Origin of the sequence: Labrys miyagiensis (genome assembly GCF_030160835.1) — a bacterium.
Lineage (GTDB): Bacteria > Pseudomonadota > Alphaproteobacteria > Rhizobiales > Labraceae > Labrys > Labrys miyagiensis.
In genome coordinates, this window is sequence record NZ_BSPC01000036.1 from 1 (window position 1) to 55,175 (window position 55,175).

54 protein-coding genes (1 of these 54 running past the window's edge) are annotated in these 55,175 nt (G+C 65.4%); 11 read left to right on the forward strand and 43 right to left on the reverse strand.

What is annotated here, in order from left to right; all coding sequences use genetic code 11:
• Positions 1-580: 580 nt before the first annotated feature.
• The 4 genes from QQL24_RS19320 to QQL24_RS19335 all read right to left on the reverse strand — a co-directional run bounded on the left by QQL24_RS19320 (position 581) and on the right by QQL24_RS19335 (position 5,485).
• The gene (locus QQL24_RS19320; protein ID WP_284313934.1) at positions 581-1,291 is read right to left on the reverse strand and encodes a ribonuclease activity regulator RraA; all 711 of its coding nucleotides are present in this window, start codon (positions 1,289-1,291) and stop codon (positions 581-583) included.
• Between the two features lie 185 nt (positions 1,292-1,476).
• The gene (locus tag QQL24_RS19325; protein WP_284313990.1) at positions 1,477-3,183 is read right to left on the reverse strand and encodes a glycerol-3-phosphate dehydrogenase/oxidase; all 1,707 of its coding nucleotides are present in this window, start codon (positions 3,181-3,183) and stop codon (positions 1,477-1,479) included.
• An 8-nt stretch (positions 3,184-3,191) separates the two neighbouring features.
• Positions 3,192-3,968 carry a DeoR/GlpR family DNA-binding transcription regulator gene (locus tag QQL24_RS19330; RefSeq protein ID WP_284313935.1) on the reverse strand — a complete coding sequence of 259 codons (777 nt, stop codon included), beginning with the start codon at positions 3,966-3,968 and terminating at the stop codon, positions 3,192-3,194.
• Positions 3,965-5,485: an FGGY-family carbohydrate kinase gene (locus QQL24_RS19335; RefSeq protein WP_284313936.1), complete on the reverse strand. Its 1,521-nt coding sequence runs from the start codon at positions 5,483-5,485 to the stop codon at positions 3,965-3,967. The genes QQL24_RS19330 and QQL24_RS19335 overlap by 4 nt, the downstream gene beginning before the upstream one ends.
• A 377-nt stretch (positions 5,486-5,862) precedes the next feature.
• Here QQL24_RS19335 and QQL24_RS19340 point away from each other — a divergent pair, with 377 nt between their 5' ends.
• Positions 5,863-6,135 (forward strand): GIY-YIG nuclease family protein, encoded by a 273-nt coding sequence (locus tag QQL24_RS19340; protein ID WP_284313991.1) that lies wholly within the window; start codon positions 5,863-5,865, stop codon positions 6,133-6,135.
• A 212-nt stretch (positions 6,136-6,347) separates the two neighbouring features.
• Here QQL24_RS19340 and QQL24_RS19345 read toward each other — a convergent pair whose 3' ends face one another.
• From QQL24_RS19345 to oiaX, 13 genes are all read right to left on the reverse strand, one after another.
• Complete coding sequence (locus tag QQL24_RS19345; RefSeq protein ID WP_431310718.1) at positions 6,348-7,205, reverse strand: DeoR/GlpR family DNA-binding transcription regulator; 858 nt, start codon at positions 7,203-7,205, stop codon at positions 6,348-6,350.
• A 160-nt stretch (positions 7,206-7,365) separates the two neighbouring features.
• Positions 7,366-8,313: a D-ribose ABC transporter substrate-binding protein gene (locus tag QQL24_RS19350; protein ID WP_284313937.1), complete on the reverse strand. Its 948-nt coding sequence runs from the start codon at positions 8,311-8,313 to the stop codon at positions 7,366-7,368.
• Positions 8,314-8,384: 71 nt separating this feature from the next.
• Positions 8,385-9,476, reverse strand: a complete 1,092-nt coding sequence (locus QQL24_RS19355; RefSeq protein ID WP_284313938.1) for an ABC transporter permease — start codon at positions 9,474-9,476, stop codon at positions 8,385-8,387.
• Positions 9,477-9,498: 22 nt separating this feature from the next.
• The gene (locus QQL24_RS19360) at positions 9,499-11,040 is read right to left on the reverse strand and encodes a sugar ABC transporter ATP-binding protein (RefSeq protein WP_284313939.1); all 1,542 of its coding nucleotides are present in this window, start codon (positions 11,038-11,040) and stop codon (positions 9,499-9,501) included.
• Entirely contained in the window at positions 11,037-11,693 is a 657-nt protein-coding gene (locus tag QQL24_RS19365; protein WP_284313940.1) for a DUF2291 family protein, read from the reverse strand. The genes QQL24_RS19360 and QQL24_RS19365 overlap by 4 nt, the downstream gene beginning before the upstream one ends.
• Before the next feature lie 528 nt (positions 11,694-12,221).
• Positions 12,222-12,674: a D-erythrulose-4-phosphate isomerase gene (gene derI, locus QQL24_RS19370; RefSeq protein WP_284313941.1), complete on the reverse strand. Its 453-nt coding sequence runs from the start codon at positions 12,672-12,674 to the stop codon at positions 12,222-12,224.
• 40 nt (positions 12,675-12,714) lie between these two features.
• Positions 12,715-13,482 (reverse strand): triose-phosphate isomerase, encoded by a 768-nt coding sequence (locus tag QQL24_RS19375; protein WP_284313942.1) that lies wholly within the window; start codon positions 13,480-13,482, stop codon positions 12,715-12,717.
• A 249-nt stretch (positions 13,483-13,731) separates the two neighbouring features.
• A complete protein-coding gene (locus tag QQL24_RS19380; RefSeq protein WP_284313943.1) occupies positions 13,732-14,664 on the reverse strand; it encodes a sugar phosphate isomerase/epimerase family protein in 933 nt (310 codons plus the stop codon).
• 134 nt (positions 14,665-14,798) lie between these two features.
• Complete coding sequence (locus QQL24_RS19385; protein WP_284313944.1) at positions 14,799-16,304, reverse strand: glycerol-3-phosphate dehydrogenase; 1,506 nt, start codon at positions 16,302-16,304, stop codon at positions 14,799-14,801.
• 8 nt (positions 16,305-16,312) lie between these two features.
• The gene (locus tag QQL24_RS19390; protein ID WP_284313945.1) at positions 16,313-17,863 is read right to left on the reverse strand and encodes an FGGY-family carbohydrate kinase; all 1,551 of its coding nucleotides are present in this window, start codon (positions 17,861-17,863) and stop codon (positions 16,313-16,315) included.
• Positions 17,864-17,872: 9 nt separating this feature from the next.
• A complete protein-coding gene (locus QQL24_RS19395; protein ID WP_284313946.1) occupies positions 17,873-18,832 on the reverse strand; it encodes a sugar-binding transcriptional regulator in 960 nt (319 codons plus the stop codon).
• Between the two features lie 220 nt (positions 18,833-19,052).
• A complete protein-coding gene (locus QQL24_RS19400; RefSeq protein ID WP_284313947.1) occupies positions 19,053-20,378 on the reverse strand; it encodes a four-carbon acid sugar kinase family protein in 1,326 nt (441 codons plus the stop codon).
• A 262-nt stretch (positions 20,379-20,640) separates the two neighbouring features.
• Positions 20,641-21,909, reverse strand: coding sequence for a 3-oxo-isoapionate-4-phosphate decarboxylase OiaX (oiaX, locus tag QQL24_RS19405; protein WP_284313948.1), 1,269 nt, complete (start codon positions 21,907-21,909; stop codon positions 20,641-20,643).
• A 389-nt stretch (positions 21,910-22,298) separates the two neighbouring features.
• Here oiaX and QQL24_RS19410 point away from each other — a divergent pair, with 389 nt between their 5' ends.
• Positions 22,299-23,063, forward strand: a complete 765-nt coding sequence (locus QQL24_RS19410; RefSeq protein WP_284313949.1) for a transcriptional regulator NanR — start codon at positions 22,299-22,301, stop codon at positions 23,061-23,063.
• A 46-nt stretch (positions 23,064-23,109) separates the two neighbouring features.
• Here QQL24_RS19410 and QQL24_RS19415 read toward each other — a convergent pair whose 3' ends face one another.
• The 12 genes from QQL24_RS19415 to QQL24_RS19470 form a co-directional block, all read right to left on the reverse strand.
• Positions 23,110-23,394 (reverse strand): hypothetical protein, encoded by a 285-nt coding sequence (locus QQL24_RS19415; protein WP_284313950.1) that lies wholly within the window; start codon positions 23,392-23,394, stop codon positions 23,110-23,112.
• A gap of 157 nt (positions 23,395-23,551) precedes the next feature.
• The gene (locus tag QQL24_RS19420) at positions 23,552-24,379 is read right to left on the reverse strand and encodes a phosphogluconate dehydrogenase C-terminal domain-containing protein (protein WP_284313951.1); all 828 of its coding nucleotides are present in this window, start codon (positions 24,377-24,379) and stop codon (positions 23,552-23,554) included.
• 106 nt (positions 24,380-24,485) lie between these two features.
• Positions 24,486-25,883, reverse strand: coding sequence for an FAD-binding oxidoreductase (locus QQL24_RS19425; protein ID WP_284313952.1), 1,398 nt, complete (start codon positions 25,881-25,883; stop codon positions 24,486-24,488).
• 123 nt (positions 25,884-26,006) lie between these two features.
• Positions 26,007-26,720: a ribose-5-phosphate isomerase RpiA gene (rpiA, locus tag QQL24_RS19430; protein WP_284313953.1), complete on the reverse strand. Its 714-nt coding sequence runs from the start codon at positions 26,718-26,720 to the stop codon at positions 26,007-26,009.
• A 242-nt stretch (positions 26,721-26,962) separates the two neighbouring features.
• On the reverse strand, positions 26,963-27,796 hold the full coding sequence (locus tag QQL24_RS19435; protein WP_284313954.1) for a MurR/RpiR family transcriptional regulator: 834 nt from the start codon (positions 27,794-27,796) through the stop codon (positions 26,963-26,965).
• 7 nt (positions 27,797-27,803) lie between these two features.
• On the reverse strand, positions 27,804-28,451 hold the full coding sequence (locus tag QQL24_RS19440; protein WP_284313955.1) for an HAD family hydrolase: 648 nt from the start codon (positions 28,449-28,451) through the stop codon (positions 27,804-27,806).
• Positions 28,451-29,980 (reverse strand): xylulokinase, encoded by a 1,530-nt coding sequence (gene xylB, locus QQL24_RS19445; RefSeq protein WP_284313956.1) that lies wholly within the window; start codon positions 29,978-29,980, stop codon positions 28,451-28,453. The genes QQL24_RS19440 and xylB overlap by 1 nt, the downstream gene beginning before the upstream one ends.
• 93 nt (positions 29,981-30,073) lie before the next feature.
• Positions 30,074-31,522 carry an aldehyde dehydrogenase family protein gene (locus tag QQL24_RS19450; RefSeq protein WP_284313957.1) on the reverse strand — a complete coding sequence of 483 codons (1,449 nt, stop codon included), beginning with the start codon at positions 31,520-31,522 and terminating at the stop codon, positions 30,074-30,076.
• A gap of 82 nt (positions 31,523-31,604) precedes the next feature.
• A complete protein-coding gene (locus tag QQL24_RS19455; protein WP_284313958.1) occupies positions 31,605-32,618 on the reverse strand; it encodes an ABC transporter permease in 1,014 nt (337 codons plus the stop codon).
• Positions 32,615-34,189, reverse strand: a complete 1,575-nt coding sequence (locus QQL24_RS19460) for a sugar ABC transporter ATP-binding protein (protein WP_284313959.1) — start codon at positions 34,187-34,189, stop codon at positions 32,615-32,617. Before QQL24_RS19460 ends, QQL24_RS19455 begins: the two co-directional genes overlap by 4 nt.
• Before the next feature lie 169 nt (positions 34,190-34,358).
• Entirely contained in the window at positions 34,359-35,453 is a 1,095-nt protein-coding gene (locus tag QQL24_RS19465) for a sugar ABC transporter substrate-binding protein (protein ID WP_284313960.1), read from the reverse strand.
• A 196-nt stretch (positions 35,454-35,649) separates the two neighbouring features.
• Positions 35,650-36,291 (reverse strand): HD domain-containing protein, encoded by a 642-nt coding sequence (locus tag QQL24_RS19470; protein WP_284313961.1) that lies wholly within the window; start codon positions 36,289-36,291, stop codon positions 35,650-35,652.
• A gap of 130 nt (positions 36,292-36,421) precedes the next feature.
• Here QQL24_RS19470 and QQL24_RS19475 point away from each other — a divergent pair, with 130 nt between their 5' ends.
• Both QQL24_RS19475 and QQL24_RS19480 read left to right on the forward strand, forming a co-directional pair.
• Positions 36,422-37,384 (forward strand): GlxA family transcriptional regulator, encoded by a 963-nt coding sequence (locus QQL24_RS19475; protein ID WP_431310719.1) that lies wholly within the window; start codon positions 36,422-36,424, stop codon positions 37,382-37,384.
• Between the two features lie 90 nt (positions 37,385-37,474).
• On the forward strand, positions 37,475-38,482 hold the full coding sequence (locus QQL24_RS19480; protein WP_284313963.1) for an SIS domain-containing protein: 1,008 nt from the start codon (positions 37,475-37,477) through the stop codon (positions 38,480-38,482).
• A 143-nt stretch (positions 38,483-38,625) separates the two neighbouring features.
• On the opposite strand, the gene QQL24_RS19485 is transcribed toward QQL24_RS19480, so the two are convergent.
• The 4 genes from QQL24_RS19485 to QQL24_RS19500 form a co-directional block, all read right to left on the reverse strand.
• On the reverse strand, positions 38,626-39,066 hold the full coding sequence (locus QQL24_RS19485; protein WP_284313964.1) for a DUF1801 domain-containing protein: 441 nt from the start codon (positions 39,064-39,066) through the stop codon (positions 38,626-38,628).
• A 4-nt stretch (positions 39,067-39,070) separates the two neighbouring features.
• On the reverse strand, positions 39,071-39,457 hold the full coding sequence (locus QQL24_RS19490) for a DoxX family protein (RefSeq protein ID WP_284313965.1): 387 nt from the start codon (positions 39,455-39,457) through the stop codon (positions 39,071-39,073).
• Positions 39,458-39,542: 85 nt separating this feature from the next.
• On the reverse strand, positions 39,543-40,529 hold the full coding sequence (gene galE, locus QQL24_RS19495) for a UDP-glucose 4-epimerase GalE (protein ID WP_284313966.1): 987 nt from the start codon (positions 40,527-40,529) through the stop codon (positions 39,543-39,545).
• A 375-nt stretch (positions 40,530-40,904) separates the two neighbouring features.
• Positions 40,905-42,038: a serine hydrolase domain-containing protein gene (locus QQL24_RS19500; protein WP_284313967.1), complete on the reverse strand. Its 1,134-nt coding sequence runs from the start codon at positions 42,036-42,038 to the stop codon at positions 40,905-40,907.
• Positions 42,039-42,637: 599 nt separating this feature from the next.
• Here QQL24_RS19500 and QQL24_RS19505 point away from each other — a divergent pair.
• Positions 42,638-42,871: a hypothetical protein gene (locus tag QQL24_RS19505; RefSeq protein ID WP_284313968.1), complete on the forward strand. Its 234-nt coding sequence runs from the start codon at positions 42,638-42,640 to the stop codon at positions 42,869-42,871.
• Positions 42,872-42,987: 116 nt separating this feature from the next.
• On the opposite strand, the gene QQL24_RS19510 is transcribed toward QQL24_RS19505, so the two are convergent.
• From QQL24_RS19510 to QQL24_RS19530, 5 genes are all read right to left on the reverse strand, one after another.
• The gene (locus tag QQL24_RS19510; protein WP_284313969.1) at positions 42,988-43,407 is read right to left on the reverse strand and encodes a nuclear transport factor 2 family protein; all 420 of its coding nucleotides are present in this window, start codon (positions 43,405-43,407) and stop codon (positions 42,988-42,990) included.
• Positions 43,400-44,284 carry a protein-L-isoaspartate O-methyltransferase family protein gene (locus QQL24_RS19515; protein WP_284313970.1) on the reverse strand — a complete coding sequence of 295 codons (885 nt, stop codon included), beginning with the start codon at positions 44,282-44,284 and terminating at the stop codon, positions 43,400-43,402. The genes QQL24_RS19510 and QQL24_RS19515 overlap by 8 nt, the downstream gene beginning before the upstream one ends.
• Before the next feature lie 137 nt (positions 44,285-44,421).
• Positions 44,422-45,300 (reverse strand): DMT family transporter, encoded by an 879-nt coding sequence (locus QQL24_RS19520; RefSeq protein ID WP_284313971.1) that lies wholly within the window; start codon positions 45,298-45,300, stop codon positions 44,422-44,424.
• Positions 45,297-45,758 (reverse strand): YqfO family protein, encoded by a 462-nt coding sequence (locus tag QQL24_RS19525; protein WP_284313972.1) that lies wholly within the window; start codon positions 45,756-45,758, stop codon positions 45,297-45,299. Before QQL24_RS19525 ends, QQL24_RS19520 begins: the two co-directional genes overlap by 4 nt.
• Before the next feature lie 255 nt (positions 45,759-46,013).
• The gene (locus tag QQL24_RS19530) at positions 46,014-47,522 is read right to left on the reverse strand and encodes a winged helix-turn-helix domain-containing tetratricopeptide repeat protein (RefSeq protein WP_284313973.1); all 1,509 of its coding nucleotides are present in this window, start codon (positions 47,520-47,522) and stop codon (positions 46,014-46,016) included.
• Between the two features lie 136 nt (positions 47,523-47,658).
• Here QQL24_RS19530 and QQL24_RS19535 point away from each other — a divergent pair, with 136 nt between their 5' ends.
• The 3 genes from QQL24_RS19535 (at position 47,659) to QQL24_RS19545 (ending at position 49,632) form a co-directional block, all read left to right on the forward strand.
• A complete protein-coding gene (locus tag QQL24_RS19535; RefSeq protein ID WP_284313974.1) occupies positions 47,659-47,898 on the forward strand; it encodes a DUF1127 domain-containing protein in 240 nt (79 codons plus the stop codon).
• A gap of 12 nt (positions 47,899-47,910) precedes the next feature.
• Entirely contained in the window at positions 47,911-49,077 is a 1,167-nt protein-coding gene (locus tag QQL24_RS19540; protein WP_284313975.1) for an MFS transporter, read from the forward strand.
• Positions 49,078-49,212: 135 nt separating this feature from the next.
• Positions 49,213-49,632: a VOC family protein gene (locus QQL24_RS19545; RefSeq protein ID WP_284313976.1), complete on the forward strand. Its 420-nt coding sequence runs from the start codon at positions 49,213-49,215 to the stop codon at positions 49,630-49,632.
• Between the two features lie 6 nt (positions 49,633-49,638).
• Here QQL24_RS19545 and QQL24_RS19550 read toward each other — a convergent pair whose 3' ends face one another.
• The 3 genes from QQL24_RS19550 to QQL24_RS19560 all read right to left on the reverse strand — a co-directional run bounded on the left by QQL24_RS19550 (position 49,639) and on the right by QQL24_RS19560 (position 51,971).
• Positions 49,639-50,109, reverse strand: coding sequence for a DUF2127 domain-containing protein (locus QQL24_RS19550; RefSeq protein ID WP_284313977.1), 471 nt, complete (start codon positions 50,107-50,109; stop codon positions 49,639-49,641).
• Between the two features lie 168 nt (positions 50,110-50,277).
• Complete coding sequence (locus tag QQL24_RS19555) at positions 50,278-51,111, reverse strand: PhzF family phenazine biosynthesis protein (protein ID WP_284313978.1); 834 nt, start codon at positions 51,109-51,111, stop codon at positions 50,278-50,280.
• A gap of 260 nt (positions 51,112-51,371) precedes the next feature.
• Positions 51,372-51,971: a LysE family translocator gene (locus tag QQL24_RS19560; protein WP_284313979.1), complete on the reverse strand. Its 600-nt coding sequence runs from the start codon at positions 51,969-51,971 to the stop codon at positions 51,372-51,374.
• A gap of 95 nt (positions 51,972-52,066) precedes the next feature.
• Here QQL24_RS19560 and QQL24_RS19565 point away from each other — a divergent pair, with 95 nt between their 5' ends.
• Positions 52,067-53,446 carry an aminotransferase-like domain-containing protein gene (locus tag QQL24_RS19565; protein WP_284313980.1) on the forward strand — a complete coding sequence of 460 codons (1,380 nt, stop codon included), beginning with the start codon at positions 52,067-52,069 and terminating at the stop codon, positions 53,444-53,446.
• A gap of 78 nt (positions 53,447-53,524) precedes the next feature.
• On the opposite strand, the gene QQL24_RS19570 is transcribed toward QQL24_RS19565, so the two are convergent.
• Both QQL24_RS19570 and QQL24_RS19575 read right to left on the reverse strand, forming a co-directional pair.
• Complete coding sequence (locus tag QQL24_RS19570; protein WP_284313993.1) at positions 53,525-53,920, reverse strand: VOC family protein; 396 nt, start codon at positions 53,918-53,920, stop codon at positions 53,525-53,527.
• A gap of 233 nt (positions 53,921-54,153) precedes the next feature.
• A complete protein-coding gene (locus QQL24_RS19575) occupies positions 54,154-54,504 on the reverse strand; it encodes a GFA family protein (RefSeq protein ID WP_284313981.1) in 351 nt (116 codons plus the stop codon).
• Between the two features lie 99 nt (positions 54,505-54,603).
• Here QQL24_RS19575 and QQL24_RS19580 point away from each other — a divergent pair, with 99 nt between their 5' ends.
• Together QQL24_RS19580 and hemC are read left to right on the forward strand one after the other, a co-directional pair.
• The gene (locus QQL24_RS19580) at positions 54,604-55,065 is read left to right on the forward strand and encodes a GNAT family N-acetyltransferase (RefSeq protein WP_284313982.1); all 462 of its coding nucleotides are present in this window, start codon (positions 54,604-54,606) and stop codon (positions 55,063-55,065) included.
• 72 nt (positions 55,066-55,137) lie between these two features.
• On the forward strand, positions 55,138-55,175 hold the start of the coding sequence (gene hemC, locus QQL24_RS19585; protein ID WP_284313994.1) for a hydroxymethylbilane synthase. 886 nt of this gene lie beyond the right edge of the window; only the first 38 of its 924 coding nucleotides appear in the window; it begins with the start codon at positions 55,138-55,140; its stop codon lies beyond the right edge, outside the window.

The following is a 55,175-nucleotide window of genomic DNA, read 5'->3' on the forward strand; positions in this document are numbered from 1 at the left end:
CTTCCATCACCACCAGTTCGGCACCATGCTTTCGGCAAAACTCCGCCAGACACCCAACTCCCTCCCCATCATTGGAAAAACGCTGGCTGAACACCTCATTCCCAACAGCCACATTGGCATCCAGCCAGGGCTTCGAAACATCCACTCCACAAATAATCCGTGCCACGGTAACCTGCCTTGTTCGTACGATTGAAATCCAGCGACTGTTCGGTCGTGCGTGACAACGGCGAAGATCCCAGGCTCACCTTCGGTTGTATCCTGAGGGGCTACGGGCGACTTCGCCGCGCCCAAGGACCGATGGCCATCGGTCCTTGGGCTCGTCGCTTCTATCGTGCATCAAATCATTCCTGCAGATACAAGGGGCTGCGCAGGCTTGTGAGATCGATGTTTCGAAGGACAAAAGTCGTGGAAACTATGAAGTGCGGACTTCAGTTACTTCCTTGGCGTGAGATCAAGAATCGATTTCTGCTGACGTTGCGCTGCCCCTCACCTTTATCCTCTCCCCGTAAGAACGGGGCGAGGGGGCGCAATCGGCTCGCTTTGTTCTCGATTGTCTCATCTCGCCCGACCGTATTCCACATCAAGCCTCGCCATCCTCCTTCGCCTGCTCATACCGCGCCTTGGTCTCGGCGTTCATCGGGTAGAGTCCCGGCAGGGCAGCCCCCGCCTCCACCTGCTTCATGATCCAGGCTTCCGCCCGCTCCTGCTCCGGCGCCTCCGCCAGCACTTCGCCGAGGAAGGCCGCCGGGATCACCACGGCGCCGTCATCGTCGGTCACCACCACATCGTCCGGGAACACGGCGACGCCGCCGCAGCCGATCGGCTGCTGCCAGCCGACGAAGGTGAGGCCGGCCACCGACGGCGGGGCGGCAACGCCGTTGCACCAGACGGGCAGCCCTGTCTGCAGCACACCGGCGGCATCGCGCACCACGCCGTCGGTGATGAGTGCGGCGACGCCGCGCTTCTGCATGCGCCCGCACAGGATGTCGCCGAAGATGCCGGCATCCTCTATGCCCATGGCATCGACCACGGCGACAACGCCCTCCGGCATTGCCTCGATGGCGGCGCGGGTCGAGGTGGGCGAGGCCCAACTCGCGGGCGTGGCGAGGTCCTCACGTGCCGGCACGAAGCGCAGGGTGAAGGCCGGCCCGACGATGCGTGGCTGTCCGGCGCGGAGCGGCTTGGTGCCGCGCATCCAGACATTGCGCAGGCCCTTCTTGAGCAGGACCGTGGTCAGGGTCGCGGTGGAAATCCCGGACAGGGTTTCGATCTGGGCTGGATCAAGCGGCATGGGGGACCTCGAATTGCGATGGGGTTGGAAGTATCGCGCCCTCCGTTCGGTTGGCGACAGCTTTCTTTGGAGTGGCGGTCTCCGACCGCCATCTGCCTTTCCTGCAAGTGCCGCGGTTCCAAAATGGCGGTCGGAGACCGCCACTCCGTGTTTGGTACGCCTCCCCAGGCTATGGGTGCGCGTCTCTACGCAATCTTTAGCAGGTTCCGCTCGCTCAGTTGGCTGACGACGCTCTCCACCTCAGTGGTGATACGCTCCACCCCCCAGCCCAGCACCTCGCCGGCCACGCGGGCGATGACTTCGAGGTCATGCCGGGTGAGCGAGCCGGTGATGGCGAGCGCCGTGCGCCGCATCACGATGTCGGCGAGATGCCCGACATGCTCTTTGCCGGCTATGTACTCGATCTCCGCGAGGCTGTAGGAGCTGGCCTGCAGCGTCTCCTCGCCTCGACTACTGGCGGCGCAATGGAGGGCGACCGGCAGGGCGGTGGTACCGTAGCGGGCAAACAGGGTTTCCAGGCGCTCGCGTGGCAGGCCGGATGCTCCAACCGCCTTGCCGAGCCAGTCGGCGCGGGCGGCGGCATCGGACGGGTAATCCCTGCCGCCGCCGATCGCCAGCGTCCTGGTGCTGACCTTGCGGCTCCTGCCGAGGCGCTTGAGCACGCTGTCGGCGACCTCCTCGGCAAAGCCGCGAAAGGTCGTCCACTTGCCACCGACGAGCGAGATGATCGGGAAGGGGCGCGTCCCCTCCGGTTCCAGCACCGGCGCGGAATGGTCGCGGCTGATCAGGCCCGGCACCGCGGCATTCGAGGCCGGCAGCGGCCGGATGCCGGCATAGGCATAGACGATCTGGGAGTGATCGAACTGCAGACCCGGCAGCAGCGAGCGCAGGCTGGCGATGAGATAGTCGATCTCCGCCTGGTCGGCTTTCACCGTGTCGGGATTGTCGGCGGGAATGTCGGTGGAGCCGACAAGGGCGAGGCCGAGATAATCGTAGACCAGGCAGATGCGCCCGTCATCGGCCTCGAAATAGATCATCTGCCCCTTGAGCGCCTTGATGAGCTCGTCGTGCCTGAGCAGGATATGCGAGCCCTTGGTGCCGCCAATCATCCTGGAGGGCGTGCCGAGGGCCGTGTTCACATGGTCGATCCAGGGCCCGGCGGCATTGACCACCAGCTTCGGCCGCAGTGAGAAGGGCGCACCACCCGACTGCGGCTTGAAGGTGAGCGTGCCGTCCGCCGAGGAAACGAGATCGGTGTAGTTGAGCGCCGCCGAGCCGGGATTGGCTGCCATTCCATCGGCGACGAGTTCGTAGACCAGGCGCTCGGGCAGGCTGACCTTGGCGTCGTAATAGGTGCCCGTCGCTACGATCGAGGGGGTGAGCGCCGGCATTTCGCTCAGCGCCGTGCGCCGGCCGACCATGCGGTGGCGCGGCATCACGCGGTTGCGCGAGCCGTAATAGTCGTAGATCGCCAGGCCCGCCTTGATCAGCAGAGCGCCGCGACTGCGGGGGGCGCTCTTGGAGCCGAACAGCGTACGCAGCGCCGCGCCGATGCCCTTGGTCCAGGAGAAGATCGGGATGACCGTCGGCAGCGGCGTGACGCAATGCGGCGCGTTCCGGAGCAGGAGATTGCGCTCCAATGTGGACTGCGCCACCAGGCCGAACTCGCCGGTTTCGAGATATTTCAGCCCGCCATGGATCAGGCGCGAGGGCGCGGCGCTGGTGCCGGAGCCGAAATCGCCCTTGTCGACAAGCATGCAGTTGACGCCCTGGGCGCTGAGGTCGCGGAAGAGGCTGGCGCCGTTGATGCCGGCGCCGAGGATGACGACGTCGATGGCGCCCGATTGCGCCAGTGTCGCTGCGTGTTCCGCTACACTGGGACCGTCCTTCATCGTCTCGCTCATGCTGTCACCGTCTTGACGATCTGAAGCCGCACGCCGGCTTCCTGAAGCTGGTCGGCGATCGCCGCGGGAAGGCCGTCGGTGACCAGCACGGCGTCGAAGGCGCTGAGGTCGGCGAGGGCGTGCAGGGCGATCTTGTCGAACTTGGCGGCCTCCAGCAGCAGGATCCGCTTTGCGCAGGCCCGCATCATCGCCTGCTTCACCCGCACGACATGCTGATCCTGGATATAGGCCGCGCCGCCGGAAACGGCCGAGGCCGAGCAGATCAGCAGGTTGGCCCGGAGCCCGGCGATGGCGTTCTCGCAGAGCAGGCCGATATAGGCATTGTAGGTCGGGTGATACTGGCCGCCGAGGCAGATGAAATCGACGTCCCCAGCTTCCATCAGCACAGCGCCGGCATGGACCGAGTTGGTGATCACGGTCAGCGGCTTGACCTCGGCCAGGAGCGGCGCGGTCGATCCGGCAGTGGAGGAGTCATCGAGCATGACGACTTGTCCGGCCTCGACATGAGCGAGGGCGGCTCGGGCCAGCGCCTCCTTTTCCGCCCGCCCGATGCCCTGGCGATAGCGGAAGCTGCTCTCATAGACGCCTGAGGGCAGCACTGTGACCATGCCATGGAGCTTGCGGATGATGCCCTGCTGCGCCAACAGGTCGACATGCCGGTGGATGGTCATGCGCGACACGCCGAAATGGCTGACCAGATCCTCGATGCGGACTTGGCCGTGGCGCATCACATAGTCGGCGATGTCCTGGCGCCGATCCTCTGTCTTGCTCATGCCTGATACCCCAGGCTTTCGAGCCTGGCCCAATGCGGCTTGAGGGCTTCGGCGATGCCGGCATAGATGGCGTAACGCTCGTCATAAAGCCTGCTGCGAGCCGGATCAGGTTCGAAGACATGGGCCTTGGCGACCATGGCTCGGGCGCCTTCCTGGGGCGAGGAAAACAGGCCGACTGCCGCACCCGCACAGAGCGCCGCACCGAAGGCCGCCGCCTCGTCGACGTCGGCGACGGTCACCGGCAGGTTCAGCGCGTCGGCGAACATCTGGGCGAAGGCGGCGTTGCGCGACACGCCGCCGGTGAGGCGGACCTCCCGGCAGGCAAAGCCCTGGCGGAGCGCCTCGACATGGTAGCGGTGGTTGAACACGATGCCTTCGAGCACGGCCTTCAGCATGTCGCCGCGATCGTGCCAGCCGTGAAGGCCGACAAAGCTGGCGCTGGCGAGATTGCCGAAGGGCGAGCCGAACAGATAGGGATGGAACAGGAGGGTCGAAGGCCGCTTCAGGGCTGCGTCGATCTCTGGTCCGAGCCGGGCGTGGATGGAGGCGCCAACGGAGGAGGCCTCGGCCTGGTCGCCGCGGCAGAGCGTATCGAGGAACCAGTCGTAATTGGCGGCCGAGGCCGGCGAGATCGACATGTTGTTCCAGCGCCCGGGCGCGATGGCATTGCGGCAGAACCAGCGCCCATCGAGCTTGGGCGCCGGCGAGACCACCTCATTGATCGAATAGGTGCCGGCGACGATGCTGACGACATCGTCCTCATGCCCGCTGATGCCGAGCGCCGAGGCGGTGACGTCATGCAGCCCGCTGGCGACTGGCGTGCCCTTGGCAAGCCCGGTCAGTTCGGCGGCCTTGGCCGTCACCTCCCCGACGATCTCGGCGGAATGGCTGATTTGCGGTAGCGCTGGTGCCAGCGCCTCGAGGCCGTAGAGGCGTAGCGCCTCGGGCGAATAGTCCTGGCTGTGGACATTGGTGAAGGAGGTGCTCGCCTCTGTCCTGTCGGTGCCGACCGTGCCGGTGAGGCAGAAGCGCAGCCAATCCTTGCAGGCGAGGACATAAGCGATCTTCGCGTAACGTTCGGGCTGGTTCTCCTTGAACCAGGCCAGCAGGGCCGAGGGTGCCGAGACATGCGGCATCTGCCCGGTCTCGGCGAGCGCCTGCTCGAACAGACCCTCCTTCTCCCATCTGTCGATCACCGCCCCGGCGCGGCTGTCGAGCGAGAGGATGCCGGGCGCGAGCGGCCGGCGCTCGGCATCGAGGAGGTAGACGCCGTCGCCATGCGCCGTCGCCGCCACGGCCTTGATATCCTCGGCCGGCCTGCCGCTGAGGGCGATGGCCTCGCGGATTGCCTCCGCCGTCGCCCGCCACAGGCCCGCCATGTCGCGCTCGACGAAGCGCGGCGCCGGCATCGACTGCGGCACACGCCGGCGCGCCACCGAAAGCTGGCTGCCATCCGCATCGAAGATCACCGCCTTGGTCACCGTGAGGCCGTTGTCGATACCGAGCAGGCTGGGCATGGCCAACGCTTCCCTGTCATGGGTGGGACATGAGAGAAATGAACATAAAATAATGGGAATGTCACGAAATTAAGTGTTACGAATATGATGTTGTAACATTCTTGGCAACGCGAGAGTGTGCGGCGAGGCCTGGGAGGGCACCACCACCGTCATTCCGGCTGAAGCGAAGCGGAACGCCGGAATCCATGAACACAGGGGCTGAGGAAAGAGGCGACGTGGGGAGCGTGTATCCGGCAATGGCAATGTTCATGGATTCCGGCTCTTCGGCCGGAATGACGAAGCGGCAAGGGTATGCTCTATTGAGACCGACTTGGCGTTGAATTCCAGGTCCGAACTCCAGGTGCTTGAACGTGGATGGACGTCGTTCCTGGGTTTACATGCTCGCCAGCCGCAAGCATGGCACGCTCTATCTCGGCGTCACCAGCGATCTCACCAAACGTGTCTGGCAGCACAAGAACAAGCACTACAAAGGCTTTACCTCCAAATATAACGTCATCCGCCTTGTCTGGTACGAGGAATACGACGAGATCGGCATGGCGATTTATCGTGAGAAGCAACTGAAGAAATGGCATCGGGATTGGAAGATCGAACTGATCGAAAGGGAGAATCCCGATTGGAGTGATCTCTATGAGGGTGTCGTGGGGTCATAAGAACGCCGCCGTCATTCCGGCTGGAGCGAAGCGGAACGCCGGAATCCAAGAACATTGACGCTGCAGGATAAGCGATCGCCTCTCCCGTCAACGCCTGTGTTCATGGATTCCGGCGTTCCGCTTCGCTCCAGCCGGAATGACGTCCTGGCTCGTCCTGTAGACATCGAGCCTGTCGCTGAGGGTGGTGACAGCAGAAGACTGCCACTCCACCCCTACGCCCCCTCCACACCCTTCGTCGGGGCTACCACGACGTTGATGCCCTTGGCTCGCATGCGGTCGAGATGCACGGCCGGGGTGCCGTCGTCGACGATGACGATGTCGAAATTGGTCAGCGGGCCGAAGCCGTGCAAGGCGCGGCGGTCGAACTTGGTGTGGTCGGCGAGCAGGATGCGCGTGGAGGCCGAATCGAACATTGCGCGCTTGGTGTCCACCATCTCCAGGAACTGGTGGAAGACGATGTCGTCGGTGATGGCGGACATCGACATGAACAGCGTATCGGCGCGCAGATAGGACGTCTCGTGCGAGGTCATGCGCCCCATGAAGGCGTTGCACCAGTTGTAATACTGGCCACCGAGCCCGAGCAAAGTGAGGTCGCGCATGCCCTTGAGCTCGTTCATCAGGGTCAGCGAGTTGGTGATCACCGTCAGCGGCACCTTGGCGGGGAAATAGTGAGCCATCTGCAGGACGGTGGTGGAATCATCGAGGAAGATCGCCTGCCCCGGCTCGACGAAGCGCATGGCGGCGAGCGCGATCGCCTTCTTCTCCGCCAGCTGCCGGCTGAAGCGATAGACATCGCTCGATTCGATCAGGCTGGTCGGCGCGGCAGAGGCGATGCCGCGCGTCTTGCGCAGGATGCCGCGGCTAACCAGTTCGTCGAGGTCACGATGCACCGTCATCAGGCTGATGCCGAAGCGTTCCGCAAGGTCCTCGATGCGCATCGACCCTTCGGCCATCACTGCCTCGGTAATCGACTGCCGCCGCGCGACTTGGCGCGCCAGACGGGAATCACCCTGCACGGGCTCCTGCCCCAGGGGGGCGTCGCTCTGATCGTCGTCTTCGAGGGTGTTCATCTTGCCTGCACCATAATCGCTTGGACGGATAACACGTCCATGATCGAGATCGCAAAGGGCTGGAAAGGCAGGGCTGGGTTTACACCCGACAATCGCGCCAGGCCTCTATGGTGGAAGCCGGGGGGCGGGGGAGCGCTTAGCACGCTCCCCCTTCATCCTATCAGTTCGACAGCGTGAAGGCTGCCGAATACTTGTCGATGTTGTCCTTGTTGATGACGACGCAATCGAAGAGCTGCTTCTCCGCGGCGGCGCCGGTCTTGCCGGTCTTGATGAAGGAATCGGCCTGCTCGACCGCCTTCTGCGAGAACACCGCCACCGGCTGAAGCACGGTGTATTGCAGCTCGCCCGCCTTGATGGCGGCCACAGCGTCGGGCGAACCGTCGAAGCCGCCGACCTTGATGCTGGAGAGCTTGCCAGCTTCCTTGAGCGCGGCGATCGCCCCGAGGGCCATCTCGTCATTGCCGCTGATCACGCCGACGATGTTCGGGTTGGCCTGCAGCATGGTCTGCATCTTGTCGTGACCCTGGGTGCGGTCCCAGTTGGCGACCTGCGAAGCGGCCTTGTTCAGGTCGGAATACTGGCTGAGCACGGTCTCGTAGCCATTCGAACGCGTGGCCGCGTTGTTGTCCGAGGGAGCGCCGAGCAACTCGGCATAATTGCCCTTTTCGCCGACGAGCTTCACCCATTCCTGCGCGCCGAGGGCAGCGCCCTGGGCGTTGTTGGAGACGAGCTGGCCCTTGGCGAGGCCTTCCTGGTTGATCTCGGCATTGACCAGGAACACCGGGATATTGGCGGCCACGGCCTTCTTGACGGCGCCGATCGAGCCCGAAGCGTTGGCCGGGTCGAGGATGATGGCGACGGACTTGTTGGTGATGGCGGTGTCGATCAAATTGCTCTCGACATTGGTGTCGGCCTTGTGGGCGGCGACATTTGCGTCATAGCCGAGCTTCTTGGCCGTGGCAGCCGCGACATTGCCCTCGGTCAGCCAGTACGGGTTGGCCGGATCGTTGACGATGATGGAGATCAGGCCACCGGCCCAGGCGCTGGAGGCGCTGAGGGTCAGGGCGAAGGCGGCGGCGGCCATCAGGAACTTGGACTTGCTCGTCATTGGGACATTTCCTTCTAGGGTGATTATTCGGGGTTGCTACGCTCGTCTTCTCTCAAGGGATGAATTGCCGATTACCCCCCTTGTTTGGGAGAAGTGGTTGGGCCGCCGGTGGCCGGGCGCTTGACGCGGCGGCGATACTGGATGGCATTGAGCAGCACCGCGAGCACGATGACCGCGCCGGTGAAGACCGTCTGCCAGTAGGACGAGATGCCGATGATGACGAGGCCATCGGAGAGGAAGCCGATGACGAAGGCGCCGAGCAGCGTGCCGCGGATATTACCGCGCCCGCCGGTGAGCGCCGCGCCGCCGATGACCACGGCCGCGATGGCGGTGAGCTCATAGCTGGTGCCGGCGGTCGGGCCTGCCGAAGTGAGCTGGGAGGAGAGGATGAGGCCGCCGATCGCCGCACAGATGCCCGAGAGCATGTAGACGGTGACCTGCACCATCTTGACCGGCACGCCTGAGAGCTCGGCGGCGCGCTCATTGCCGCCCGAGGCGTAGAGCCAGCGGCCGAAGGGCGAGCGGTTGAGCACGAGACTGACGAGGACGGCGATGACGCAGAGCACGATCACGCCGATCGGCACGCCGGCGAGGCGGTTGAAGCCGAGCCAGTCGAAGCCGGTATTGCCCAGTTCCGGCTTGCCGCCGAGATTGTTGTAGGTGAGGCCGTTGGTCATCAGCAGCGCAAAGCCGCGCACCACATACATCACGCCGAGGGTGGCGACGAAGGCGGGCACCTTGAAGCGGGCTATCAGCACGCCGTTGACGAGGCCGACCAGCGCGCCGAGCACGCAGCACAACACCGCGACCACCCACACCGGCGGATAGAGGATGACGCCGAACCATTGCAGCGTGACTCCCTGCATCAGGAAGCCCGCCACCACGCCGGAGAGGCCCAAGGTCGAACCGACCGAGAGGTCGATGCCGCCATTGAGGATGACCAGGAGCATGCCGACCGCCAGGATGCCAAAGATGGCGACGTGCTGGGCCATCGTCAGGAAGTTGGCGATGGTGAAGTAGTAGGGCGACAGGAAGGAGAACACGACGATGATCGCGATCAGCGCGAAGAAGGCGCGCCCTTCGAGCAGCAGGCGGCCGATGTCGAATCCCTCGGCGACGGAGGCCGTGCTGCTGGATTTGAGAGAGGGACCGACTTGGGTCATGGTCAGGCTCCGTTCTTCTTGATCAACCGACGACCACGGCTTCGCCCGAGGCGGCCATGATCTGCTCCTTGGTCACGTCGGACCCGAATTCGGCGGATATCTTGCCGCGGCGCATCACGATGATGCGGTGCGCGATGCTGAGGCACTCGGCGACCTCCGAGGTGGAAAACACCACGGCGAGGCCTTGGGTGGCACGTTCGGCGAGGATGCGGAACACCTCGGCCTTGGCGCCGATGTCGATGCCGCGGCTCGGCTCGTCCAGCAGGATCACATGGGGGTGGGTGGCCAGGATCTTGCCAATCACCACCTTCTGCTGGTTGCCGCCGGAGAGTGAGCCGATGGCCGCCTCCCCGCCTGTCGTCTTGATGTGGGTGTCGCGGATCGACTGGCTGATCAAGGCGTGCTCGCGTGGCGACGAGAGAAGGAGGCCGCGCACGAAATTGCCGATGCTGGCGAGCGAGAGGTTCGAACCCACCGTCATCGTCTGCACCAGGCCATCGCGCTGGCGATCCTCCGGCACCAAGGCGAGGCCGAGCTCGATGCGGTCGGCGATGCTGAAATCTGAGACGTCCCGGCCTTCCAGGAAGATGCTGCCGCCGGTCCTCGGCATGCGCCCGGCGACGCATTCGAGCATTTCGGTGCGGCCGGCGCCCATCAGCCCGTAGATGCAGACGATTTCGCCGGCCTTCACGTCGAGCGACAGGCCGTCCACCACCGAGCCGGAGCCCGAGGCGTCGGCCACCGAGAGGTCGCGGATCGAAAGGGCGGTCTCACCGAAGGCATAGCCGGTGGGCGCCGAGCCCAGGTCGAAATTCTCGCCGACCATGTTGCGCACGATCCATTCGAGATCGATGTCCTTGCGCGGGGCGGCGGCGGTGATGGCGCCGTCGCGCAGGACAACGGCGAAATCGGTGATCTGCAGCGCTTCCTCGAGATGATGGGAGATGTAGACGATCGAGACGCCGCGCCGCTTGAGGTCGTGGATCACCTTGAACAGGATCTCGACCTCGCTGGCGCTCAGCGCCGAGGTCGGCTCGTCCATGATCAGGATGCGCGAGTTCACCGAGAGGGCACGGGCGATCTCGACGATCTGCTGCTGCCCGAGGCGCAGTTCCTCCACCCGCTGCAGCGGATCGATATCCTCGGCCAGCTCCTTCATCAGGGCGCGGACCTGGCGCGCTTCCTCGGCGAAATCGACGCCGGTCGGCGTCACGATCTCGCGCCCCATGAAGATGTTGTCGCGCACGCTCAGATTGGGGGCGAGGCTCAGCTCCTGGTGGATGATCGAGATGCCGCGGTCGCGCGCGTCGGTCGAGGAGGCGAAGGAGACGACCTCGCCATCGAGCTCGATCTGGCCCGAGGTCGGCGAGACGACCCCGGAGAGGATCTTCATCAGCGTCGACTTGCCAGCGCCATTCTCGCCGAACAAGGTAGTGACCTTGCCGCGATGAATATCGAAGTTCACCCCCTTGAGGGCATGGGTGCTGCCATAGATCTTGGCAACGTTGCGTGCGGCGAGCACGGTCTCGCCGCCACCCGCGAGCTGTTCGGCCACGGCGCTCATTGGACCTCCAGCCTGACCGGCGTGACGAGCCAGCTCTTGGGATTGATGAGCTGGAAGACGCCGACGACCGAAAGCGTCTTGCCGGTGAGGTTGGAGTTGTCGATCTTCGACAGGACCTGCTTCTTCATCTCCCTGTTCAGGGCGGAGCCGGCGTTCTGGTATTCGATCTGGTTGGTGAACTGGCCGAAGGCAATCGTGCCCGTGGCATCGCGGATATCCGTGCCGTTGATCGCCGGACCCGTCTGCACGCGGATCAGCACCTCGGAGGGCACGCCCGGCACCGTAACGCTGTAGATGCCGGATTTGCCCTGACCGGCGACGCCGGTGAACTTGACCGAGATCTCCGGCCCGATGCTGCCGGGCACGCCATATTTCTTGCCGGCCTCGTCCTTGTTGGCGGCGACCGCGGTGGCGAAGGCGTCTGCCGCGACGGCCTTGTCGGCGACGGCTGCCTGGATCTTCGGGAACTGCGCGGTGCCGAAGGCATCCGGCGAGAACACATCGGCCTGCACGTCGGCCGCCGAACCGATGACGACGACCTTGGTGCTTGCAGCCATCGCAGCGATGAGAACCAGGGCAGCGACGCCGGCCAGCGCCCAGCGCAGGCCCGGCCTGCGGCGTGGTTTCAGGGGTGTGCTTGCGGAAACGCTCATGGGAGAATCCCCTGTGCTGGGCAGCCGCGGGGCGGCTGGAGGGAAGCGGAAGCGCTGCCGGCCGGCGGCGAAGAGATGAAAAAAGCTGCAACCATCGCGCTTGTGTGAGAGATCACACCCATTTTCGCGTTAGATATCTCATAGTTGCGATAGAAACTGCGTGACGGATAAAGGCGGCCAAAGTCACGGGCGAGCGACCTGCGCGCTGTCTTCGGGCTGGAAAGCGTCTGGCGGAGGTCTGGCGAATGGCACACGGAGAATCGAGCGAAAACGGCGCCGATCTGGCACATTCCGGCGGTATAAGAGCCCGTGAAGCGTAGGCGTGCCTGCCCCAACGACATCTGTCCGGTATGAGACCTTGCCTGTTTATGCGTATCCGCCGTCATCCTCGTGGTTTCCCGGTCCCTGAGATCGGCTGCGATATAGTTATGTTATGAGGCAGCCAGAATGCGCGATAATTATAATAGACTACGAGTGCCATGCCTGCAATTCCGCCGAAAGGCGATCGGTGTCCCGCCTGCCGGACGCTCAGCCGTGATATTTCGCGTCGAGGCCGTTGATGGCCGCGACATTCGAGGCACTGCGGCCTTTCTCGTCGAAGGTCTGGGCCAGGTAGGCCTCGGCGATCGACTTGGCGAGCTCCGGCCCGATCACCCGCGAGCCCATGGTGATGATCTGGGCGTTGTTGGAGAGCGCGGCGCGCTCGGCCGAATAGGTGTCGTGGCAGTGCGCGGCGCGGATGCCGGGCACCTTGTTGGCGGAGATGCAGACGCCGATGCCGGTGCCGCAGACCAGGATCGCCCGGTCATACTCGCCCTTCAGCACGCCCGAGGCGACGCGGTCGGACAGGTCGGCATAGAGTTCGGTGGCGTCATCGGGCGCCTTGGAGAGCTCGGTGACCTCGAAGCGGCCCTTGAGATGCTCGGCCAGGATATGGGCGAGGCCGTCTCCGGCGCTGTCTCCGGCAATTGCGAGTTTCATGATACGCCCCTTTCACGAAGAGATGAGTTGTACCTAACGTTCAGAGCACCTCGCCGACGCGGGCGAGGATGCCGAGATAATCGGTCACGTCCCACGCCGACCGGCCGATAAAGAGGCCGTCGATGTGAGGGCAGCCGGCCAGTTCGGTGCAGTTGTCAGCATTGACGGAGCCGCCGTAAAGGCAGGGAATCCGGTGCCCCAGCACTGTTTCCGCTACGGAAATGATGCGAGCCTGGCGCGCGTCGGCATAGTCGGCGCTGGCCGGCACGCCGCGCTCGCCGATGGCCCAGATGGGCTCATAGGCCAGCAGCATGGGGGCGGCGAACTGGTTGGACGTCAGAGCGCCGAGTGCGGCGCGCACTTCCTTCTCAAGGACCTCGTCGGCCCGCCCGCTGTCCTTGTCCTTCGCCGTCTCGCCGATGCAGATCAGCGGGATCAGGCCATGCCGCACGGCTGCGGCGGTCTTCAGTCCGACGGTTTCGTCCGTCTCGCTGAAATGTTCGCGCCGCTCCGAATGGCCGATCTCGACTAGGTCCAGGCCACAATCGACCAGCATCACGGGTGAGATCTCGCCGGTCCAGGCGCCCTCGTCATCCCAATGCATGTTCTGCGCGCCGACCCTCACGGTGGTGGCGGCGAGCAAGCGCTTCACCTCGCGCACGGCGGTGAAGGACGGAATGACGAAGCGCTGGATGCGGGGATCGACCTCGGACTCGGCGGCGATCAGACCCTCGGCGAAGGCCTGCGCCTCAGCCAGGGTCTTGTTCATCTTCCAGCTCGTGCCGATCCAGAACGGGGTCTTGGTCATGCTCGCCGGGCCCCGTCAAACACACGCAAGGCGGAATTCCACCTTCGCCGGCAGGCTGACAATCATCCAATATGCACCGTACAGACCCATTGCTTCCTCGGCTGGCGTGCCTGGTTTATTGTTGTGATGAACATCGCCAGTAGAGTGATAATTAACATATTATATCACACACGCAATGGAAAAAATGAAAGGTCTGATGAAAAGAGCGTGAGCGGTGGCTTGCCGGTAGAGGCGCGCCACTCCGATTCCTCAAATGTTCAGCGAGGCGACGCCGGCATCGATATGCGGCGCCCAGAAGGCAATGGATTCGGCGATCTGCGCGACCACCTGCCGGTCATTGGGTTCGCGCTCCTTGAAGGAGAGCTCAAGGCAGATCTCATTGTCTACAGCCCCGCCCTCCGCTAAGGCCGCGAGCAGCGGTTCGGGCTGGATGCGTCCCCTGGCGTTGAATTCCGCCGTGAAGGGCCGATGCCCGCCCTTGTCCATCAGCGACTGCTTGATGTGAATGATCGGCGAGACCGGCGGTACGGCGCGTGCCCAGGCATAGGGATCGTAGTCATCGGGATTGGCGCTGGTGACGTCGCCGTGGTCGATATCGGCCATCATCCACATCGGCACGGCCATGTCGGCTTCCGTCAGGCGCTTCTGCAAAGCGAGACAGGCTTCGATGGTCTCGCCGAACTCGCGGCCGATCGACATCGGTTCCCAGAAGACAGAGGCAAGGCCCGCCGCCCTGGCGTGCTCGGCCACCTCGGCCCAGCAGTCGATGGCGATCCGGATCAATTCCCCGCGCCGTATGGGATCGTCATAGTCCTTGTAGGTGAAGATGGCGAACTGCGTGCCGACCGAACTGCCGCCGAGATCCGCCGTGATGTCGGCGAAGGTCTTGAACCAGTCGATGTAATAGCGCCGGACTTCCCGGTCGGGATGGCCGAAATGGTTGAGCCGGCCATAAGGCCCGGTCATGCCCGAGGTCACGCGCACGCCGGTGCGCGCGAGGGCCGCCTGTATCTGCCGCGTCAGCCGGCGGATCACCGGCGCCGGCCAGGACGGGTTGATGAACTCATGCGTCAGCTGCAGGTCGCGGATCTTCAGCCGATGCGCGACGGTGTCGATGAGGTCGTCGGGCTCGGCGAAGCGGTTGACCAGGGGATTGGTGTTGAGGGAGAGGGTCAGGCCCATGGGAGCTCCGAGGGGTGGTGGGGGCGTGGGATGGGAGTGTCGATCCCGCCCCTTCGACAGGCCAGAGGGGCTAGAGATCGACACTCCAATTCTGCGCATCCGTCGACTAGGTCGGCGCCCATGACACGCTGCCCTCACGCCGCATCGGCGGGCTGGCGCTCGAACCAGGCGGCGAAGGCGGCCGTCTGGTCCTCGCTCATATGCAGGCCGTGCTTGGTGCGCCGGGTGAGGATGTCCTCTGTCGTCTCCGCCCATTCCTGCGCCATCAGGTAGCGCACCTCGGCCTCGTAGAAGCGCGGACCAAAAGATTGGCCGAGGTCGGCGAGGCTGGTGGCGCCGCCAATCAGCCTGGCGGTGCGGGCGCCATAGGTGCGGGTGTAGTAGCGGGCGAGGTCCCGTGGCAGCCAGGGATAATGGGTCGCCAGCCGGTCGAGGAATTTGGGCACGTCGCCCTTCTCGATCTCACCGCCAGGCAGGATGCCCGTCGCCGTCCAGTCCGGACCCATCTTGGGGAAGGTCGGCTGCAGGCGCTGCAACGCGTGCTCGGCGAGCTTGCGGAAGGTGGTGATCTTGCCGCCGAACACGTTGAGCAGCGGCGCCCCGCCGGTGGTGTCGAGGTCGAAGACATAGTCGCGCGTCACGGCGGAGGGGTTGCCTTGCCCGTCATCATAGAGCGGGCGCACACCGGAAAAGGAATGCAGCACGTCGCTGCGCCGCAGCTTCTGCTTGAAGTAGCGGTTCACGGTCTTGAGGAGATAGTCGATCTCGGTCTCTTCGATCGCGACATTCTCCGGTGTGCCGTCATAGGGGATGTCGGTGGTGCCGATCAGCGCCTTGTCGCCTTCATAGGGGTTGATGAAGATCACGCGCTTGTCGTGGTTCTGCACGAGATAGGCGTTGGCGCCGTCCCAGAATTTCGGGGTGATGATGTGGCTGCCCTTGACCAGGCGCACCTTGCGCGTGGAGTTGGCGCCGGCGACGCGCTGGATGATGTCGCTGACCCAGGGCCCGCCGGCATTCACCAAAGCGCGCGCCATCACGGTGGTGCGGGCACCGTTGCGCGTGTCGGTCATCTCGACGCGCCACAGATCCCCTTCGCGCCGTGCGCTCGTGCAGGCCGTGCGGGTGAAGATCCGGGCGCCGCGCTCGGCCGCATCGACGGCGTTGAGGGCGACCAGCCTGGCATCGTCAACCCAGCAGTCGGAATATTCGAAGCCCTTGGTGAACTGGTCCTCGATCGGCGCGCCCTCCGGATCGCGGCGGAGGTCGAGCGTGCGTGTGCCGGGCAGGCGCTTGCGCCCGCCGAGGTAGTCGTAGAGGAAGAGGCCAAGCCGCACCAGCCAGGCCGGCCGGTCCTCGGGGCTGTGCGGCAGCACGAAGCGCATCGGCCAGATGATGTGGGGAGCGCTGGCGAGCAGCACCTCGCGCTCGATCAGGGCCTCACGCACCAGGCGGAACTCATAATATTCGAGATAGCGCAGGCCTCCATGCACGAGCTTGCCCGAGCGGGACGAGGTGCCCTGGGCGAGGTCGTCCTTCTCGCACAGCATCACCGAGAGCCCACGCCCGGCCGCGTCGCGCGCGATGCCGGCGCCGTTGATGCCACCGCCAATGATGAAAAGGTCCACGGTCTCGGTCATCTCGGCTCCTATTGCGAATGCATCATGTCCCACACCGGCTCGAGCGCGCGGCGCGCGCCCTGATAGGCGGGGAACAGGCGGGAATAGATCTGGGTGAGGGCGGGGTCCGGCGTCTCGGCGGCGCCGAGCAGGGGCGTGACCCATTCGCCAATGCAGTCGGCCATCGAGCCATAGGCGCCCACGGCCACCGCCGCCATCATCGCAGCGCCGGCCGCGCCGGCCTCCTCGCGGGCGGAGACGCGCACCGAAGCACCGACGCAGGCTGCCAGCACGGCACGCAGGGCTGGGGACCGGGCGGCGCCGCCGGTCAGGCGCACTTCGGAGGGCATGGTGCCCATCGCCTCGTAGCAATCGCGCGTCGCCATGCCCAAGCCTTCGACCACGGCGCGCAGGAGATCGGCGAAGCGATGCGTGCTGGTGAGGCCGATGAAATCGGCGCGCGCTTTGCTGTTCACGAAAGGCCCACGCTCCCCGGCTTCGGAGATGTAGGGGTGGTAGAGGATCTGGCCGGGCTTGCTCGCCGCCAGCCAGGCGTCGATGCGGCCGACCAGCTCCGACTGCCTCACGCTCTGGCCCATCTCGGCGAGGAGATCGGCGGCGAGGCGCAGCGCCCAGTCGATATTTAAGGTCGCCGCCATGTTCGACTGGATCTGCGCCACCAGGCCGGGCATGGGCAGGGCGATGACGTAGCCGGTGTTCTCGGCGTTGAGATAGACGCCATCCTGCGGCGTCGCCTTCATATGCATGCCGGTGGAGCCGATCACCGTGCAGGCGGCCGGGGCGCCGCTCGTATGGATGCCGGCCCCGAGGCCGGTCGCGACGATGTCGACGAAGCCTAGCGAGACGGGCGTGCCGGCGAGAAGGCCCGTGGCCGCCGCCGCTTCGGCGCTGAGCGGATGGGTGGTCTGCGAGCCGTCGACGATTTCGGGGAGCAGGCGGCGTTCGCCCCGGAGCCCCAGCGCCTCGATCACCCCCTCGTCGTAACGGCGGGTGCGGAAATTGCCGAAGGTGAAGCTCGCCTCCGACGGGTCGGTGGCGCGCACGCCGGTGAGGTTGAGATAGAGCCAGTCCTTGCAGTGCAGGGCGACTTCGCTCTTCGCCAGCAATTCGGGTTGGGTGGCCGCCATGTGAGCGAGCTGCGTCCCCTGCTGGCAGGCGGCAAGACCGGTGCCGGTCGCCTCGAAGCGAGGGCGGTCGGTGGAAAGGGCGCGCAGCTTCTGCACGGTCGGCGCGGCCCTGGCATCGAGCCAGAGCCAGGCATCGCCCACGGGCACATTGCCGGCGCCGACCAGCCAGGTGCCGTCGCCCTGGGCGGTGACGGCGATGGCGGCGGTGCGCCGCGCCAGGCCTTCGACCTTGCCGGCGAGATCGCGCAGGGTCTGGGCGCAATCGGCCCAGGTCTGCGGCAGCGACTGTGTCGCCATGCCGTCGGCGCCGGTGGCATAGCGGTTGGGCACGGAAGCGACGGCGATCTGCTCGCCTCTGAAGCTGAAGGCGACGGATTTGATCACCGAGGTGCCGGCATCGATGCCGATGAGAATGTCCTCGCCCGTGCCCATGCGTTTCCCCTAGATCGTCTTCGCGAGCGCTTCTGCGGTGCGCTCGTCGGTGATGAGGCCTTTGAGATAGCCGCTGGCGAGGATCGCCTGGATGGCGTCGATCTTTTCTGGTCCGCCGGCGAGCGCCACGATGCGGCGGCCCTTCAGCCCCTCGAGCTCCGGCGAAAGGGTTCGGGCCGCGAGCGATGTCTCGACCGGATTGCCGTCACGGTCGAAGAAGTGGCCAAGCATCTCGCCGACGCCGCCGACCTCACGTACTTCCAGGATCTCGGCCGGTTCGATCATCTGGGAGGCGACGAGCTGGGCGTCGGGCTGGGCGGTGCCGATGCCGACCACCATGAGGTCCGCCTGGGCGGCCAGGCCGAAGGCCTCGCGCACGCCGCGCTGGGCGACGAGCACCTCGCGATCCTCCGCCGTGTTGGCGAAGAAGGGCACCGGCAGCACATAGGCGGCCGCGTTGGTCTTCTCGGCCAGGCGGTGCATGACGTCATAGGGATTGGCGGCATAGTTGCGCGTCAGGCCGCCGAGCAGCGAGACGAAGCGGATCCTGCCGGCCGGCACGCGGCGCATATCGGCCACCGCGGCGGCGAGGGTACGGCCATGGCCGATGCCGATGATGCCGCCCTGCAGGTTCTCGATCTCGCGCTGCAGGAAGCCGGCTCCGGCAATGCCGAGCGCCCGCAGGGGCAGGCCAGGCTCGTGCAGGTCCGGCACGACCTCGCAGATGTCGAGGCCATAGCGGGAGGCGATGGCTGCTTCCAGCACCAGGCATTCGGCGACATCGCCGTCGATGGTGACCTTGATGGCACCGCTCTCGACGGCGCGGCTGATCAGCCGGTGCGCCTTGACATTGGTGACACCGAGGCGCGTCGCGACGTCGGCCTGGGTCAGCCCGGAGACATAATGGAGCCAGGCAGCGCGAATGGCGAGGCTGTCCTCGCTGTCCCGCTTGGGAGCTGATCGGGCCATGTTTCCTGCGTGGGGAATAGAGATGTGTAATTTATTACTATCAATGAAATTTATTACAATCTGAGGCGCGATGTCAATAATCGAGCGGCCGATTGGCGGGGAGCCAGTCTGTGTGACGAACGCGAGGCAGATACATTTGGGGCGCGGGTCTTCAGACCCGGCTCTTAAAAACGCAACGGTGGCGGTTCAGGCGGGTCTGAAGACCCGCCCCCGACAGCCCCTACGCCCGGCCCTCGCGGATCATCGAGAAATAGTCGTCGCCGCCGACCTGTCCGCCCTTGAGCGCGATCTCCAGCCCGTCGAAGGCCGGGGCATCCGCATGAGCGGTGCAGAGCGGTGAGCCTGGGCAGGACGGCAGAGGCAGCCTCGTGGTCAGGGCGAAGATGCCGAGCTCGCGCAAAGCGTGGCTCGACGTGTCGCCGCCGGCGATGACGGCGCGGGTGAGGCCGGCGCGTTCGACCAACGCCTTCTGGATTCGCCCCAGCGCCAGGCCGATGCGGTTGCGGTCTGCCTCGCCCTCGAATTCGGCGCCGATATCCGTATCAGGCCCGAGCGCCGTGTGAAGGATGACGCTGCGCCCTTGGCTAAGCTTGTCGAGGCCGGCAGCCACGGCCTCGGCAACCGCCGGCTCGCTGCGGTGGATGAGTTGGCGCGGATCGAGAGCGATGCCGTCGAAGCCATGGGCGGTGGCGTGGCGGATCTGCCGCTCGGTGGTGGGCGAGCAACTGCCCGAGACGACGGCGATGCGCTCGGCCACGCCCGGCGCAGGGAAGGAGGCCTTGCCGCCGATCAGTCCCGCCTCCTGCCAGGCGCGCAGCAGCGCATATTCAATGCCGGACGAGCCGGTCACGAAGCGACCGAGCCTTGGCTGCAGACGCCAGAGCTGGCGGCCTGTTATGGCCTGCGTTGCCGCGTCGGCGACATCGAAGAGGAGGATGTCCTCGCCCTTCGCCACGATGGCGTCGACCGTGCCGTCGACATCGGCTGAGGCCAGCGCCGCGAGATCGACGAGGCCGATGCGGCTTGTCGTCTGCCGGCCAAGATGGAGGCGAAGATCCGCCTCGTCCATCGGCGTTACCGGATGGCGGCTCATCACCGGATGGCGGTCGATGCGGTAGACCTGGCCCTGATAGGCGGCGAACAGGTTGCCGAAGCTGGTATAGCGCCTGAGCTGCGGCGCCCCCACCACCAGCGGCACCTGGCGCTGGCCGAAAATCTGGCGGCCGATCTCGATGGCGCGGCCGATATTGCCGATGGCCGGGCTGGAATCGAAGGTTGAGCAGACCTTGTAATGGCAGATGGTGGCATCGAGCTCCTTCAGCCAGGCCAGGGCCGGCGTGAGTTCGGCGTCCATCCAGGCCGGGTTCCGGCTGCGGCTTGTGCCGGCAAGGCCGATGGCATCGCAGGCGCCGAGCCGCGCGCGCTGTTCCGCCGAGGGCGGTTGCAGGAACAGCGCCGTGCGTACCCCATGCGAGGCCAGAGCTTCCATCACATCGGTGGAACCGGTGAAATCGTCGCCGTAATAGGAGAGGAGGAGGCCGGGCATGGGAGGGGCTTTCCTGGAGGTTGTTCATGGGCGCAACTATTTTCCCAAGAAAGTAGGGCGCGAGTAGCCTCCCCCACGAAGCTGGGGGAGGTGGCATTGCGAAGCAATGACGGAGGGGGTGTGGGCGGAGTGGGGTGCGTGAAACGCGATCCTAGCGTACTGCTTCCCGAGCTACACTCCGCCCACACCCCCTCCGAGCCGACTTCGTCGGCCCACCTCCCCCAGCTTCGTGGGGGAGGCTTCCCGCGCCCGTTCCGTCATCTCACGCCGCCCCGGCATCGGTGCCGAATTTCAGCAGCGATTGCGCCAGTTCCGGGTGCTCTCGCGCGTAAACCTCCAGCGGCACGCCTTCGACTGTCGCCTCCCAAGCCTGGCGCACGGCGCGCACGCCGGCCGCGGGACCGCCAGGGTGGCTGACCACGCCGCCGCCGCAGAGATACAGCAAATCGAGGGTCCGGCCCGTACGGGCGTAGGTATCGGGCGCCTGCCCGCCCCACTGGCCCGAGCAGACTACCGGCATCGGGCAGACATCGCCGGGAAAGAGCGGCGTCGTCACTGCCTTGAAGGAGCGCACGAAGGATTCGTCCGATTCCCAATATTTGGCGCGAATGCCGTTGATCTGGAACTGGTCGATGCCGAGAAGCCGCCAGAACTGCTGGTAGACCTCGAAATCCATGCCGAGGCCGGGATGGCGCGTCAGGATATCCCAGCCATTGCGATGGGCATGCAAGGCAAGGCTCGAACGCTTGCGCAGGAAGGAGAGGCCCCCCAGCCCCACCGAATTGATGTTGATCACCGCCGCATTGCCGCCGGCCCTGGCCACGACGTCGTGGTTGCGCAGCATCTCGTCGGGGTCGGAGTGCGAGATGCCGAAGGCATACATCACCTTCCTGCCGGTCTTCTGCTCACGATCGAGGATGACGGGCATGATCGCCTTCACGCGGTCCTCGAGGCTGGAATAGGCCGGGCTCGCCAGCTTCTCGTCGTCCTTGATGAAATCGACCTCGGCCTCGACCAGCTCGCGGACCTGCTCGGCCGACTCGGGCGGCCGCAGGCCGAGCGCCGGCTTGACGATGGAGCCGATCACCGGCCGGCCACTGACGCCTGTCAGCCGACGCGTGCCCGCGACGCCGAATTGCGGGCCGGGATAGGCGGCCGTGAAGGTCTCAGGCAATTGCATGCCGGTGACGCGGATGCCGCTGAAGCCCTTGATCGAATAGACGCCGCCAATGGCGATGGTCATCAGTGCGGCGAGATCGGTGCCCACGGCCTCGATCGGAAAATCGATATCGACGTCGGCGCGCCTGTAGACCGTATTGGCGGGTGCTTGCGGGTCGGGGATCGAGGGCACCGCCAGAGGCTCCAGCGCGCGGATATCGACCACGCGGGCCGCCACGCGCGCCTTCAGCTCCGGGGTCTCGCCGGGGAGGGCAACGAAGGTGCCGGTGGACTGGTCGCTGGCGATCTTGGCGGCCAACTTCTCCACGTCGCCGGCGGTCTCGATGCGGTAGGTCATGCGGATGACGGACATGGCAGTCCCTCAACCTGCATGTGCGAAGTTGGCGAGCCGAGGCAGCGAGAACGCCGTCATTGCGAGCGCAGCGAAGCAAGCCAGGGGCCAAAGGACGGTGTCTGCCGGCCCTGGATTGCTTCGCTGCGCTCGCAATGACGAATGAATGTGCTGCCCTTCGCTTCCACGGCTGGCGCTCATATCAATTCAGCCTGCATGACATATCGCAACGCTCGGTTCGTACATTGCACAACAGGTATGATGAGTATATCATGACTTATGTTGTTGCAATGGATTTTGCTTGTCGGTTTACGAGCAGCGCTGGCACTCTTGCATGCCGCCGGCTTGCCTTGCCTGGAAACCGGCGGCAAAGACGATTGAACACGGCGCGGCCTCATCCGGAATGTCCTATGCCCCTCAGCAGCGAACCCATCGTCCGTCGCAAGCTTTCCGATGAGGTCTTCGATCGTCTCAAGGCCCTGATTACCACGGGCGAGCTCTCGCCGGGCGATCCCTTTCCTTCCGAGCGTGAGCTGATGGACCGGCTCGGTGTCGGGCGCCCGGCCATCCGCGAGGCCATGCAGCAGTTGAGTACCATCGGCCTCCTCACCATCTCGCATGGCGAGCGGGCGCGGGTGCGCCAGCCCACGGCCCGGTCGATCTTCCAGCAGGTCGACGATGCCGCAAATGTGCTGCTGTCGAGCTCGCCGGCCTCACTGGAGCATCTGAAGGAGGCACGACGCTTTTTCGAGCTCGGCATGGTGCGCCAGGCAGCCGAGAAGGCAGACGCGAAGGCCATCGCGGCGCTGCAGGAGGCCCTGGCCCGCCAGCGCGCCAGCCTCGGTAATGCCGATGCCTTCATCACGGCCGACATGCAGTTCCACACGCGGATTGCCGCCATCTCGGGCAACCCGCTGTTCGAGGCGATGAGCGAAGCGACGCTCGGCTGGCTGAAGCAATATTACACCGACCTGCTGATCTGGACCGGCAAGGAGAACATCACCCTCTCCGAGCACGAGGAGATCCTCGGCCGCATCATCGCCCACGATCCCGAAGGCGCGGAAAAGGCGATGGCCAAGCACCTCGACCGCTCGGCCTCGCTCTATGTGCATCAGGGGGGCGGGTCTTCAGACCCGGCTCCTCAGAGAGCGGGTGCAGACAAGAGCCGGGTCTGAAGACCCGCCCCCCAATGCGCCCGCCTCCGGTACAAGACTGCACGCATCAATAACGGCGATCGATATCCTTGGCCTGAGCATAGCCATGATGCCGGCTCGCAACGCGTGCCGTGTGGACAGGCTTCATGCGTTGCGCACTGGCCGGTGCTGGCATGGGGCTCGGAGCGAGAAGATTGGGTGCGGGATTGATCGCATTGACATCGAGATCCCGATCGCCGGCATCGGCGAAAGCCGCGCCCGCAAAGGTAATGCAGAGAAGAGCCACCATCGTCGCGAGAACCAGCGATTTCGACAGCGACTTTTGCTTGTTCGCATAAGAAACATTCAACATTGTGCTGCTCCTTCATGAGGCCCCTGATCGGGCCTATGGGAGCAGTGACAATCCTCGCGACGCTTTTATTCCCGGGGTGCGTGACAAAAATATTTCAGTGCCGATCGAATAATTTAGTGGCCGGCTCGGGCATCGGCCAAGTTATCGGATGATGCGCTCAGGTGATGCGCTGGATGCTCGCGGCGATCTCGTCCGGCTCGAACACGCGCTTCCAGTCGTCCCGCATCAAGGTGGGCTTGCCGAAGGCGATGGCCTTGTTGCAGGCGTCGGAGAATACGCCCTGGACTTCTTCGAAGATCACGGCGCCGAGCACGTTCATATGGCCGAGCAGGAAGTCGCGGGCCGCCTCGCGCGGTACGCCGCGCGCCACCACCTCGTCCATCGCCTCGCGCATGACGTCGAGCAGCGTGGCGCAGACGGTTTCGGACAGGCCCGGCTCCAGCAGCGCCATCTGCTCCACGGTGACGCGGTGGGAGCGCATGACGGGCGCCCAGATCACCTTGGCGATCTCTTCGCCGAGCGCAAAGGCGCTTTCGGGGCCTTGCATCAGGGCGCTGACGATATGCTGCTTGGCCGCGACGCCGCCGAAATGGTCGTTCTTGGCCGCCATCTCCGTCTCGTCGTTGAAGATCGGCGGATGGCAGGGATGGGTGACAAAATAGGTCAGGTCCTCGCGTTCCGGCAGATGGCCGGCAAAGGGCGCGGCGGCGTCGAGCGCCACCACCATGGCGCCTGGTTTCAGCTTGTCGGCGATGCCGGCAGCGACCTTGCCGATCAGCGTGTCGGGCACGGCGAGGATGACGACATCGGCGCCATCGAGGGCGGCATCAGGCGGAACGGTATCGAAGCCGAGGCCGGTCTTGAGACGCTCCTGCCCGGCGGGGCTCACCTCGACATGCCGGACCTCGAAGCGCGACCCTCTGAGGTTGCTGGCCAGCCGGTAGCCCATTTTGCCGCCGGCACCAAAGAGAGCGATCGTGGTCATGCAGAAGTCCTCCCGAGTGCGAGAGGGTATAGGATGACTGGTATGATGAGTCAATCATCACTTAAGATATGAAGGAATGGAGTGGGGGTCTCCGACCGTCACTCCATTACCTCTCGAACAGCCGTCCCGGGCTCATGAGGCCTTGCGGGTCGAACTGGCGCTTGATGCCCTCGCTGAGGGCTTTTTCCGCTGGGGCGAGGCCTTTCAGGTAGGAGCCGAGCTTGGCGCGACCGATGCCATGTTCGGCGCTGATCGAGCCACCGAATTCGGCGAGGGCGCCATAGATCACGGTCTCGCAGCGCTTGAGGAAGGCGGGTTTGTCCGCCTCAGCCATGCCGGGTGGAGGCAGCACGTTGTAGTGGAGGTTGCCGTCGCCGACATGGCCATAGGCGACGGGGATGGCGCTGGGCTCGGCCGCCGTAAGGCCCGCATCGACCTTGGCGAGGAAGGCCGATATGGCGGAGATCGGCACGGAGACGTCGGTGCGCAGATGCCGGCCGCGCCGGGCCTGGCCCTCGACCAGATCCTCGCGGAAGCGCCAGAGCGTGCGGGCCTGCGCCGTGTTGGCCGCCACCGTGCCGTCGAGGACATGGCCCGCCTCCATCACGCCTTCGAGGAAGCGCTGCATCAGGCCGGAAAGGTCGACCAGGCCGCTGGCCGAGGCTTCCATCAGCACATAATGCGAGGACGTCGTCTCCAGGGGATGGCGCAGGTCCGGCGTCGCCTCCTGGGCGAGCTCCAGGCCGAAATGCTGGATGATCTCGAAGGCCGAGAGCAGGTCGCTGAGGTCGCGCCGGGCCTGGCCATAGAGCGCCACCGCGGCGGCCGGGTCCGACACCGCCAGGAAGGCAGTTTCCACCTGGGTCGGCCTGGGAAACAGGCGCAGGCTCACCGCCGTGACGATGCCGAGCGTGCCCTCCGAGCCGATGAAGAGCTGCTTGAGGTCATAGCCGGTGTTGTTCTTGTGCAGCTTCCTGAGGCCGTGCCAGATCTGCCCGTCCGGCAGCACGGCCTCGATGCCGAGCACCAGGTTGCGCGTCATGCCATAGCGCAGCACATTGATGCCACCGGCATTGGTGGCGACATTGCCGCCGATCTGGCAACTGCCCTGGGCACCGAGCGAGAGCGGGAACAGGCGATCATGCTCGGCGGCGACGGCCTGCAGATTGGCGAGGATGCAGCCCGCCTCCACGGTCATGGAGAAATTGATCGGGTCGACCTCGCGGATGCGGTTCAGCCGCTCCAGGCTGACGACCACCTCGTTGCCGGCAGGCGAGGGGACTGCGCCCTCGACAAGACCGGTATGGCCGCCCTGCGGCACCAAGGGGATGCCCTCTGCGGCACTGAGCCTGACGATCTCGGCGACCTCCTCGACGCTGCGCGGGCGCAGGATGGCGCGGGCACGGCCACGGGCATCGCGCGGCCAGTCGGTGAGGTAGCGCTCGGCCTGGTCGGGATCGGTGACGGGATCGAAGGCGGAGAGGTTGGTATCAAGTAAGGACATGCAGATCATCGCTGAGGAGGCGGCGTGGCTGGGACCGCGGACGTCCTCGTCCGCTCTTGGAAACGATGCGTTTGACGACAAGGGAAGAGCGGACGGGGACGTCCGCGGTCCCAGCCACTGCGCCTAATAGACGAGGACATCGGCCGTGCCGTCGGCGTGGCCGATCACGATCTCGTTGGCGATGCCGACAAAGAGCCCGTGCTCGACCACGCCGGGAATCTCGTTGAAACGCGGCGCCAACCCATCCGGGTTACCGATCGCCTTGAGATGGCAGTCGAGAATGTAGTTGCCGCTGTCGGTGATCACCGGATTGTCGCCGCCGCGCCGGATGATCGGCACCTCGGCGAAGCCGAATTCGCCGAAGAGCTTCCGGAGCTGCCAGGCGGTGTTGCGCCAGCCGAACTGGATCACCTCGATCGGCAGGGGAAAGCGGCCGAGCGTCTCGACGATCTTGGTATCGTCTGCGATGCAGACCATGCGCCTGGAGGCCCGTGCCACCATCTTCTCCCAGAGCAGGCAGGCGCCGCCCCCCTTGATCATGCGGCCCTGGCGGTCGACCTCGTCCGGCCCGTCCAGGGTGACTTCGAGCTCGGTGACATCGTTGAGGTCGAGCAGCGGCACACCGGCCTCGATGGCGACGGCACGGGTGGCATTGGAGGTGGGCACGCCGGCAATGCGCAGGCCCTTCTTCACCTCCTCGCCGAGGGCGCGCACCATCCAGTGCGAAGTGGTGCCGGAGCCGAGGCCGACCCGCATGTCGTTCCTGAAATAGGTGGCAATGGCCTTGCGGCCGGCGGCGATCTTGGCCTTGTCTTGGTTGGTCTTCGGCTGCAGCAAGGGGGGCTCCTATCATTATTCTTTGAGATGTAGCGCCGCCCCTCACCTCTATCCTCTCCCCGTAAGAACGGGGCGAGGGGACACAATCGGCGCGATTGATTCTGCTGCGCCCCATCTCGCCCAGCCGTTTGCGCGAGATGAGGCGTTTCAAGTCGAGCCCCGACCTCAAAGTCCCCTCGCCCCGTTCTTACGGGGAGAGGATACAGGTGAGGGGCTGCGCGACGTTTCCAAACCAGCCAACCTCAATCCATGAACTTTTCCGTCAGCCAGGGATCGAGCGCGGTGAGATTGTCCGGCATGTGGCGGCCCTGCTTCAGGCCGATGGTGGCCACCAGCATGTTGATGACGAGGAAATGGTTCAGCCGCGCCGTCAGCGGCGTATAGAGCTCGGAATGCTCGTAGCGCGGCACGGGAATGACGATGTCGCAATTGCGAGCGAGGTGGGACTGCGGGGCGGTGATGGCGATGGTAGTCACGCCGTTCTCCCGAGCCGTCATGGCGACGTTCACCAGCGTGCGCGTGGCGCCGGAATGGGAGAAGAACACCGCCACCTCGTCGCTCTTCAGCGTCGGCGCCAGCACCATCTGGCGCTGGGAGTCGAACACGGTGCGGCAGTGCAGGCCCAAGCGGAACAGCTTGTGCTCGGCGTCGAAGGCCACCGTCTCGGAAATGCCGAGGCCGAGCAGGAACACGGCGCGCGCCTGGATCATGGCATCGGCCGCCTTCTCCACCGCCACCGGATCGGCGTCGTCGGCGAAGCGCTTGATGGCGTTCATCGAATTGGTGAGGATCTTCTCCACCGCATCGGCCACGCTGTCGCCCTGCTCGATGGCGCGGTGCACGAAGGGCGCGGCGGGGGAGAGGCCCTGCGCCAGGCGCACCTTGAACTCGGGATAGCCGTTGCAGCCGAGCCGGCGGCAGAAGCGCAAGATGGTGGGGTCGGAAACCTCCGCCTCCTTCTTCAGATCCACCATGCTCATGGTGATCACGGCCTCGGGCTGCCTGAGGATGACCTCGGCCAGCCTCAACTCCGCCTTGGAGAGCGTATCCCGTATCTTGGCGACTTCCTTCAGCATGGAACCCTCAATCCGCCGCTACCGTATTAGGCAGCAGGTCGGCAAACTGCGCGAGGCGCGCCTCTTCCGCCACCTTGACGTCCCGCCCGGTGCCCCAGTTCACGATGCGATAGGGCACCTTGGCCGCGGTGGCGCAGTCGCGGTCGATGGTGGTGTCTCCGACATAGACGACCTCATGCGGCTCGACGCCCAGCGCCTCCGCCGCATGGAGCAGGGGACGCGGGTCCGGCTTGGTATAGGGCGTGGTGTCGGCCCCGATCACCACCGACATCAAAGGCAACAGGCCGAAATGGCCGAGCACGATCTCGGCCAGCTCCTGCAGCTTGTTGGTGCACACGCCGAGCTTGATGCCGGCGCCATGCAGGGCCTGCAGCGCCGGGCCGGCATCGGCATAGAGCTTGGAGGCTTCCACCGGATTGGCGCGGTAATAGTCGATATAGGCGGCGACATCCCTGTCGAGATCATTCGTCTTCACGTCGAGCGCCGCGAAGAGCTTGGCCACCAGGGCCCTGGCGCCCTCACCGATGAAGCCTTCCACGAAGGAGACCTTCTGCGGCGGCACGCCGTGATCGGCCAGAAGCCGGTTCATCGAGAGGGCGATGTCGGGTGCACTGTCGACCAGGGTTCCGTCGAGATCGAAAATGACTGCTTTCATCACGGAACCTTTCTGTCGGCAAAACTGGCAAGCTGGCTAAACGTCGCCTGCAGGGCCGGATACAATGTCTTGTAAATGGGATGCATCGCGTCATAGAGGCTGGCGCGGGCAGGGTCGGGCTGGATAGGGGCGGTTTCGGCGACGACCTTCACGGCTTCGTCCAGCGTGCGCCAGCGCTCCGCCCCGACGCCGGCGAGCAGGGCAGCTCCGAAGGCGCCACCCTCGGACGCGCCGGCGACGGTGGCGACCGGACGTCCGGTGACATCGGCGAGCAGTTCCAGCCAGATGCGCGAGGCGGTGGCGCCGCCCGAGGCGCGCAGCCGGCCGCCGGTGAGACCGGCCTCGGCGAAGAGGTCGAGAATGGCGCGCATGTTGAAGAGCACGCCCTCCATCACCGCCCGCGCCATATGGCCGGCGCCATGGCGGCGCGTCAGGCCGACCCAGGCGCCGCGCCCGTCGGCGGCGATGTCGGGGCAGCGCTCGCCCATCAGATAGGGCAGGAAGAGCAGGCCGTCCGAGCCGGGCGGGGTGGAGATGGCGAGCGCCGCGAGCTGGTCGAAGAACAATTCGCCGCCCATCAGCGGCTCCAGCGTCTCCCTCAGCCACTGGAAGGAGCCGCCGGCATTGAGCGAGACGCCCATCACATGCCAGCGATCCGGGGCATTGCCGCAGGAGACCTGGATCAGGCCGCCGCGATTGTCCGGGCAGGTGCGCGCCGCGCCGCCCACAATGCCGGCGGTGCCGATGGTCAGGCCGATGCTGCCGGGCTCGACCACGCCCTGCGAGGTCGTCTGCATCACCGCGTCGCCCCCGCCCGCCACCACGGGCAGGCCCGGCGGCAGGCCCCAGAGCTTCGCTGCGTCGGTGGAGAGGCCGCTGGTGACTTCGCTCGACTCGAACACGGTGGGCGTATGCGCTTCCGTGAGGCCGACGACGGCGAGCAGGTCCGCTGACCATTTGCGCCGGCGCACGTCGAACAGGCCGGTGCCGGAGGCGTCCGAGACGTCGGTGGCGTGCACGCCGGTCATGCGCAGGCGCAGATAGTCCTTGGGATTGAGGAAGCGATGCATGCGCGCGAAGGCGTCGGGCTCATGCTCGGCCATCCAGAGGAACTTGCCGCCGGTGAAGCCGGGCAGCATGCGGTTGTTGGTCAGAGCGAGCAGGGCGTCGAGCCCCCCGACCCGTTCGGTGATGGTGTCGCATTGCGGCGCGGCGCGCTGGTCGCACCACAGCATCGCCGGGCGAATGACCTCGTCCGCGGCATCGAGCGGCACCAGGCCATGCATCTGGCCGGTCAAGCCGATCGCCTGCACTCGCCAGCCTTCGAGGCGGGCCAGCACCGCCCTCATGGTCTCGTCGGCCGCTCGCCACCACAGCTCCGGATCCTGCTCGGCCCAGCCGGCTCGCGGTGTCACCAGCGGATAATCGGCGTTCGCCTTGGCGACGACGTTGCCCTCGGCGTCGAGCGCCAGGGTCTTGCAGGTCGAGGTACCCAGATCGATGCCGATGAAGCAGGGGCGGGAGGTCATAAGGTGGCTCCCTCAAAGGGCTCAACGCAAAAGCCTCCCCCAGCTTCGTGGGGGAGGCTAGTCACGCCCTTTGCAATCACCATCCACATCGTCTCAAGCCCTGTGCCGGATGCGGACATGCTTGAACTGCAGATAGCCTTCCATGCCTTCGCGGCCATGCTCAAAGCCGGTGCCGCTCTTGCGGCGGCCGCCATAGGGGGCGTTGATGATGCCGGCATCGACATTGTTGATGGCGACGGAGCCGAAGGAGAGTTTCTTGGCAAGGTCGAACATCTCGCCGGCGTCGCGCGTATAGGCATAGGCGGCCAGGCCATACTGGGAATCGTTGGCGAGCGCGATCGCTTCGTCCAGCGTGTCATAGGCGCTGATGCCGACGACGGGGCCGAAGGTCTCCGAATTCATCACAAGCATGTCCTGGGTGCAGTCGGCGAGCACGGTCGGCTCGTAGAAATGGCCGACCGGCTTGTCCCCGGGGCGCTTGCCGCCGCAGCCGAGCCTGGCGCCCTTGGCGAGGGCGTCGGCGACATGCTCGCGCACCTTGGCGAGGCCGGCGGCATTGGTCATCGGGCCGAGATCGGCGGTGGGTGTGGCGAGGCCGTCGGCGATCACCAGTTTGCCTGCCGCCGCGATCATCTCACCGACGAAGGTTTCGTAGAGCGGGCGGTGCACATAGATGCGGTTGATGGCGATGCAGACCTGGCCCATGTTGCGGAAGCTGCGCCGAACGGCGCCCTTCACGGCGGCGGCGAGGTCGGCGCTCGGGGCCACCAGCAGCGGGCAGTTGCCGCCCAGTTCCAGCGACACCGACTTGATGCCGCCCATGGTGCGGAAGATCTCCTCGCCCACACGCAAGGAACCGGTGAAGGCGATCTTGTCGATGTCGGGATGGGAGACCAGGGCCTGGCCAGTGGTGGGCCCGTCGCCATTGACGAGGTTGACAACGCCCGCCGGCAGGCCGGCCTCCTCCAGGCATTTGATCACGCCGATGGCCGAGAGCGGCGTCCATTCCGACGGCTTCACCACCATGGTGCAACCGGCGGCAAGGCCGGCGCCGAGCTTCCAGCCGATCAGCTCGACCGGATAGTTCCAGGGCGTGATCGCCGCCGCCACGCCCATAGGCTCCTTCTCGACCAGGCTGAGATGGCCCGGTTCTTCGTTCGGCGCGGTGTAGCCGAGCACGCGAACCGCCTCCTCGGCATAATAGGCGAAGGTCTTGGCGAGCTTGTCGACCTCGCCCAGCGCCTCGTTGAGCGGCTTGCCCTGTTCTTTCGTCATCGCCTCGCCGATCGACTGGCGATTGGCGCTCACCCGTTCGCCCGCCTTGCGCAAGATATCGGCGCGGCGATGGGCGCCGAGATCACGCCAGGCTGGGAAGGCCTTGCGCGCCGCCTTGACGGCGTGGTCGACGATGGCGGCATCGCTCCGCGCCACCGCGCCGATCACCTCTTCGGTGGCCGGGTTGACCACGTCGAGCCAGTGCTCCACGCCCTCCGCCGTCCACTGGCCATCGATGAAATTGGGGTAGCGCTTCACATCAGTCATATCGGGTCCCGGCGCCGGCAGCATGGTCGGCGCTATCTAGTAAAACTACATTTTGGCGAATGAAATCTCACCCGCCCTTTTCCTACCGCGTCGCCGACATGCGCACCCTTATAGCGTCGATGGCCACGGCGACGAAGATCATCAGGCCGCCGATCATCGGCACGTAGAAGGAGGGGAAGTTGACCACGGCCAGGCCAGCCTGGATGGTGGTGAGCAGCAAGACGCCGCCGAGAATGCCGATCACCGAGCCGCGCCCGCCGAAGACCGAGACGCCGCCGATGATCGGGGCCGCGATCGAATAGAGCAGGAAGCCCTCGCCCTGGTTGGAGGTGATCGCCATCTGCCAGGCGGCAAGCATGTAGCCGGCGATGCCGGAGAGCAGGCCGGACAGCGTGAAGGCGATGATCTTGATGCGGTTGACCCGGATGCCGGCGGCTGTCGAGGCCGCGGCATTGCCACCCACCGCATAGATGCTGCGCCCGAGCACCGTGCGCCTGAGGATGATGGCCTCGGTGATCAGGCAGACCACGAAGACCAGCGGCATGATCGGCCAGGTGCTGAGGGTGGCCTGGCCGACCCAGGTATATTCGTCCGGCATGTTGGCGACGGTGTTGCCCTCGGTGATGGCCAGCAAGGCGCCCTGCAGGATGATCATCATCGACAAGGTCTCGATCAGCGAGACCATGCGCAGCCGCGTGACGCAGAGCCCGTTGAACAGGCCGACACCGGCGCCTGCCGCGATGCCGATGAGGGCGGCGCCCCACCAGGGCACACCTTCATTGAGGGTGAGCGCCCCGATCACCGAGGAAAACCCCATGTTCGCGGCGATGGAAAGGTCGATCTCGGCCACCAGCAGCGGCAGGGAGATGGCGAGCGCCAGCAGGCCCAGCACCGTCGCCTGCACCATGATGTTCTGCATGTTGTTGATCGTGAAGAAATAGGGATTGAAGATCCCGAAGATCACGATCAGGCCAAGCAGCCAGAACCACACCACATTCTGCAGAAGCCATTGCAGCGTACCGGATTTGCCACGGCTGGCCGGACGCGCCGTCTCGCTCGTGGCCGGTCTCGATTTGACGGAGGCTCCATCGCTCATGGCTGGCTCATTCCTGTAGCGGGGGTGGCGCCGCGGTCGAAAGCGGCGGCGCGCAGGCGTTCCTTGGTGATATCGGCGCCGGTGAGCGTCTCGACGATGGCACCGCCCGAAAAGACGCAGACCCGGTCGACCGCCCGCACCATCTCGTCGAGATCGGTGGTGATGATGATGACGCTCATGCCACGTCCTTTTTCTGCATCAAGCTTGGTGAGCGCATCGATCTGGCGGTGCACGTCCTCCTTGACGCCGACATCGATGCCGCGCGTCGGCTCGTCGAGGATCAGCAGCTTCGGCCCGGTGGCGATGACACGGCCAAGGCAGACCTTCTGCTGGTTGCCACCGCTGAGGGAATCGCCGGGCGTGGCGAGATTGGGCGCCTTCACGCCCATCTGCCGGAAATAACGCTCGGCCGTCTCGCCTTCACGCTTCGTGTCGATCCAGCCGAAGGAGGAGAGGGCGTCGAGGCTCGACATCACGAGATTGTCGCCGATCGAGCGGATGCCGACCAGGCCGTCGCGGCGCCGGTCGTCCGAGAGATAGGCGATACCGTTCTGGAAGGCCTCGCGAGGGTCGCCAGGCATCGGCTTCTCGGCCCCGCCAGCCATGGAAAAGCGGCCTGAGACCGGCGCCGTGAGGCCGAACATGCAGCGGGCGAAATCCTTGGCGCCGGAGCCCGGCAGGCCGGCGAAGCCGACGATTTCGCCGGGTGCGATGGAAAAATCCGCGATGGCGACGCCAGGGGCGCGCACATCGCGGAAACGAACGCCGGTGGAGGGAGAGAGAACCTCTGGCGCGCGTTTTTGACGGTGAAAGAGAGCGAGATCGTGCCCCAGCACCATTTCGGAAAGGCTGTCGGAATTGAGCGAAGCGATATCGGAGCTCTCGCCGGCGAGCGCGCCGTCGCGCAGCACCGAGACGGCGTCGCAAATCTCGAGGATCTCCTCATTGTAGTGGGAGATGAAGATGAAGGTGACGCCGCGCGCCTTGAGCTCGCGCATGAAGTCGAACAGATGGTTGCGGTCGGCCACGGTGAGCGAGGTGGTGGGTTCGTCGAGGATGATCACCTCGCCGCCGCTGAACAGGGCCCTGAGGATGTTGAGCTTGCGCTTCTCGACCGCACCGAGCAGGCCGGCCGGCGTGTCGGGCGCGATGCCGATGCCCTCGAGCATGCGGGTGGCGTCCTGGCGCAGGCGCTTGAAATCCACGAAGCCATTTCTTGCTGGCCAGCGGCCGAGCAGGAGATTGTCCTCCACGCTGAGCTGCTCCACGATCATCGGTTCCTGCGTGACGAGGAAGACGCCCGCTTCCTCCATGGCCTTGACGTCGTGGCCGGCAACGGGCCGGTCGCCCAGCCAGATCTGGCCTCTGGTCGGCGTGCGCATGCCGGAGATCAGGCCGACCAGCGTGCTCTTGCCCGCCCCGTTCTCTCCGAGCAGGCCATGGATGCTGCCGCGGCGGACGGAGAGGGAAACGCCCTTGAGCGCCTGCACGCCGGCATAGGTCTTCACCAGGTTTTCGGCCCGCAGGATGACATCGGGCTGGGCGAGAGGCTGGGCGGGGGTGGCGGTCATGGGAGTCTCGGAGGCGGGAATTCGCAGGGGTATGGTCATCCCGTGCGCGGTGCAGCATGCAATGCTGAGCCGCAGACACGGGATCGCGAGCAGAAAAACGCGCTCTACTCCTCACGCGATCCCGCATCTGCACCGCAGCACTGCGTAGTGCGGTGCGCGCGGGATGACGCTACTTATATTTCAGCCCCCAGTCGTTATAGGCGATGTTCCCCCACATGCGCTTGTCGTCAACATTGTCCTTGTTGATCACGAAGGGCGGGATGATCAGCGAGGGGCCGGTGAGCGAGTCGGTGATCAAACCGCGCTCCCAGTAATATTTCTTGTTCTCATAGGGGCCTGTCGGCACGGGCTGGCCCTTCATGCCGTATTTGTCGAGCATCTCCACGGTGATCTCGGCATAGGCGATGGGATCCTGGGCGATCGAGGCGTCCATATAGCCGTCCCTGATCCATTGATGGGCGATCGGTTCGCCGTCGATGTTGCAGAAGATGGCATGGCCATCCTCGCCCACCTTTTTCCAGCGGCCCTTCTGCTGCAGGGCGGTGACGATGCCGCGCGAGGGGGTGTCTGACGGTGCGTGCACGGCGTCGAGATCGGGCACTTCGGCGAGCGTCGCCAGCGTCACGGCCTGCATCTTGTCGATGGCGCCCTCGGTGGGGCGGCTATAGACCTTGACGTCCGGATATTTCTGCATGGTGGCTTCGAAGCCTTCCTTGCGCAGGCGCCAGGCGACCGACTGCAGCGCGCCATAGGCGTTGAGCACCGTGCCCTTGGCCGAGCCGTGGCGGGCGGTGAGCAGCTTGACGATCTGCTCGGCGGCCATGGCGCCGCCCTGATAGTTGTCGAAGTCCACCGTGATGGCGACGGCGCCATCCGAGGCGGGCGTGTCGATGATGCCGACGGGGATATTCTTCTTGTTGAAGCGCTTGATGGTGCTGGCGATGGCCTGGCTGTCGATCGGATCGGAGATGATCGCGGCAGGGTTCTTGAGCAGCAGGTTCTGCCACTGCTGGAGCTGGTGGGTGTTGTCGAAATTGGCGTTGACGGCCTGGAATTCCCAGCCCTTCGCCTCGACGGCCCGCTTCACGGCCTCTTCCTGGGCCACGAAGAAGTAGTAATCGAGGCTCTTGTTGGAATAGGGCACGAACGGCTTGCCGGCGGCGATCGCGCTGCCGGTCTGGCCTGCCACGGCCGCGCCGGCGGCGAGCACAGCTGCTCCTTTCAGGAAGGCACGGCGAGACGTTGGGAAAAGTTCCGTTGACATAGATTTCCTCCGCTAAATGGCCGGTTTATCCCGTCCAATTCGTTACATTCGATTTATCTATGTAGTTTTTCTACATTTTGAGAAAGTGTCAAGAGGCCTGCGGAGGCGGCGAGCAGAATTAATCTGGAAGAGGAGGGCGCAGCCGGCGGATAGGCTTCCGCCGTGCCGACGCCTCGTCAGCCGGTCCGGGGCCGGCTCACCCATGCCAATGCGAGCAGCGGATCACGCTGCAGAAGTTTCCGCGCTTGAAATGCGGATCCTTGTCGGCAAGCACGTCGGCCTTCACATTGCCGAAAGTGGTCTCGGGCTTGTGCTTGATGCCGTCATAGAAGGCCTGGATGATGTCTTCCTTGAAATGTGCGGTGCGGGGATGGGCATGCACCACGGCGTCGCGCTCGTGGTCGCTGTATTCCTTGTAGGTCAGGCCGAGCACGTCCATCTCGACGCCCGCAGTGACGAGCGCCACGACGGGATGCATGTGTTGGGGGATGCCTGGCGTTGTGTGCAGGGCGATCGCCGTCCACACCGTGTCGACATCCACCGGCGCGATGTTGCGGCTGCGCAGGAAATCGCGCGCGGCATTGGCGCCATCAACCTCGAAGCGCTCCGTCCTGCTGCTGTGCGCGGGCATCAGGCCGAGATCGTGGAACATGGCGCCGGCATAGAGCAGTTCGGGATCGAACTGCAGCCCGCGATGCTTACCGGCGAGGGCGCCGAAATAGAACACGCGGCTGGAATGGTGAAAGAGCAGCGGGGTTTCGGTGTCGCGCACGAATTCGGTGATGTCGCGGCAGAGTTGGCTATCGGGAACGGCGATCCCCTCGATGAGAGGCGTCATGTCTGTCTCCTGCGGTTTTTGAACGGGCCGGAACCATAGGACCGGCATGGACATGTCTTCAATCGGCGTGTTACGTCATATACAGACAAAACCCGCCGCAAACAGACATGGGCGCCTTCGCATGAAAGAGATGAAATCCATCGTTATCGTTGCCATGCCCGGCGTGCAGTTGCTCGATGTCTCCGGCCCGATGGATGTCTTCGCCGAAGCGAATATCCAGGCGGGCAGGATGGTCTACCGCCTGCTGGTGGCGGCCACGGCGCCGGATGCCATTCGGTCGTCGTCCGGTGCCCGGCTGCTGCCGGACCTAGTCATCGGGCGGGATGATGAGGAAGCCATCGATACGCTGCTCGTCGCCGGTGGTCCTGCCGCGGCAGATGTCATGCCGGATCCGGCCCTCGTCGCCTGGCTGAAGCGGATGGTCCCGAAAACCCGCCGCTTCGGCTCGGTCTGTGCTGGCGCCTTCCTGCTGGCGGCGACCGGACTGCTGGACGGGCGCCGCATCACCACCCATTGGGCGGTTGCCGACAGCCTGGCCAAGAGGCATCCCGCCATCCGCGTTGATAGGGACGCCATCCATATCCGCGACGGCAGGCTGCGCACCGCCGCCGGCGTCACCGCCGGGCTCGATCTCGCCCTTGCTTTGGTAGAGGAGGATCTTGGCCGGGAGGTCGCCATGAAGGTCGCGGCCCAGCTCGTCATGTTTTTCAAGCGGCCGGGTGGCCAGATGCAGTTCAGCCGCAAGGACGAAGCGATGCCCGCCGGCCGCTCGGCGTTGCAGGAATTGCAGCGCTGGGTCGCCGCCAATCCTTCCGAGGATCACAGCATTGCCAGCCTTGCCGGGCGCATGAGCCTCAGTCCCCGCCATTTCGCCAGGCTGTTTCGCCAAGAGGTCGGCCTGACACCGGCGAGCTGGGTGGAGGCCGCGCGCGTTGCGGCGGCCCGGCGGCTCCTGGAAGAAGGGCGCGCTTCGCCCAAGCAGGTCGCGGCAGCCTGCGGCTTTGCCGATGCAGATGTGCTGCGGCGAGCCTTTGCGCGCCATGTCGGCGTCACGCCGGCCGAGTATCGCAAGCGTTTTGCCGCGGCGGCTTGAGCGGGGTAGCGCTTCGAGCCTCTGCGTGGGATCACTGCACACCTTCCGACCCTGATTCTTCCCCACCTTGATTCTTCCAGGGAGTTCCCGATGCAAGAGCATGAAGGCCTGCGGCGCATGCAGGCGGAGATGGACCGCCAATGCGCCGACGCCCTGGCGACCCTCGACGCCGTCAGGGCGGCGGCATCAGCCGCGGCGGCGAGCGCCCGCAGGACGGGCAGCATCGTGCTCGCGGCCATGGGCGGCTCGCACCATGTCAATGTCGTGGTGGCGCCGCTTTATCGCGAACTCGGCCTCGACTGCCGCGCCCATGTCGCCTCCGAACTGCTGTCGGCGCCCCTGCCGGATTTCCCCCACACCATGCTGATCGCCTCGCAGTCGGGCCGTTCCGGCGAGATCGTCGAGCTCGTCGGCAAGCCCGCTGGCGGAAGCGAGCGCTTTGCCTTGACGCTCGAAGGCGACAGCGCGCTTGCCCGTGCCTGCCAGTCTGCGCTGGTGGCCCATGGCGGTCCGGAGCACGCCTTCGCCGCCACCCGCTCCATCACGCTGACGCTCGCCATGCATGGCGCCATCCTCGAAGCTCTCGGCGCTTCGCAGTCGGCCCTGAGGGCGGTCTTCGAAGGCGGTGAGAGCCCCTCGATTGAGGCGGCCGAACGGATACTTGCCGACAGCGAGGCAATTCTATTTGCCGGCTATGGTCCTATGATGGGTGCGGCCAGCAGTGCTGCGCTGGCGATGATGGAACTGGCGCGCGTGGTGACCGTCGGCTTCGAGGGCGGCCAGTTCCGGCACGGGCCTTTCGAGGTGCTGAGACCGGGCCTCGGCGTCGTGCTCCTGCGCAGTGCCGGCAGCGACAGGGCTCTCGTGCGCGCTCTTGCGCAGACGACCCTGGAGGCCGGCTGCGCCACCGTGGTGGCGGACGCCAGCGGCGAGGCGCCAATCCCGGGCGCCAGCACCGTGGCATTGCCGGAAAACACGGGCCTTGCGGCTGCCACCTCGGTGCTGCTGGCGTTGCAGCCGCTCAGTATCGCCATGGCGCGCCGCCGCGTCCCCGGTGATGTCGGCACGCCGCTGCGCACCAGCAAGGTAACGGTCTGATCGCGGAAGACTCCCGGGAAATGGAGAAGGCCCTGCGCGCCGGCCTGTTGCCGGGTTTCGAGCTGGCAGAGATCCACGCCGCCGCGCTGCTGGCTGGGGATACACTTTCCCGAGCCTGACGCTTCAGGGGCCCGCCGAGGTGCTCACATGCGTTCGCCGGGCAATCGGCTGGCCTGTTCGACCCAGGCGGCGAACTGGGCTTCGTCGATTGGCTCGCCCTCATGGATGTGGAAGTAGCGCGTATCCTTGCTCTTGGATTCGCCTGGAGGAACAGGATGCAGCGACATGCCCCGGAAGAAGGCCACCTTCACATAGTTCGTGACGCAATGCATGCCAAGGAACCAGCCCTGGCCGTCCACGCCATAGAGCGGTGAATTCCATTTGACCGCCTTGCGCACGCCGGGGATGGTCTGGGTGATGAGCGTATCGAGGCGGCGCCCGACCTCGCTCTTCCAGCCAGGCATCGCCGCGATATAGGCCTGTACCGGTGCCTCGCCCTGGGCCTTGGCGATCCGGGGATTGCCGCCCGCCAGAAGCACCGGCTTTGCGGCCTGCGCCGACTTGCTGGATGTCTTGCCGGCCATCACCTCACCCTGTCTGCGCGGCGGCGATCAGCAGGCCACCGATGATGGCGAGGTTGGACTGCCAGCCATTGAGGGCGGCGGTGCGGGCGTCACCCTCCAAGCTCCAGAAATTGTGCATCATCAGCGAGGCGAGCAGCGTGAAGACTGCCAGGCCCAGAGCCGAGAGCGCCACCAGCCAGCCGGCCATCAGCAACAGGCCGGCGAGGATCTGGAAGATGGTGCCGCCCAGGAGCACCAGCGGTGCGAAGGGTACGCGGCGGGCGCGAATGGCTTCGGAGACGGGGTGGAAGAGGGCGAGGTGCCGCAGGCCTCCGAACACGAACAGGCCGCCCAGCAGGACCCGCCCGGCGGTCAGCAGTAGCGAGCTCGTTTCGGGAGAGAGCAGGTTCATATGCTTGGCCCTGGCTTGCCGGTTTCCAAAGGAATGAACCCTTTTGGACGCGATCCCCTCACAAGACAAGGCTCTGGCGCCGCGATCAGGCGGCCAGATTGTGCCGGAACCAGGAGACGGCGCTGCCGACGATGGTCTCGATTTCGCGGTACTGGGGATGCCAGTTGAGGAGTTCCGCGGCCTTGTTCGCCGCAGCATAGAGGATGGCGGGGTCGCCGGCGCGGCGCGGCTGGCGGCGGATGTCGAGCCGGCGGCCCGTGCAGGTCTGCACCGCCTGCAGCACTTCCAGCACGGTGGTGCCGATGCCGGTGCCGAGGTTGAAGGCCGAACTCTCCCCCCCAGCGCGCAGATAATCGAGGCCCTTCACATGCGCCTCGGCAAGGTCGGTGACGTGGATATAGTCGCGAATGGCCGAGCCGTCGGGCGTGGGATAGTCGGTGCCCAGCACGTTGAAGGCGGGCGAATGGCTGAACGCCGCCATGATGGCGAGCGGGATGACATGCGTCTCGGGCGTATGTCTTTCGCCGAGCTCGCCTTCGAGATCGGCGCCGGCGGCGTTGAAATAGCGCATCGACGCCCATTTCAGCCCGTAGGCCCGGCCATAATCGGCAAGCGCATGCTCGACCGCCAGCTTGGTGGCACCATAGGGATTGATGGGGTTCTGCGGTGAGGTCTCGACGATCGGCAGGCTTTCGGGAATGCCGTAGGTGGCGCAGGTCGAGGACAGGATGAAATGCTCGATGCCGTTCTGGCGCACGGCCTCCAGCAGGTTCAGCGAGCCCACCACATTGTTGGAGTAATATTTCGCGGGGTCGGTGACGGATTCGCCGACATTGCTGCTGGCGGCGAAATGCATCACCGCCTCGGGTGCGTATTTCGCGATGACCTTGTTGAGGAAAGCACCGTTGCGGATGTCGCCGACTTCGAGGGGACCCCATTTCACCGCATCGGCATGCCCCAGGGAAAGGTTGTCAACACAGACAGGCTGATACCCCGCCAACGCCAATGCCTTACAAGCATGGCTGCCGATATAGCCAGCACCACCGGTAACAAGGACGGTAATCATATCCATTCCCACAACGGTAAAAACGGAGCCTTTCGATCCTGGTTCCCCGTCATCCAAATCTTTCGTCGGACAATCTCACTTGAAAAGGCGCCGATGATAGCCTTGCGTTTACAGGCAGAGATATGGGGCGTACAGGTCCAATTCAGACGTATCTTTGCGTAAATGCCTAATTGGTTCGAGGGATGCAGGCGCGCCAAAATGGTTAGAACTACCTTCTTCGGCGAAAGGACGAAAAAAGACGCATTCACATCTCCGCCTATTGAGGCCAGGGCTTCGTCCTGATGGCACGGTTGGGATGGGTGGAGGCTGAAACGCCGGCCTACCACCAACGCAGGCGGCTGTGCGACGTTCCCTCGGTGCCAGCGGCCTGCCGCGGGGGAGTTACGCATAGACGGCGTCCCGGACGGCGTCGGGGTAGGCGCCGTTCACCCCGGCCACGGCCGTGTTGGTGAAGGACACCACGGAAAGCTTCCTGACGGGATCGACGAACCAGGAATGACCATAGACGCCGCCCCACTGCCAGGTGCCGGGCGTATAGGGCAGCCCGGCGGCGGTGGGATCGCGGGAGATCGACCAGCCCAGGCTGAAGCCGCGCCCGGGAACGCCGGTATCGAAGCTGCCGATGGCATTCTCGCTGAGAAGACGCACACTGGCCGGCGACAGGATCGGGGCGCCACCCCGGCGCACGGCTTCGATGAAAGTGAGGAAGTCGCGTGCCGTGCCCACCATGCCACCACCGCCCGAAGGAAAGGAGGTGGGATCGAAGGCGCGGGGCGGGCAGAAATAGAGTATGCCATCCTTGCCTTGCACGGGCTGGATGTCGGCCATGCGGGTCGGGCGCGGCGTGCCGTCGGCATAGGCGGCGGCGAGGCGCTCCGGCTTGGTCGCCACGAATTCGGTGTCGGCGAGGCCCAGCGGCCCGGTGACGCGCTCGGCCACGATTTCGGGCAGGCTCTTGTCCGCTGCCTTTTCCATCAGGCCGCCGAGCACGTCGATCGCCACCGAGTAGCGCCAGGCGCTGCCTGGTGGGAAGGCGAGGGGCTGGGCGGCGATGCGCGCCAGGTTCTCCGCCATGCCGCGGCCCGGCATGTCCATGCCTTCGGAGATGCCGGCCGCGCGGTCATAACCATAGATCAGGCCGGAGGTGTGGGTAAGGAGATGGCGGATGGTGATCACGGACTCGCTGCCGTCGGCGAGTCGGGGGCGGAAATCCGGCAGGAAGCGCGTCACCGCATCCTCCAGCGCCAGCGTGCCGCTGTCCACGAGGGAAAGCGCCGCGGCGGCCACCATCGGCTTGGTCACCGAGGCCAGGCGGAAGACGGTATCCTCGGCCACGGGCTTGCCGGCCTCCCGGTCGGCATGGCCGGCAGTGCGGCGGTAGACGATCTCGCCGTGTTCGGCCACCAGGGCCATGGCCCCCACGATGCGCTCCTCGGCGATGGCCTTGTCGATGACGGCATCGAGGCGCCGCGCGCGGCTCTGCGAAGCAGCAGAGAGGGAGGATTGGCCGTGCATGGAAAGGCTCCGAGACGGGGGGCAGCGAACAATCGGCAAGAAGGCTGCGCGGTTCAAGCTCTATTTGCACCTGGCAGCGTATTCGCTGCGTGACCCGGTGCTGAAGAGTATCGCCAGGGCGTGCGAGCCGGCCGCAAAGACGGGCCGGCATCAACGGCACATGGGTCGGAGAGCCGGATTTGGTGGGGAATGGGAACAGAAACTCCTCCCAAAACCGCTTTGGAAAGAACAGCTTCAGAAGACAATGCGGCCGTGGATCATAAAAGATCGCCAGTCGGTGTTCCGATTTACTTCTGGATGTTGCATATTTGCTATATCACAAAAAATGTTGGATGGTACATGGAAGAGCAGCATGCGTGGTCGCTTTCATTATTGGAAAACTAAGGCGAGGCCATTTAGTTTAGACTTTCGAAGCAAACACCGAATACAGCAGTTCATGGAAGCGTGAACTGTCCAACGAAGGGTGATCTCGGTTGAGGGTGCCAGGTCGCCAAACGGAAAAGCCCCGCATCCGCGAGGCCCGGAGCAGGGCTGCCGCTCTGCGTCATGGTGGCGATGGCCGGCAATCCCGATGCGTTCTCAGAGGAATTGAGACCGACATGGTTGACAATATCGACGACCTGACGGGCGACGGTGGTGCTATCGAGGCTCCGGTCCTGACCAGCCTTCTGCGCCTGGCCTCTCCACCCTGCGGCGGCTTTGTCCTCGCCGAATTTCATTTCGACGGCAACACCGTGCTGAAGGTTCCGATCTCGTCCGAGGCGGCGGAGGCGCTGCACACCGCTCTCGGTATCTGGCTCGCCTCGGAAGGGCCGGAGGCGGTCAAGCATTAGGCCGGTCGCCGCAGCGCCTACCACTCCCCACCTGTCCTTGTTGCCAACCCTGGATTACGGCTCTCCTCGACGGCACGGCGAAGCGCGGTCTCGACAACTCCGACGGGCTGAGCTTTCTATCCCACTCCGACTTCCGGTGGGATCGGCGTACCCTGATGGAAGATCATCTGCCAGCGGCCGTTGGCCAGCGTCCAGATCGAGCTGCGGCGGCTGCGGAGATCAGCGGCGCCTTCGATCCGGCGGATGGTGACATAGGTGACGAGGGCGACAGCTTCCGACAGCGGCTTGATCTGGAAATCCTGGGCAAGGCGAGCGCCGGGCGGCTCGCTTGTTTCGGCTGCCAGCGCGGCGATCACCCCGGCCTTGTCGTAGACGGCTCCGGAACGGCCGAATTCGACGAAACCATCATGCAGCAGGGCGGCGAGCCCCGCCGCATCCGCCCGCAGGGCGGGGTCGAGCAACTGTCGCTCGAGGCTTTCGAGCAAGGCGACGGATGCGGGACCCTCATCCGGCGTCGCGGCGCAGGGGCTAGTCATAAGCGAGGCACCAGCCGGGAGCCTTCAGCCAGCAGCGCTCCCGAGGGATGGTATTGCTGCGATAAAGCTTGCGCACGCGCTTAACATTGCCTCTTCCGAGGGCCTCAGCCAGCGGCTTTTCCGAGGCGTCGTCGCGCGTGCCGACACAGGGGAAGATCGCCACCGGCGAGATCCATTCGGCGTCGTAATGCCCCTCCCGCCGCGTGATCAGGAACACCGCGCCGCGCTGGTGCATGTTGCTCCAGCCGTCCTCCGAGAAATTCAGATCGGTGGTCAGCGGCAGGACGAGGCGGCCGCCGGGTTTTAGCCGGTCGAGCCAGGCCTCGGCAGGGCGGGTGGCGCCGGCGTTGACATAGATGATATCGGCATCCTCGAAGGGGACGCTGCTGCCGTCGCCTTCGATCACACTGGCCTGCGGATAGGGCGCCAGGTTGGCGCGGGCCCGCGCCGCCAGGTCGGGATCATATTCGATGCCCGTCACCTTGCCGTCCGGGCCGGTGATATCGGCCATGATCGCGGTGTAGTAGCCGACGCCCGCGCCGACATGCACGATGTGCTCACCCGCCACCGGTGCGGCCCGGGCGAGGAGATAGAAATGCAGCGAGGGCTGGCCGTTGTTGATCCGGCGCTCGGGGACGATGCCGACGAGATCGTTGGTGTAGAGATAGACGGGATCGGCGCTCGGTGTCGGGGCATAGTTGCCCCAGTCCCGCGGAATCTGCCAGGGGCCCGGCCCGAGGAAATCCTCGCGCGGCACCGTGGCGAAGGCCCGCTCGACCGCCGGATTGTCGGCTCCGGCCACCGCCTTCACCTGCTTGGCGTAGGCGCGCCGAATGATCACGAGTTCTTCCGGCGTGGTGGCGTGAGCTGGTTTCACCTGGCTTTCCGATATTCATGCGGCCCCCGGCCCAACGCCCTTAATGTGAGCCGCCTGCGTGTTCTTTGCAACGCAGCGATTGGCGCCTGGTGACAAGCGGTGGCGACAGGGACGACAGCTTGGGCCGCACCCCGTACTCAGGGGCCGGCCGTCCCCGGGACGCTCCGCCGGGTGGCGCTCAGCAGGATGTGGGCGGCCACCGCCACGAAGACGATCAGGCCGCCGATGAGGGTGCCGGCGCCAGGCGTCTCGCCGAACATCAGCCAGACCCAGAGGGGCGCCAGCGGGGCGTCGAGCGAGCCGATCAGGGCTGTCTCGATCGGCGGCAGATAGCGGGCTCCGAGCGTGAAGAGGGTCAGGCCGAGGGCCGAGTTCACCAGGCCGAACAGGGCCAGCAGCCAAAGCTCATGCGCCGAGACGGCAAGGGGATTGCCCAGCGGCCAGCACACCAGTGCGCTCAGGAGGGCGGAGAGGCACGCCGCCTGCGTCACCGGAATGCCCTGATATTTGCGGGCGATCACCATCATCACCGCCATGGTCGATGTCATCGCGAAGGCGAGGAGATCGCCGAACAGACCGCCTTCGCGGCTCAGGCCCACCATCACGCAGACGCCCGCCAGCGCCGCCAGGCTGGCGAGGATGGCGCTGCCCGTCGGCCGCTCGCGCAGGGTGAACCAGGCGACGGCCGCGGCCACGATGGGAATGGTGGCGTAGATCACCGCGACATGGGCCACCGTGGTGTGGCGGAGCGAGGTGATGAACAGCACCATGCCGAGTGCCGAGACCAGGGCGAAGATCCAGGCCGGCCAGCCCATCGAGGCAAAGCCGCGCCAGGCCTTGCGGCCTTCCAGCCCCACGATCACCGCCCCGATGCCGATGCCGCCGAAAATGCCGCGCCAGGCCAGCAGGGTCCAGGTGTCGAGCGGGATCAGACGGGTGAAGAAGCCGGCCATGCTCCAGGCGATGGCGGAGCCCGTCACCAGCAGGAGGCCGAGGCGGTATTGCGCGGGGTTCATTCGGGCGCCGCGGGACTGGCGGCCTGCGCCCTTTTCCAGTCGCCCGTGCTGTTCCACCAGCGATGCGGATTGGCGCTGTCGTCGAGGCCCTTCGAGCGGCTGGCGAGGATGGGCTGCAGCCGGATCACCGGCTCCTGGTAGCTGTGGGCCTGGAACAGGGCTTCGACCACCGCGTCGATCAACGCCTGGTCGTCCGGCAGCTCGAAGGCAAGTTCCACCACGCCCGGGCGCTTGCGGACCGCCTGCTCCGGGCCGGCGGCAGCGCCCTCGAGCGGGCGATACCACTCGATGCCGCCAGCGGATTGATAGGCATTGGCGTCATACTTGCCCATGGCGAGAGGCGTGATGGCCGTCACCGTCGCCATCAGCCGCTCGAGGTCCTCGACGGGCGCCTGGACCGTGAGCAGCCACAGCCGCTCCATCCGCACCGAGCGCGTTTCAAAACCCTTTGTCCACATCCGATCGTCTCCCCGTCGTATTCTACACGACCATAAGGGAAGGTTGCTGACACCTGCTGTCAGCAATGGCGGCCGTCGCCTATAAGGCGCTCACTTTGCGGAGCCTGGTGCGGATTGGAGTGGCGATCTCCGATCGCCATTCTTGGAAACAGGGCGTTTTGTAGGAAGGGAAGATGGCGATCAGAGATCGCCACTCCGTGTTTGGCGCACCTCTGCCAGCAAAGTTAGCGCCGTGGGGGAGAAGACGCCGCCGCGTCACTCCGGAAGACCGGCCTTGCGGTAGCCATCAACGAAATGCGCAAGCGTCGCGGCGTCGCGGAAGGGCTCCGTCGTGGCCCAGTGGCGTGTCGTGAAATGCGGGTTGCCGACGAGGAACAGTTCGACCTCGGCGCGCGCCTCGTCGAGCCGGCCCAGTTGGGCGAGGCTTGCCGCCAGGAAACGGCGTGAGCTGGTACGATAGGTCTCGTCCCTGCGCAGTGTCTCGACCGCGGCTTCGTAGTCGCCGGCGGCATATAGCGCCTGGCCGAGCGCCAGATAGTACCAGCTTGCCGGAAACGGGTTCAGCCGGAACGCCTTGCGAATGTGCTCCAGGCCCTCCTCGACCCGCCCGGCCAGGACCGTGATGTCGGACAAGGCCGCCCAGGTGTCGGCCTCGTTCGGGTCGAGCTCGATCGCCTTGGCGAATTCCACATCCGCCTCGGCGAAGCGGCGCTCATAGGCAAGCAGGTAAGCCAGGACCCAGCGGCAGCCGGCATCGTCGGGATCGATCGCCACGGCTTTGTGCGCCAGTTCCAAGGCGACGCTACGGGTCGCTTCAGTGGGCCCGCCCCAATGCACCCATCCCATCCAGTGGTTCATGGCAAGCCAGCGATAGGGCTCGGCGTAATCAGGATCGAGCGAAACCGCGCGCGTGAGCATCAGATGCGCTTCCCGCGCGGTCAGCGGTGAATCGTCGAGCAGCTTGCGCGCCCGCATGCAGAGATCGTACGCCTCGAGGTTCTTGGGCCGATTGCGCGGTGGCGGCGCGCGCAGCCGGCCGAGCAGCGCCTCCACGATCTTGCCGGTCACCTCGTCCTGAACGGCAAAGATATCGTCCAGGCTGCGATCGAAACGTTCCGCCCACAGATGATCGCCACTCATCGCGTCGACCAATTGGGCGTTGATGCGCACGCGCCCCGCAACGCGTCTGGCGCTGCCCTCCAGCAGATAGCGCACGCCAAGGTCCTGGGCGATCCGGTGCACGTCCATCGCCTTGCCCTTGTAGGCAAAGGCCGAGTTGCGGGCGATGACGAACAGGCCGGAGATCCGGGACAGGTCGGTGATCAGGTCTTCGGTCAACCCATCCGCGAAGGCTTCCTGCTCGGCATCGTTGCTGACATTCACGAAGGGCAGCACGGCTATCGATGGTTTGCCGGGCAGCGGCAAAGGTTTTCGCTTGGCGCCGTCGAGCGGTTCGATGGCCCCCGTGAAGCGGTAGCCGACGCGTGGAACCGTGGCGATCCATTCACCGCTGTCGGCGGCCGGACCAAGGAGCTTGCGCAACTGCGCGATCTGGACGGTGAGGTTGCCTTCCTCGACGGCCGTATCAGGCCACGCCGCGTCCATCAAAGCGGCCTTGCCCAGGATTTCGCCGGGCCGTCCGACCAGCGCCGCAAGCAGCTTCAGCCCGCGATAGCCGATGGCAACGGGGACATCGTTCCGAAGGAGCGTTCCCGCATCGGAATCAAGCACGAACGGACCAAAGGCAAAGCGCGATCCCTGCATGGGGCGCATCTATAGCCCGTTTGGAAGTTTTGAGAACTATTTGGGAGGGCTTAATTACGACGCCGTTCGTATCCTGCAGAATTCAGCCTCTTTCCGGTCAAGGGCCTCCGGACCCTCGGATCCCATGGAGGTTGCCATGAACGATTGTCCCACACTTATGTCGGCGCCGCATCCGGCAGCCCGGCCGGCGGACCTGCCGCGTCGGCATTACAGCCTGGCGACCCTGCCAAGCCTTATCGCGATCTGGCGCGAGCGCATCCGCTTTCGCAGGGGACTTGAGGAGATGTGGAAGGCCAATCCCCACATGATCGAGGATATCGGCCTGAAGAGATGGCAGGCCGAGGCAGAGATCGCCAAGCCGTTCTGGCAGCCATAGGGTGAGGGCCGCATGATTGCCGAAAGCATGGCATCTCCGCGAGAGGATCGGATCCCCGGGGCCGCGATGGCGGGCATCATCGCGACCGTCACGGTGTTCGCGGTGGCACAGGGGCTGACCTATCCGCTGCTCAGTTTCATCCTGGAGCGGCAGGGGACGACGTCAGGCCTGATCGGCCTGTCGGCGGCGATGACGCCGCTGGGCTTCATTGTCTCCGCACCCCTCATTCCGGCGCTGGCGCGGCGCGTGGGCGGGGCGCGGCTTGCGATCCTGTGTTCGATCCTGGCCGCTCTCACTTTGATCGCGATTGCCGGAACGCAGGACATCAGGGTCTGGATGCCGCTGCGCTTCCTCCTCGGCTTCTTCGCCAATCCGCTTTACGTGGTCAGCGAAACCTGGCTGATCACGATCACGCCCGCGCCACGCCGGGGCCGCATCCTCGGCCTCTATTCATCGATCGTTTCGGCAGGCTTCGCCATCGGCCCGCTGTCGCTCGGCCTGGTCGGCACGCAGGGCTGGCCGCCCTTCATGATCGGCATCGCTGCCTTCCTTCTCTGCGGCCTGATCGTGCTCGCGGTCGTGCCGCGGCTGCCGAAGATGCCGCATGAAGGCCAGGCGACATCGGTCAGCGGCTTCTTCGCACGGGCGCCGCTCCTTTTGTTCGCGGTTTTCACCGCAGCCGCCCTCGAGCAGATCCTGCTTTCCCTGTTCGCGGTCTATGGCACAGCGCTCGGCAGCGACGAGGAGCGCATCGCTTCGCTCATCACCTGCTTCATCGCGGGCAATGCCGGGCTGCAGATCTTGCTCGGGCGCATGGCCGAACAGGTCGGCTCGAGGCGGATCCTGCTGTTCTGTGCCGTGGCTTCGCTGGCCGGCTGCCTGCTGCTGCCGTCGATCTTCAACGTGTGGCTGATCTGGCCGCTGGTTTTCGTCTGGGGCGGGGTGTCGTTCGGGCTTTACACCCTGTCGCTGATCCAGCTCGGCGAGCGTTTCACCGGCCAAGCCTTGATCGCCGGTAACGCGGCCTTCGCGCTCGTATGGGGCGTCGGCGGCATCGTGGGTTCGCCCGCGACAGGGTTGGCGATGCAACTGATCGGCTATCAGGGACTGCCAACGTGCCTTGGCCTGCTGTGCTGCGTCCTGGCGGTGTTTCTGATGGCGGAGAGACGGCGGGTCTGATCGAACCCTTGCCTCGCGCCGCGTCGATGGCATGCCGGGTTCCACCAGCGCAGGGATTTCCGCTACGGTAGAGGACGCCGCCGGCTAGACCAGATTATCAAGAGGCGGGTTGAGACCGGGCATTTTGGGGGAACCATGCTGAGCTACGTCGATTACGGCACCAACGACCTTGCGCGCGCCATCGCGTTCTACACCGCCGCGCTGACACCGCTCGGCATGGCGCGCTGCGTCACCAACGATCCGGAATGGGACAAAGTCTCAGCGGGCTGGGGCCTCTATGAGGATGATGGCCGCCGGGAACTCGCCTTCTGGATCGGCCTGCCCTTCGACCAGCGCAAGGCGAGCGTGGGCAATGGCAGCATGGTAGCCTTTCAGGCGCCTTCCTGGCAGGCCGTGGACGATTTCCACGCTGCCGCCCTCGCCCATGGCGGCATCAGCGACGGCGCACCGGGCCTGCGCCTGCATTACAGCCCCGACTTCTACGTCGCCTATGTGCGTGACCTCGACGGCAACAAGCTCGCCGCCGTCTGCCGGGGGTTTACGGCGCGGCAGTGACCGTCCTCAGGCAAGCTTATGCCGCACCAGGCGATATTCCCACCAGATCATCGCCATCACCACCACGTCGAAGGCCGTGAGGACGAGCAGGCCGATGCTGCCCGTGTAGGAATAGCGGTAGAGCTGGTAGAGGATGAACAGGCCGAGCACCACCAGCGAGGCCGGGTAGGACCAGGCCTTGCCGCGGAGCAGGCCGATGACCAGGAACACCTTCACCAGGCCATGGCTGAGCAGATAGAAGGCGTAGAAGTGCTTGCTCTGCAGCGAAAAGCCCTGCGCCCAGGCCTGGAGATGGCTGGCGAGGAAGTCATGCGGGTTCTCGGACAGTTCGTCCTGGGTCAGCGCCCTGACCAGGCGAGCAATCGTTTCCGTGCTGATCAGGGCAAGGGCGAGGCCGCCGATGCATTCGATCAGGGCGTGGGCGCCTTTCAGGAAGACGCTGACCAGGAAGGCGTGGTGGACTTGTTCTTCGTTCATGGAGAGCCGAAGCAGAGGGGGAGGCGCAGGCGTTCGCTTCGGCGGAGGCGCACCAAACACGGAGTGGCGGTCTCCGACCGCCATCTTCCTGGCCTGCGACCGTAGCGGTTCAAGATGGCGGTCAGAGACCGCCACTCCATTCCCGCGCGACCATAGCAAGGTTGCGGCCTACAACTCCAGCGTTCCCTCGATCAGAATCTGCGTGTTGCCGCCCACCAGCACCTTGTTCCCGACGGCGCTGACATAGACGCGCCCGACCCGGCCGATTTTGGTGCCCTGCGCCAGCACGATCGGCGCGCTCAGCCGGCCCTGGCCCTGCAGCCAATGGGCAAGGGCGGCGTTGAGCGAGCCGGTGATGGGATCCTCGCTCATGCCGCTGGAGGGCGCGAGCAGGCGAACTTCGTAGTCGCATTCTCCGCCGGGGGGATGGGCACCAATCACCCCGATCGGCTGGAAGGCCGGCCAGCGCACTTTGGCGGAATCAAGGGCCAGCACGTCCTCGGCACTCGCGAGCTCCAGCACGGGGCGGGGCGAGCCGTTGTTCAGCATCGCCGTGCGGAGAATGCGGCCGGGATCGACCGCCAGCGCCGCAGCGATGGTCTCCAGCGTCTCGGCCGGCATCGGCTCGATGGTGGTAGGCGGGGCCGTGAAGGCCGGCACCGCGCCGCCGACATCGATCTCGACGATACCGACCCCGCATTGCTGCCGCACGATCCCAGCCGTCGCCGGCTTGCCACCGGCGCGGAGCCAAGCGGCGCAACTGCCGAGGGTTGGATGGCCGGCGAAGGGCATCTCATAGGCCGGCGTGAAAATGCGCACCTTGTAGTCCGCGTCGGTATCATCAGGCGGCAGCAGGAAGGTGGTCTCGGCCAGGTTCGTCCAGGTGGCGAAGGCCTGCATCGCCTCGTCCGAGAGGCCGTCACTGTCGAGCACGACGGCAAGGCCATTGCCACGGGTGGAGACGGAGGTGAAGACATCACACTGGATGAAGCGTCGTTTCATGGGAGATTTCCGAGGATTTGGAGATGATGATTCATGCGTGGGCGCTTCCTTGAGTTTGAAGGGCGCCCTTGATCCTTCCCCGACTGCGGGGAAGGTGGCAGTGCGCAGCACTGACGGAAGGGGGAGAGCGACGCGACATCTGGCATTTCCCCTCCTGTCGCGCCACTCTACCCCACCCGTCCCGGCTGCGCCGGTCCACCCTCCCCGAAGTCGGGGAGGGATTCCCGTGCATTCTTCGGCAAGGTCGGCATTGGCACCCTTCACGCATGCATCAGCAAGGGATAGAGCGAAGCCACCAGGAGCAGCGCCATCCCGACATTGAAAAGGCGCAGATAGAGCGGCTGGCGCAACAGCCCGCGCAGCACCGTGCCGAAGCCGGCCCAGGCCGCGATGCAGGGCGCGTTGATGATCAGGTAGATCAGCGAGACGATGGCGATGTTGAGGAAATAGCCGTTCTGCGGCGTATAGGTCGCCACCGCGCCGATCGCCATGATCCAGGCCTTGGGGTTGATCCACTGAAAGGCCACCGCCTGCAGGAATCGCATCGGCCGGGCGGCAGCATCCCCGCCGCCGAGGCCGCCGGAGGTGGCGATCTTCCAGGCGAGGTAGAGCAGATAGAGCGCCCCGCCATAGCGCAGGACCGCGTGCAGCGGCGGGAACAGCACGAAGATGCTGCCGACGCCCAGCCCCACGGCGAGCACCATGGCAGAGAAGCCGAGGGCGACGCCGAGCAGATGCGGAATGGTCGGTCCAAAACCGAAATTGGCGCCAGAGACCAGCAGCATCGTATTGTTGGGTCCTGGGGTGATCGAGGTCACGAAGGCATAGGCCGTGAAGGCGAGCAGGAGTTCGGTGGTCATGCGCTGTACCGGCGGTTCGTTGCTTGCCGCGACTTTACCGATGTGACACTATCATCGCCATCGTTATAGCGTCACATGACACTTTGGAATTTTGCATGCGTCTCGCCTCACCCTGGAAGCCCCGCCTCGCCGAAGGCGCAGGCCTGCCCTATGAACGGCTGGTCGCCGCCCTGGCCGACGATATCGCCGCCGAAAACCTGGCGCATGGCGCCCGCCTGCCGCCCCATCGCGAGCTTGCCTACCGGCTCGGCATCGGGATCGGCACGGTCACCAAGGCCTATGCGGTGCTGGAGCGCCGCGGCCTGGTGCAGAGCGAGCGCGGTCGCGGCATGTTCGTGGCGGGGCTGGCGCCGCGCCCGGCGGAGGTGATCGACCTCAGCGTCAACCTGCCGCCCCAGGCGTTGAGCGACCGCCTGCTGGCTGCGACCCTGACCTCGCTGGCACGGCGGCTCGACGCCGGCACGTTCGGCTCCTATCTGCCGCCCGCCGGGCGCGACGACCATCGCGCTCTGCTCGCCCGCTGGCTGGCCGCCCAGAGGCTGGAGGCGGCGCCCGAACGGCTGCTGATCTGCCACGGCGCCCAGCATGCCATCGCGGTCGCCTTTGCCGCCGCCGCGCCGGCCGGTGGTGTGGTGCTGACCGAGGCCCTGACCTATCCCGGCGCCATCATGCTGGCGCGCCAGCGCGGCGATCGCCTCATCGGGCTCGATCTTGATGGGCAGGGGATGCGGCCCGACGCGCTGGAGAAAGCCCTGCGTTCGCCCGCCTGCGCCGAGGGCACGCGGCTCCTTTACGTGACGCCGTCGCTGCACAATCCCACCGCCGCAACCATGGGGGCTGCGCGGCGCGAGGAGATCGTGCGCCTCTGCCGTGCGCATGACGTCATCATCGTCGAGGACGACATCCATGCCATCCTGGTTGGGCCCGAACTGCTGCCGCTCGCCATGCTGGCGCCGGAGCGCACGCTGCATGTCAGCGGCCTCTCGAAGACGCTGAGCCCGGGCCTGCGCATCGGCTCGCTGGTGGTACCGCCCGCCTTCCTCGACCGCGCCCTCACGGCCCTGCGCGCCACCTGCACCATGGCCTCGCCGCTCGCCTGCCTGATCATGGAGCAATGGCTGACGGATGGCACCGCCCACTCCGTCGCCGCCTCGATCCGCACCGATGCGGCAAGGCGCATGCATCTCGCCCGCACCCTCCTGCGCCTCGATCATCGCGCCGATGCTCCGGGCTACCACCTCTGGCTGCCCATGCCGACAGCCCGCGCCGACTCTTTCGCCGGCGCCGCCATGGCCAAGGGCATCCGCGTCATGCCACCCCGCGCGCCGATGGTCGATACCAATGCGGCAGCAGGCGGCATCCGCCTCAGCCTCGGCGCACCCCCCTTCGACACGCTCCGCCAGAGCCTGACCACCCTCGCCGGGCTTCTGGGCGACGGGCCGGTGCAGAGCTATGGGGATTTGGCAGTGCTGTGAGGGGCGCGCCGCGTCCGCATGGCCGGGGCCACTACACTGTGACTGGCATTCCCCGCCTCAACTTTCCGGAGAATGTTTCTAGGCGGGTTTGAAGACGGCCTCGAGGTGATGCCCATCCGGATCGATCACGAACGCGGCGTAGTAATGCGGGCCATAATGCGCCCTGAGGCCGGGGGCGCCATTGTCTGTGCCGCCTAGTGCCAGGGCGGCCTGGTGAAAGCGCTGCACCGCTTCCTCGTCCGGTGCGGCAAAGGCAAGATGGAAGCCGGGGCCTGGCGGGCGCTGCCCCTCCGGCCGATGCTTGAGCGCCAGCTTGTCGCCGCCGCCGGCCTGACCGTAGCCGACCGCCTGGCCCGCTTCGCCCGGCCGGAGGTCTTCCCAGACACGCACATAGCCGAGCGGCGCGAGCACCCCGTCATAGAAGACGGCAGCATGCTCGATATCCGAGACGCCGAGGGAGATGTGGTGGAGCATGGTGAGGCCTCTTGCAGCAGGATTGTCCTTACGGAAGGGTGCCACCGCAGGGACACGGTCGCAACAGCGCAAGGCGTTCAGGGCCTCGATTGCGATCGAGGACGCCCGGATGGCGATCGAGGTCTCCGATCCCCAAGCCCTGCGCCATGAAAGGAGCCTCGTTCCCATTCCCCGAGCCCTTCGATGCGCCTTTTCAGCCTACGCAGGCTCCGCGAGCGGCGGGCCTGGCGAGCCTACACGCTGGCCCCGTCAAACATCTTGATCTCCAGCGCCTCGAGATTGGCTTCCGGCACGCAGCGCAGATTGATCGCGCGCATATCGGTGCCATCGGGTGCCGTAGCGGCGGAGAAGGCCTGGGTGCCGCAGGTTGTGCAGAAGCGATGCTCGATTCTGTGCTTGTTGAAGAAGTAGGATTTCAGCGCCTCTTGCCCGCTTGTCAGCTCGAACTGCGTGGCGGGCACGAAGGTCAGCAGCGAGCCCTTCCGCCGGCAGAAGGAACAATTGCAGCTCATCGCCTGCTTCGGCAGATCGGCATCCACGCTGAAAGTGACTTCGCCACAGTGACAGGCGCCTGAATAGGCCATTCGTATCCCTCCCTGAAGAATCCCAGGCTTGCAAGAGCGCGGTCATGATAGGAAGCGCTCCTGTTGCGTCAATGCGCCCTTGCTCCGGAGATGACGGCGATGCCCGAAGACTTTTTCATCCGCCCCGTCGAGCGCGCCGACCATGATCAATGGCTGCGCCTGTGGGAGGGCTACAATGTCTTCTATGGCCGGGTGGGGCCTGACGCGCTTGCTCCGGAAATCACGGCCTGCACATGGCAGCGTTTCTTCGACGGCTACGAGCCGGTTCATGCCCTGGTTGCCGAGCGCGAGGGGAGGCTGATCGGCCTCAGCCATTATCTCTTCCATCGCACCACGGTGGCCATCGGCCCGAACTGCTATCTGCAGGACCTGTTCACCGCCGAGGCCGCGCGCGGGCTCGGTGTCGGCCGGGCGCTGATCGAGGAAGTCTACCGCCGGGCCAGGGCCATGGGGGCGCCGCGCGTCTATTGGCAAACGCAGGAGAGCAACAGTGTGGCCCGCCAGCTTTACGACAAGGTGGCCGATCTTTCGGGCTTCATCGTGTATCGAAAGCAGCTTTGAGCCCTCGGACGCCCTTTGACTCGACCTATCCTCCGGCGCTAAGCAGCCTCAAACCATTCGGAAAGCAGCCGCATCGTGTCCATTCTGTTGCGCCTCGGGACGAGAGGCAG

Excerpts from the sequence above, each read along its gene's own strand:
- QQL24_RS19320 (WP_284313934.1), bottom strand. The coding sequence starts at position 1,291 with ATGCCGCTTGATCCAGCCCAGATCGAAACCCTGTCCGGGATTTCCACC.
- QQL24_RS19325 (WP_284313990.1), bottom strand. The coding sequence starts at position 3,183 with ATGAAGGACGGTCCCAGTGTAGCGGAACACGCAGCGACACTGGCGCAA.
- QQL24_RS19330 (WP_284313935.1), bottom strand. The coding sequence starts at position 3,968 with ATGAGCAAGACAGAGGATCGGCGCCAGGACATCGCCGACTATGTGATG.
- QQL24_RS19335 (WP_284313936.1), bottom strand. The coding sequence starts at position 5,485 with ATGCCCAGCCTGCTCGGTATCGACAACGGCCTCACGGTGACCAAGGCG.
- QQL24_RS19340 (WP_284313991.1), top strand. The coding sequence starts at position 5,863 with ATGCTCGCCAGCCGCAAGCATGGCACGCTCTATCTCGGCGTCACCAGC.
- QQL24_RS19345 (WP_431310718.1), bottom strand. The coding sequence starts at position 7,205 with ATGAACACCCTCGAAGACGACGATCAGAGCGACGCCCCCCTGGGGCAG.
- QQL24_RS19350 (WP_284313937.1), bottom strand. The coding sequence starts at position 8,313 with ATGACGAGCAAGTCCAAGTTCCTGATGGCCGCCGCCGCCTTCGCCCTG.
- QQL24_RS19355 (WP_284313938.1), bottom strand. The coding sequence starts at position 9,476 with ATGACCCAAGTCGGTCCCTCTCTCAAATCCAGCAGCACGGCCTCCGTC.
- QQL24_RS19360 (WP_284313939.1), bottom strand. The coding sequence starts at position 11,040 with ATGAGCGCCGTGGCCGAACAGCTCGCGGGTGGCGGCGAGACCGTGCTC.
- QQL24_RS19365 (WP_284313940.1), bottom strand. The coding sequence starts at position 11,693 with ATGAGCGTTTCCGCAAGCACACCCCTGAAACCACGCCGCAGGCCGGGC.
- derI (WP_284313941.1), bottom strand. The coding sequence starts at position 12,674 with ATGAAACTCGCAATTGCCGGAGACAGCGCCGGAGACGGCCTCGCCCAT.
- QQL24_RS19375 (WP_284313942.1), bottom strand. The coding sequence starts at position 13,482 with ATGACCAAGACCCCGTTCTGGATCGGCACGAGCTGGAAGATGAACAAG.
- QQL24_RS19380 (WP_284313943.1), bottom strand. The coding sequence starts at position 14,664 with ATGGGCCTGACCCTCTCCCTCAACACCAATCCCCTGGTCAACCGCTTC.
- QQL24_RS19385 (WP_284313944.1), bottom strand. The coding sequence starts at position 16,304 with ATGACCGAGACCGTGGACCTTTTCATCATTGGCGGTGGCATCAACGGC.
- QQL24_RS19390 (WP_284313945.1), bottom strand. The coding sequence starts at position 17,863 with ATGGGCACGGGCGAGGACATTCTCATCGGCATCGATGCCGGCACCTCG.
- QQL24_RS19395 (WP_284313946.1), bottom strand. The coding sequence starts at position 18,832 with ATGGCCCGATCAGCTCCCAAGCGGGACAGCGAGGACAGCCTCGCCATT.
- QQL24_RS19400 (WP_284313947.1), bottom strand. The coding sequence starts at position 20,378 with ATGCCCGGCCTCCTCCTCTCCTATTACGGCGACGATTTCACCGGTTCC.
- oiaX (WP_284313948.1), bottom strand. The coding sequence starts at position 21,909 with ATGTCCGTCATCCGCATGACCTACCGCATCGAGACCGCCGGCGACGTG.
- QQL24_RS19410 (WP_284313949.1), top strand. The coding sequence starts at position 22,299 with ATGCCCCTCAGCAGCGAACCCATCGTCCGTCGCAAGCTTTCCGATGAG.
- QQL24_RS19415 (WP_284313950.1), bottom strand. The coding sequence starts at position 23,394 with ATGTTGAATGTTTCTTATGCGAACAAGCAAAAGTCGCTGTCGAAATCG.
- QQL24_RS19420 (WP_284313951.1), bottom strand. The coding sequence starts at position 24,379 with ATGACCACGATCGCTCTCTTTGGTGCCGGCGGCAAAATGGGCTACCGG.
- QQL24_RS19425 (WP_284313952.1), bottom strand. The coding sequence starts at position 25,883 with ATGTCCTTACTTGATACCAACCTCTCCGCCTTCGATCCCGTCACCGAT.
- QQL24_RS19435 (WP_284313954.1), bottom strand. The coding sequence starts at position 27,796 with ATGCTGAAGGAAGTCGCCAAGATACGGGATACGCTCTCCAAGGCGGAG.
- QQL24_RS19440 (WP_284313955.1), bottom strand. The coding sequence starts at position 28,451 with ATGAAAGCAGTCATTTTCGATCTCGACGGAACCCTGGTCGACAGTGCA.
- xylB (WP_284313956.1), bottom strand. The coding sequence starts at position 29,980 with ATGACCTCCCGCCCCTGCTTCATCGGCATCGATCTGGGTACCTCGACC.
- QQL24_RS19450 (WP_284313957.1), bottom strand. The coding sequence starts at position 31,522 with ATGACTGATGTGAAGCGCTACCCCAATTTCATCGATGGCCAGTGGACG.
- QQL24_RS19455 (WP_284313958.1), bottom strand. The coding sequence starts at position 32,618 with ATGAGCGATGGAGCCTCCGTCAAATCGAGACCGGCCACGAGCGAGACG.
- QQL24_RS19460 (WP_284313959.1), bottom strand. The coding sequence starts at position 34,189 with ATGACCGCCACCCCCGCCCAGCCTCTCGCCCAGCCCGATGTCATCCTG.
- QQL24_RS19465 (WP_284313960.1), bottom strand. The coding sequence starts at position 35,453 with ATGTCAACGGAACTTTTCCCAACGTCTCGCCGTGCCTTCCTGAAAGGA.
- QQL24_RS19470 (WP_284313961.1), bottom strand. The coding sequence starts at position 36,291 with ATGACGCCTCTCATCGAGGGGATCGCCGTTCCCGATAGCCAACTCTGC.
- QQL24_RS19475 (WP_431310719.1), top strand. The coding sequence starts at position 36,422 with ATGAAATCCATCGTTATCGTTGCCATGCCCGGCGTGCAGTTGCTCGAT.
- QQL24_RS19480 (WP_284313963.1), top strand. The coding sequence starts at position 37,475 with ATGCAAGAGCATGAAGGCCTGCGGCGCATGCAGGCGGAGATGGACCGC.
- QQL24_RS19485 (WP_284313964.1), bottom strand. The coding sequence starts at position 39,066 with ATGGCCGGCAAGACATCCAGCAAGTCGGCGCAGGCCGCAAAGCCGGTG.
- QQL24_RS19490 (WP_284313965.1), bottom strand. The coding sequence starts at position 39,457 with ATGAACCTGCTCTCTCCCGAAACGAGCTCGCTACTGCTGACCGCCGGG.
- galE (WP_284313966.1), bottom strand. The coding sequence starts at position 40,529 with ATGGATATGATTACCGTCCTTGTTACCGGTGGTGCTGGCTATATCGGC.
- QQL24_RS19500 (WP_284313967.1), bottom strand. The coding sequence starts at position 42,038 with ATGCACGGCCAATCCTCCCTCTCTGCTGCTTCGCAGAGCCGCGCGCGG.
- QQL24_RS19505 (WP_284313968.1), top strand. The coding sequence starts at position 42,638 with ATGGTTGACAATATCGACGACCTGACGGGCGACGGTGGTGCTATCGAG.
- QQL24_RS19510 (WP_284313969.1), bottom strand. The coding sequence starts at position 43,407 with ATGACTAGCCCCTGCGCCGCGACGCCGGATGAGGGTCCCGCATCCGTC.
- QQL24_RS19520 (WP_284313971.1), bottom strand. The coding sequence starts at position 45,300 with ATGAACCCCGCGCAATACCGCCTCGGCCTCCTGCTGGTGACGGGCTCC.
- QQL24_RS19525 (WP_284313972.1), bottom strand. The coding sequence starts at position 45,758 with ATGTGGACAAAGGGTTTTGAAACGCGCTCGGTGCGGATGGAGCGGCTG.
- QQL24_RS19530 (WP_284313973.1), bottom strand. The coding sequence starts at position 47,522 with ATGCAGGGATCGCGCTTTGCCTTTGGTCCGTTCGTGCTTGATTCCGAT.
- QQL24_RS19535 (WP_284313974.1), top strand. The coding sequence starts at position 47,659 with ATGAACGATTGTCCCACACTTATGTCGGCGCCGCATCCGGCAGCCCGG.
- QQL24_RS19540 (WP_284313975.1), top strand. The coding sequence starts at position 47,911 with ATGATTGCCGAAAGCATGGCATCTCCGCGAGAGGATCGGATCCCCGGG.
- QQL24_RS19545 (WP_284313976.1), top strand. The coding sequence starts at position 49,213 with ATGCTGAGCTACGTCGATTACGGCACCAACGACCTTGCGCGCGCCATC.
- QQL24_RS19550 (WP_284313977.1), bottom strand. The coding sequence starts at position 50,109 with ATGAACGAAGAACAAGTCCACCACGCCTTCCTGGTCAGCGTCTTCCTG.
- QQL24_RS19555 (WP_284313978.1), bottom strand. The coding sequence starts at position 51,111 with ATGAAACGACGCTTCATCCAGTGTGATGTCTTCACCTCCGTCTCCACC.
- QQL24_RS19560 (WP_284313979.1), bottom strand. The coding sequence starts at position 51,971 with ATGACCACCGAACTCCTGCTCGCCTTCACGGCCTATGCCTTCGTGACC.
- QQL24_RS19565 (WP_284313980.1), top strand. The coding sequence starts at position 52,067 with ATGCGTCTCGCCTCACCCTGGAAGCCCCGCCTCGCCGAAGGCGCAGGC.
- QQL24_RS19570 (WP_284313993.1), bottom strand. The coding sequence starts at position 53,920 with ATGCTCCACCACATCTCCCTCGGCGTCTCGGATATCGAGCATGCTGCC.
- QQL24_RS19575 (WP_284313981.1), bottom strand. The coding sequence starts at position 54,504 with ATGGCCTATTCAGGCGCCTGTCACTGTGGCGAAGTCACTTTCAGCGTG.
- QQL24_RS19580 (WP_284313982.1), top strand. The coding sequence starts at position 54,604 with ATGCCCGAAGACTTTTTCATCCGCCCCGTCGAGCGCGCCGACCATGAT.